General features: G+C 67.1%; 53 protein-coding genes (2 of these 53 running past the window's edge). 41 read left to right on the forward strand and 12 right to left on the reverse strand.

Features of this window, described 5'->3' with window-relative positions; all coding sequences use genetic code 11:
* Together greB and GGR89_RS07400 are read right to left on the reverse strand one after the other, a co-directional pair.
* On the reverse strand, window positions 1-477 hold the 5' portion of the coding sequence (greB, locus tag GGR89_RS07395) for a transcription elongation factor GreB (RefSeq protein WP_125974454.1). Its footprint begins 3 nt before the window's first position; the window shows 477 of its 480 coding nt (coding positions 1-477); it begins with the start codon at window positions 475-477; its stop codon lies beyond the left edge, outside the window.
* A gap of 15 nt (window positions 478-492) precedes the next feature.
* Window positions 493-2,484 (reverse strand): lytic transglycosylase domain-containing protein, encoded by a 1,992-nt coding sequence (locus GGR89_RS07400; RefSeq protein WP_125974452.1) that lies wholly within the window; start codon window positions 2,482-2,484, stop codon window positions 493-495.
* 71 nt (window positions 2,485-2,555) lie between these two features.
* On the opposite strand from GGR89_RS07400, the gene dapA reads away from it, so the two are divergent.
* The 6 genes from dapA (at window position 2,556) to GGR89_RS07430 (ending at window position 10,133) form a co-directional block, all read left to right on the forward strand.
* Window positions 2,556-3,437: a 4-hydroxy-tetrahydrodipicolinate synthase gene (gene dapA, locus GGR89_RS07405; protein WP_125974450.1), complete on the forward strand. Its 882-nt coding sequence runs from the start codon at window positions 2,556-2,558 to the stop codon at window positions 3,435-3,437.
* 67 nt (window positions 3,438-3,504) lie between these two features.
* Window positions 3,505-3,987: an SsrA-binding protein SmpB gene (gene smpB / locus GGR89_RS07410; RefSeq protein ID WP_010545579.1), complete on the forward strand. Its 483-nt coding sequence runs from the start codon at window positions 3,505-3,507 to the stop codon at window positions 3,985-3,987.
* Complete coding sequence (locus GGR89_RS07415; protein ID WP_342449835.1) at window positions 3,980-4,531, forward strand: DUF2062 domain-containing protein; 552 nt, start codon at window positions 3,980-3,982, stop codon at window positions 4,529-4,531. Before smpB ends, GGR89_RS07415 begins: the two co-directional genes overlap by 8 nt.
* Before the next feature lie 75 nt (window positions 4,532-4,606).
* A complete protein-coding gene (locus tag GGR89_RS07420; RefSeq protein ID WP_125974446.1) occupies window positions 4,607-7,000 on the forward strand; it encodes a hybrid sensor histidine kinase/response regulator in 2,394 nt (797 codons plus the stop codon).
* A 40-nt stretch (window positions 7,001-7,040) separates the two neighbouring features.
* The gene (locus GGR89_RS07425; RefSeq protein WP_125974444.1) at window positions 7,041-7,394 is read left to right on the forward strand and encodes a response regulator; all 354 of its coding nucleotides are present in this window, start codon (window positions 7,041-7,043) and stop codon (window positions 7,392-7,394) included.
* A 54-nt stretch (window positions 7,395-7,448) separates the two neighbouring features.
* Window positions 7,449-10,133: a valine--tRNA ligase gene (locus tag GGR89_RS07430; protein ID WP_125974442.1), complete on the forward strand. Its 2,685-nt coding sequence runs from the start codon at window positions 7,449-7,451 to the stop codon at window positions 10,131-10,133.
* Window positions 10,134-10,258: 125 nt separating this feature from the next.
* On the opposite strand, the gene GGR89_RS07435 is transcribed toward GGR89_RS07430, so the two are convergent.
* Window positions 10,259-11,143 (reverse strand): diacylglycerol/lipid kinase family protein, encoded by an 885-nt coding sequence (locus GGR89_RS07435; protein WP_125974440.1) that lies wholly within the window; start codon window positions 11,141-11,143, stop codon window positions 10,259-10,261.
* Between the two features lie 113 nt (window positions 11,144-11,256).
* Between GGR89_RS07435 and GGR89_RS07440 the strand changes: the two genes are divergently transcribed.
* A complete protein-coding gene (locus tag GGR89_RS07440) occupies window positions 11,257-12,630 on the forward strand; it encodes a cryptochrome/photolyase family protein (RefSeq protein ID WP_125974439.1) in 1,374 nt (457 codons plus the stop codon).
* A 6-nt stretch (window positions 12,631-12,636) separates the two neighbouring features.
* On the opposite strand, the gene GGR89_RS07445 is transcribed toward GGR89_RS07440, so the two are convergent.
* Entirely contained in the window at window positions 12,637-12,927 is a 291-nt protein-coding gene (locus GGR89_RS07445) for an I78 family peptidase inhibitor (RefSeq protein ID WP_125974437.1), read from the reverse strand.
* Window positions 12,924-14,099, reverse strand: coding sequence for a ribonuclease D (gene rnd / locus GGR89_RS07450; RefSeq protein ID WP_125974435.1), 1,176 nt, complete (start codon window positions 14,097-14,099; stop codon window positions 12,924-12,926). Before rnd ends, GGR89_RS07445 begins: the two co-directional genes overlap by 4 nt.
* A 147-nt stretch (window positions 14,100-14,246) precedes the next feature.
* On the opposite strand from rnd, the gene aspS reads away from it, so the two are divergent.
* The 3 genes from aspS to GGR89_RS07465 are packed head-to-tail and all read left to right on the forward strand — an operon-like array spanning window position 14,247 to window position 17,867.
* The gene (gene aspS, locus GGR89_RS07455) at window positions 14,247-16,049 is read left to right on the forward strand and encodes an aspartate--tRNA ligase (RefSeq protein WP_125974433.1); all 1,803 of its coding nucleotides are present in this window, start codon (window positions 14,247-14,249) and stop codon (window positions 16,047-16,049) included.
* A gap of 16 nt (window positions 16,050-16,065) precedes the next feature.
* On the forward strand, window positions 16,066-17,082 hold the full coding sequence (locus GGR89_RS07460) for a 2-hydroxyacid dehydrogenase (protein WP_125974431.1): 1,017 nt from the start codon (window positions 16,066-16,068) through the stop codon (window positions 17,080-17,082).
* Window positions 17,083-17,090: 8 nt separating this feature from the next.
* A complete protein-coding gene (locus tag GGR89_RS07465) occupies window positions 17,091-17,867 on the forward strand; it encodes a polyphosphate kinase 2 family protein (protein ID WP_125974429.1) in 777 nt (258 codons plus the stop codon).
* A 37-nt stretch (window positions 17,868-17,904) separates the two neighbouring features.
* On the opposite strand, the gene GGR89_RS07470 is transcribed toward GGR89_RS07465, so the two are convergent.
* Window positions 17,905-18,534 (reverse strand): carbonic anhydrase, encoded by a 630-nt coding sequence (locus tag GGR89_RS07470; RefSeq protein WP_125974427.1) that lies wholly within the window; start codon window positions 18,532-18,534, stop codon window positions 17,905-17,907.
* A gap of 130 nt (window positions 18,535-18,664) precedes the next feature.
* On the opposite strand from GGR89_RS07470, the gene lipA reads away from it, so the two are divergent.
* Both lipA and GGR89_RS07480 read left to right on the forward strand, forming a co-directional pair.
* Window positions 18,665-19,597 carry a lipoyl synthase gene (gene lipA, locus GGR89_RS07475; RefSeq protein ID WP_125974425.1) on the forward strand — a complete coding sequence of 311 codons (933 nt, stop codon included), beginning with the start codon at window positions 18,665-18,667 and terminating at the stop codon, window positions 19,595-19,597.
* Entirely contained in the window at window positions 19,597-20,094 is a 498-nt protein-coding gene (locus GGR89_RS07480) for a type II toxin-antitoxin system RatA family toxin (protein WP_121076933.1), read from the forward strand. The genes lipA and GGR89_RS07480 overlap by 1 nt, the downstream gene beginning before the upstream one ends.
* Here GGR89_RS07480 and GGR89_RS07485 read toward each other — a convergent pair.
* Both GGR89_RS07485 and GGR89_RS07490 read right to left on the reverse strand, forming a co-directional pair.
* Window positions 20,019-20,555 carry a CinA family protein gene (locus tag GGR89_RS07485; RefSeq protein WP_125974423.1) on the reverse strand — a complete coding sequence of 179 codons (537 nt, stop codon included), beginning with the start codon at window positions 20,553-20,555 and terminating at the stop codon, window positions 20,019-20,021. The genes GGR89_RS07480 and GGR89_RS07485 overlap by 76 nt on opposite strands.
* Before the next feature lie 39 nt (window positions 20,556-20,594).
* Window positions 20,595-21,752, reverse strand: a complete 1,158-nt coding sequence (locus GGR89_RS07490) for a bifunctional 2-C-methyl-D-erythritol 4-phosphate cytidylyltransferase/2-C-methyl-D-erythritol 2,4-cyclodiphosphate synthase (protein ID WP_125974421.1) — start codon at window positions 21,750-21,752, stop codon at window positions 20,595-20,597.
* 145 nt (window positions 21,753-21,897) lie between these two features.
* Here GGR89_RS07490 and dusB point away from each other — a divergent pair, with 145 nt between their 5' ends.
* The 7 genes from dusB to hflX all read left to right on the forward strand — a co-directional run bounded on the left by dusB (window position 21,898) and on the right by hflX (window position 31,071).
* Complete coding sequence (dusB, locus tag GGR89_RS07495) at window positions 21,898-22,896, forward strand: tRNA dihydrouridine synthase DusB (protein WP_125974419.1); 999 nt, start codon at window positions 21,898-21,900, stop codon at window positions 22,894-22,896.
* Entirely contained in the window at window positions 22,872-23,981 is a 1,110-nt protein-coding gene (locus GGR89_RS07500; protein WP_125974417.1) for a two-component system sensor histidine kinase NtrB, read from the forward strand. Before dusB ends, GGR89_RS07500 begins: the two co-directional genes overlap by 25 nt.
* Window positions 23,978-25,417 (forward strand): nitrogen regulation protein NR(I), encoded by a 1,440-nt coding sequence (ntrC, locus tag GGR89_RS07505; protein ID WP_125974415.1) that lies wholly within the window; start codon window positions 23,978-23,980, stop codon window positions 25,415-25,417. The genes GGR89_RS07500 and ntrC overlap by 4 nt, the downstream gene beginning before the upstream one ends.
* Window positions 25,418-25,511: 94 nt before the next feature.
* Window positions 25,512-27,779, forward strand: coding sequence for a sensor histidine kinase NtrY-like (locus GGR89_RS07510; protein ID WP_125974413.1), 2,268 nt, complete (start codon window positions 25,512-25,514; stop codon window positions 27,777-27,779).
* Window positions 27,776-29,155, forward strand: a complete 1,380-nt coding sequence (ntrX, locus tag GGR89_RS07515; RefSeq protein ID WP_125974411.1) for a nitrogen assimilation response regulator NtrX — start codon at window positions 27,776-27,778, stop codon at window positions 29,153-29,155. The genes GGR89_RS07510 and ntrX overlap by 4 nt, the downstream gene beginning before the upstream one ends.
* A 64-nt stretch (window positions 29,156-29,219) precedes the next feature.
* Window positions 29,220-29,771, forward strand: coding sequence for an RNA chaperone Hfq (gene hfq, locus GGR89_RS07520; RefSeq protein WP_277600097.1), 552 nt, complete (start codon window positions 29,220-29,222; stop codon window positions 29,769-29,771).
* 7 nt (window positions 29,772-29,778) lie between these two features.
* Window positions 29,779-31,071 (forward strand): GTPase HflX, encoded by a 1,293-nt coding sequence (hflX, locus tag GGR89_RS07525; RefSeq protein ID WP_125974409.1) that lies wholly within the window; start codon window positions 29,779-29,781, stop codon window positions 31,069-31,071.
* Window positions 31,072-31,242: 171 nt separating this feature from the next.
* On the opposite strand, the gene mazG is transcribed toward hflX, so the two are convergent.
* Both mazG and GGR89_RS07535 read right to left on the reverse strand, forming a co-directional pair.
* Window positions 31,243-31,995 carry a nucleoside triphosphate pyrophosphohydrolase gene (gene mazG, locus GGR89_RS07530; RefSeq protein ID WP_125974407.1) on the reverse strand — a complete coding sequence of 251 codons (753 nt, stop codon included), beginning with the start codon at window positions 31,993-31,995 and terminating at the stop codon, window positions 31,243-31,245.
* Window positions 31,996-32,072: 77 nt separating this feature from the next.
* Window positions 32,073-33,404 carry an MFS transporter gene (locus GGR89_RS07535; RefSeq protein ID WP_125974405.1) on the reverse strand — a complete coding sequence of 444 codons (1,332 nt, stop codon included), beginning with the start codon at window positions 33,402-33,404 and terminating at the stop codon, window positions 32,073-32,075.
* Between the two features lie 129 nt (window positions 33,405-33,533).
* Here GGR89_RS07535 and cyoA point away from each other — a divergent pair, with 129 nt between their 5' ends.
* From cyoA to GGR89_RS07570, 7 genes are read left to right on the forward strand one after another with little or no spacing between them, the layout of a single operon-like run.
* Window positions 33,534-34,667 carry a ubiquinol oxidase subunit II gene (gene cyoA, locus GGR89_RS07540; RefSeq protein WP_125974403.1) on the forward strand — a complete coding sequence of 378 codons (1,134 nt, stop codon included), beginning with the start codon at window positions 33,534-33,536 and terminating at the stop codon, window positions 34,665-34,667.
* An 8-nt stretch (window positions 34,668-34,675) separates the two neighbouring features.
* On the forward strand, window positions 34,676-36,676 hold the full coding sequence (cyoB, locus tag GGR89_RS07545; protein ID WP_125974401.1) for a cytochrome o ubiquinol oxidase subunit I: 2,001 nt from the start codon (window positions 34,676-34,678) through the stop codon (window positions 36,674-36,676).
* Between the two features lie 4 nt (window positions 36,677-36,680).
* Window positions 36,681-37,307: a cytochrome o ubiquinol oxidase subunit III gene (gene cyoC / locus GGR89_RS07550; protein ID WP_125974399.1), complete on the forward strand. Its 627-nt coding sequence runs from the start codon at window positions 36,681-36,683 to the stop codon at window positions 37,305-37,307.
* The gene (gene cyoD / locus GGR89_RS07555) at window positions 37,304-37,696 is read left to right on the forward strand and encodes a cytochrome o ubiquinol oxidase subunit IV (protein WP_125974397.1); all 393 of its coding nucleotides are present in this window, start codon (window positions 37,304-37,306) and stop codon (window positions 37,694-37,696) included. The genes cyoC and cyoD overlap by 4 nt, the downstream gene beginning before the upstream one ends.
* A gap of 23 nt (window positions 37,697-37,719) precedes the next feature.
* Window positions 37,720-38,385, forward strand: a complete 666-nt coding sequence (locus tag GGR89_RS07560; protein WP_125974395.1) for an SURF1 family protein — start codon at window positions 37,720-37,722, stop codon at window positions 38,383-38,385.
* Window positions 38,382-39,653, forward strand: coding sequence for an ATP-binding protein (locus GGR89_RS07565; RefSeq protein ID WP_125974393.1), 1,272 nt, complete (start codon window positions 38,382-38,384; stop codon window positions 39,651-39,653). The genes GGR89_RS07560 and GGR89_RS07565 overlap by 4 nt, the downstream gene beginning before the upstream one ends.
* Window positions 39,650-40,177, forward strand: coding sequence for a response regulator transcription factor (locus GGR89_RS07570; RefSeq protein ID WP_125974391.1), 528 nt, complete (start codon window positions 39,650-39,652; stop codon window positions 40,175-40,177). The genes GGR89_RS07565 and GGR89_RS07570 overlap by 4 nt, the downstream gene beginning before the upstream one ends.
* A gap of 9 nt (window positions 40,178-40,186) precedes the next feature.
* Here GGR89_RS07570 and GGR89_RS07575 read toward each other — a convergent pair whose 3' ends face one another.
* On the reverse strand, window positions 40,187-41,422 hold the full coding sequence (locus GGR89_RS07575; RefSeq protein WP_125974389.1) for a TetR/AcrR family transcriptional regulator: 1,236 nt from the start codon (window positions 41,420-41,422) through the stop codon (window positions 40,187-40,189).
* 139 nt (window positions 41,423-41,561) lie between these two features.
* On the opposite strand from GGR89_RS07575, the gene GGR89_RS07580 reads away from it, so the two are divergent.
* The 5 genes from GGR89_RS07580 to manD all read left to right on the forward strand — a co-directional run bounded on the left by GGR89_RS07580 (window position 41,562) and on the right by manD (window position 47,097).
* The gene (locus GGR89_RS07580; RefSeq protein ID WP_125974387.1) at window positions 41,562-42,845 is read left to right on the forward strand and encodes an acyl-CoA dehydrogenase family protein; all 1,284 of its coding nucleotides are present in this window, start codon (window positions 41,562-41,564) and stop codon (window positions 42,843-42,845) included.
* Window positions 42,846-42,854: 9 nt separating this feature from the next.
* Window positions 42,855-43,940 carry a Zn-dependent alcohol dehydrogenase gene (locus GGR89_RS07585; protein ID WP_125974385.1) on the forward strand — a complete coding sequence of 362 codons (1,086 nt, stop codon included), beginning with the start codon at window positions 42,855-42,857 and terminating at the stop codon, window positions 43,938-43,940.
* Window positions 43,937-44,953, forward strand: a complete 1,017-nt coding sequence (locus GGR89_RS07590; protein WP_125974383.1) for a phosphotransferase family protein — start codon at window positions 43,937-43,939, stop codon at window positions 44,951-44,953. The genes GGR89_RS07585 and GGR89_RS07590 overlap by 4 nt, the downstream gene beginning before the upstream one ends.
* Window positions 44,950-45,747: an SDR family NAD(P)-dependent oxidoreductase gene (locus GGR89_RS07595; RefSeq protein ID WP_125974381.1), complete on the forward strand. Its 798-nt coding sequence runs from the start codon at window positions 44,950-44,952 to the stop codon at window positions 45,745-45,747. Before GGR89_RS07590 ends, GGR89_RS07595 begins: the two co-directional genes overlap by 4 nt.
* A gap of 141 nt (window positions 45,748-45,888) precedes the next feature.
* The gene (gene manD / locus GGR89_RS07600; RefSeq protein WP_125974379.1) at window positions 45,889-47,097 is read left to right on the forward strand and encodes a D-mannonate dehydratase ManD; all 1,209 of its coding nucleotides are present in this window, start codon (window positions 45,889-45,891) and stop codon (window positions 47,095-47,097) included.
* A 100-nt stretch (window positions 47,098-47,197) separates the two neighbouring features.
* Here the strand turns inward: manD and GGR89_RS07605 are convergent, their stop codons facing one another.
* On the reverse strand, window positions 47,198-47,821 hold the full coding sequence (locus tag GGR89_RS07605) for a class I SAM-dependent methyltransferase (RefSeq protein WP_125974377.1): 624 nt from the start codon (window positions 47,819-47,821) through the stop codon (window positions 47,198-47,200).
* Window positions 47,822-48,027: 206 nt separating this feature from the next.
* Between GGR89_RS07605 and GGR89_RS07610 the strand changes: the two genes are divergently transcribed.
* The 10 genes from GGR89_RS07610 to GGR89_RS07655 form a co-directional block, all read left to right on the forward strand.
* Window positions 48,028-48,756, forward strand: coding sequence for a phosphatidylserine decarboxylase (locus tag GGR89_RS07610; RefSeq protein ID WP_125974375.1), 729 nt, complete (start codon window positions 48,028-48,030; stop codon window positions 48,754-48,756).
* Complete coding sequence (gene pssA / locus GGR89_RS07615; protein WP_125974373.1) at window positions 48,753-49,577, forward strand: CDP-diacylglycerol--serine O-phosphatidyltransferase; 825 nt, start codon at window positions 48,753-48,755, stop codon at window positions 49,575-49,577. The genes GGR89_RS07610 and pssA overlap by 4 nt, the downstream gene beginning before the upstream one ends.
* Window positions 49,578-50,012: 435 nt before the next feature.
* On the forward strand, window positions 50,013-50,768 hold the full coding sequence (rpsB, locus tag GGR89_RS07620) for a 30S ribosomal protein S2 (RefSeq protein WP_125974371.1): 756 nt from the start codon (window positions 50,013-50,015) through the stop codon (window positions 50,766-50,768).
* A gap of 82 nt (window positions 50,769-50,850) precedes the next feature.
* Complete coding sequence (gene tsf, locus GGR89_RS07625; RefSeq protein WP_125974369.1) at window positions 50,851-51,780, forward strand: translation elongation factor Ts; 930 nt, start codon at window positions 50,851-50,853, stop codon at window positions 51,778-51,780.
* A gap of 124 nt (window positions 51,781-51,904) precedes the next feature.
* Window positions 51,905-52,633, forward strand: coding sequence for a UMP kinase (gene pyrH, locus GGR89_RS07630; RefSeq protein ID WP_125974367.1), 729 nt, complete (start codon window positions 51,905-51,907; stop codon window positions 52,631-52,633).
* A 33-nt stretch (window positions 52,634-52,666) separates the two neighbouring features.
* Window positions 52,667-53,224: a ribosome recycling factor gene (gene frr / locus GGR89_RS07635; protein ID WP_125974365.1), complete on the forward strand. Its 558-nt coding sequence runs from the start codon at window positions 52,667-52,669 to the stop codon at window positions 53,222-53,224.
* A gap of 108 nt (window positions 53,225-53,332) precedes the next feature.
* Complete coding sequence (uppS, locus tag GGR89_RS07640; protein WP_241213473.1) at window positions 53,333-54,001, forward strand: polyprenyl diphosphate synthase; 669 nt, start codon at window positions 53,333-53,335, stop codon at window positions 53,999-54,001.
* The gene (locus GGR89_RS07645) at window positions 53,998-54,798 is read left to right on the forward strand and encodes a phosphatidate cytidylyltransferase (RefSeq protein WP_125974363.1); all 801 of its coding nucleotides are present in this window, start codon (window positions 53,998-54,000) and stop codon (window positions 54,796-54,798) included. Before uppS ends, GGR89_RS07645 begins: the two co-directional genes overlap by 4 nt.
* Window positions 54,795-55,952, forward strand: coding sequence for a 1-deoxy-D-xylulose-5-phosphate reductoisomerase (locus GGR89_RS07650; protein WP_167712853.1), 1,158 nt, complete (start codon window positions 54,795-54,797; stop codon window positions 55,950-55,952). Before GGR89_RS07645 ends, GGR89_RS07650 begins: the two co-directional genes overlap by 4 nt.
* On the forward strand, window positions 55,949-56,393 hold the start of the coding sequence (locus GGR89_RS07655) for a M50 family metallopeptidase (protein WP_125974359.1). The gene runs 689 nt beyond the window's last position; the window shows 445 of its 1,134 coding nt (coding positions 1-445); the start codon lies at window positions 55,949-55,951; its stop codon lies off the right edge, out of view. Before GGR89_RS07650 ends, GGR89_RS07655 begins: the two co-directional genes overlap by 4 nt.

A 56,393-nucleotide genomic window follows, 5' to 3' on the forward strand; every position in this document is an offset into this window, starting at 1 on the left:
GGGATAGGTGATTGCCATCACTTCATATTCGCGCTCGCCCGCGGGCAGGGTCACGCGGCGGAGGTCGCCGACCCGGGCACCGCGCAGCGCGCGGGCGAGCGGCGCGTTCCAGCCGACCAGTCCCTTGGCGGCATCGGCCTCGTCGTCGCCGACCAGGGTGAGCGTGCGGTGGTTGTCGTCCTCGTCGGCGATCGTCACGCAGGCGCCGAAGAACACCCCGCTGCGATCCTCCTGCCGGCTGGGATCGACCACTTTGGCCGCCTTCATCCGCCGGGCGAGGAAGCCCAGCCGCCGATCGATCTCGCGCAGGCGCTTGCGGCCATAGATGTAATCGCCGTTTTCGGAGCGATCGCCATTGCCCGCTGCCCAGGAAATCGTCTCGACCAGCTTGGGGCGCTCGGTCCCGAACAGCTGGTCGTACTCGGCCTTGAGCGCGCCATAGCCGGCGGGGGTGATATAGTTGGGGCGATCGTTCATGATCGGCCCACGCTATCAGCCCGGCCGGCTCTTGCCCAGATACCAGCTGAGGTTCGCCGTGCCCTTGCTGCGCGCATAGGAGGGGTTCATCAGGTCGTAGACCACGGCATTTTCCAGCACGCGCTGGACGTAATTCTTGGTCTCGAAGATCGGGATCTGCTCGATCCAGCGGATCACGTCGCCGCCGGGGAGGCGCGGGTCGCCATAGGCTCGCAGCCATTTGTTCACGTTGCCCGGACCCGCGTTATAGGCTGCCACGGCGAGCGGGTAGCAGCCACCATAATAGGTCAGCATCCGCTGGAAATAGCTCGAGCCGAGCTGGATGTTATAGTCGGTGTCGGCGTTGAGCGCGCTCGCGTCATAGCCCATGCCGAGCTTGCCCGCCGTCTCGCGCGCGGTGCCGGGCATCAGCTGCATCAGCCCGCGTGCGCCGGCGCGGCTGACCGCGTCGCGGTTGAACTGGCTTTCCTGGCGCGCGATGGCGTGGATGATCGTCCAGTAATCGCGCTGCCCCTCGGGCACCTTCACCGACGGATAGCCGGCGGCGCTATAGTCCGACAGGCCGTTCTGCAACGCGCTGCGGCCGACCATCACGCCCAGATCCGGGCGGCCCAGCGTGCGGCTGAGATCGGCGGCGAGGAGATGGTCGTCCTCGGTCGTCGCGTCCTCGGCGATCTTGCGGAGGAACAGGCTCTGGTCGCTGCGGTTGCCCATCTGGCCGAGCAGCTGCGCGGCGCGGACGAGTTCGCGGCGGTAGAAAGCCTCGCGCGCGCCCGGCGCCGGTGCCTTGCCGGTGAGGTCACGCGGCCCGCGCAAGGGCTGGCCGAGCCGCTCCACGGCGAGCTGACCGTAGAACAGGTCCGGGAAGCCGCTCGCACTTGCATAATAGGTGCGCGCGCTGGTCGCATTGCCGGCCGCTTCGGCGGCGCGCCCGGCCCAGTAGAGACCTTTGGACTGGGTGCCCGGCGTCTTCGACCCATGGCCGTAGCGGGCGAACATGCCCACGGCATCGTTCGGCCGCCCGAGATTGTAGAGGGCCACGGTGCCGGCGAGCCAGGTGAGGCTGGTATAATCGTCGCGCACGCCGAGCGAGAGATCGCTGACGTCGGTGCCCGAGGGAAAGGCGTCGTCCACCTGCGAGGCGATGCGATAGGCGAGGTCGTATTGCCCATCCGCCACCGCGCCGCGCGCCGCCGAGAGCAGCACCTCGTACCATTTCTCCGGGTCGCCGGGAAAACCCGCCATGCGCCGCGGCTGGGCGAGGTAGGAGCGCATCAGCTGGGTCTGGCCGGTCTGGCCCAGCCATCGGGCGCGATCGGCGATATAGCCATGGTCGGAACCGCCGCGCGCTTCCGCCAGGCTGGCCTTGGTCGCCGCGTCATAGGCATTGGTGCGATAGGCGATCCGCGCGTCGAACACCGGGCGCCGCTCGGGAGAGGTGAAGGGTAGCTGCCGCGTCGCGATGCTGGTTGCCCCCTGCCAGAGCAGCATGTCCTCGCGTGCGTCGTGATCGGCGGGGCGGAGCGCCGTGCCGAAGGACGCAAGCAGCTCGCTCTCGTCCGTGGTGCGCAGGATGCCCGCGCGCCAGGCGCGGCGTGCCTGGTCCTCCGCCTCGGCGCGGCGGCCGGTCGCGGCGAGCGCCTCGGCATAGCGCAGGCGTCCGGCGGGCGTGATCGGCGGGAAGCGGGTGAAGAATCGGACCACAAGGTCCGGCATGGTCGTGCCGCTGTCGAGGATCGTCTCGGCGGCCGCGCGCCTGCTCTTCTCGCCGGGCCAGCCGGGATGCGCGAGCAGGAAATTGGCATAGTCGGAAAAGGCGTAATTGTCCGACTGCTGCAGGCGCTTCCATTCGACCAGCGCCGTGCTGACCGGATCGAACTGGGCCTGGGCCTGCGGCACGAAGCCGCCCGCCAGGGCCGCCAGCATCGCAGGGTTCACCTGCGAGGAGGCCGCCAGTCCCGAAACACCGGCGAACAACAACGCGCCTTTGAGTACCGTACCGACCATCTGGACATGATAGGAGATCCGCCCGTATCTGCCACCCCGTTTCTACCGAAAAAAGAGGATGATTCCGCGCGATGTTTTCTGGATCGATCCCTGCGCTCGTGACGCCGTTCCATGACGGCGCGTTCGCGGAGGAGGATTTCCGCGCGCTCGTCGAATGGCAGATTGCCGAAGGCTCGTCGGCACTGGTGCCCTGCGGCACCACCGGCGAGGCCGCGACCATGCCCAAGGACGAGCATTTCCACATCGTGCGGGTCTGTGCCGATCAGGCGAAAGGCCGGGTGAAGATCCTTGCCGGCGCCGGCTCGAACGACACCAAGGTGGCGATCGACAACGTCCATGCCGCCAGGGATGCCGGCGCCGATGCCGCGCTGATGGTGCCGCCCTATTACAACCGCCCGAGCCAGGAAGGCATCTTCCGCCACTTCGCCGCGGTGGCCGAGGCGACCGACCTGCCGATCGTGCTGTACAACGTGCCCGGCCGGACGGTAACCGACATCCAGCCCGCCACCATGGCGCGGATCGTCCAGGCGTTTCCGGAGACGTTCGTCGGCGTGAAGGACGCGACCGGAAGCCTCAGTCGCGTGTCCGAGCAGCGCGCGGGCTGCGGCACCGGCTTCGTCCAGCTCTCGGGCAATGACGAGACGGCGCTGGCATTCAACGCGATGGGCGGCGTCGGCTGCGTGTCGGTGACGGCCAATGTCGCGCCCAAGCTCTGCGCCGAGTTCCAGGCCGCCTGGGCAACGGGCGACAACGCCAGGGCGCTGGCGCTCCACGACAAGCTCTATCCGCTCCACATCGCGATGTTCACCGATGCCTCGCCGGGGCCGGTCAAGTACGCGATGGGCCGGGTGCGCCCGGGCTTCCCCCAGGAACTCCGTCTGCCGATGACCGAAGCGGGCGAGGCGAGCCGCAAGGCGGTCGACGCCGCGCTCGAATTCGCCGGGCTGGTCTGAGCTTCGGACCGGAGCGCCAACAAACGTCTGGCGCTCCGGGCCGAGCATCCCTACATCCCGCGGTCTTATGGCCCGTCCGCGTCCCGCTACCTTCGACAAAGTGAAGACCGTCGCCGAGAACCGGCGCGCCCGCTTCGACTATTTCATCGAACAGACCTATGAAGCCGGCCTGGTGCTTACCGGGACCGAGGTGAAGTCGCTGCGCTTCGGCGAGGGCTCAATCGCCGAGGCCTATGCCGAGGTGAAGGACGAGGCGGTATGGCTGGTCAACGCCAACATCCCCGAGTTCAGCCACGGCAACCGCTTCAACCACGAGGCGAAGCGGCCGCGTAAATTGCTCCTTCACGAGCGCGAGATAAACAAGCTGCACGGCGCCGTCGCCCGTGAGGGCATGACGCTGGTCCCGCTGTCGGTCTATTTCAACGGCAAGGGGCGGGCGAAGGTCGAGCTGGCGCTGGCGAAGGGCAAGAAGACGCATGACAAGCGCGAGACCATCAAGGAACGCGACTGGAAGCGCGAGCAGTCGCGCATCCTCCGCGACCGTGGCTGACGTGGCGCGCTCCGGTCGCCTGCAGCGCCTGGCGGACAAGGCGATTCCGAGCCGGGAGTCGATCGAAACGCATCGCTGGCTGAAGCCGGTGGCCAGCCGCGTGATGCACTCGTCCCTGTGGCGTTTCACCCGTCGCTCGGTCCCGCGCGGGGTGGCGCTGGGCATGCTGACCGGCATTCTCGTGCCGATGGGGCAAATTCCGGCCTCTGCCTTTCTCGCGCTGCCGCTGCGCGCCAACATCCCGGCCGCTGCAGCGACGACCTTCTTCACCAATCCGCTGACCACGCCGCCCCTCTGGGTCGCCGCTTATTGGATCGGCAGCTGGATGCTCGGCCCCGGCGCTGCACGGCACGTGCTGGCGGGGGATGCGCCGGGCTGGCTGGACTGGCTGCTGCACCAGGCCGGGCCGGCGACGTTAACGGGGCTCGTCACGATCGCGGTGGCGCTATCCGTGCTCGGCTATTTCGGTAGCGGACTGTTGTGGCGCTGGTGGATCCTCCGCAAGCGGAAGCGCCGGCTGCACCTCCGTAGCCTGGGCGCCTGAGATCAGCGTATCGCCGCATCCGAACTGACGCGATCGGCGCTTGACGCTGGCGCCGGGACGGAACAACGGTGCATCATGGCCAGTCTGCCCGACGCCGAACTTCCCAAGCCGTCGCTGCTGCTGCCGATCGTGGCCGTGGTGGTGACCGGCGTCGCTGCGGCGGGTGTGATCCTTGCCGGCCTAAACGATCGTGCGATCGCGATGGGCTTTCTTGCCGCCGCGCTGCTGGCGGCCGGGGTGATGCTGGCGATGGGCCGACTGTTCCGCTCGCCGACCACCAGCATCGAACGCTATACCGACTGGGCGATCGCCCATGCGCTCGCCTCGGCCAGCGACGACGCGCTGGCGGTGACCGATCGCAGCGGCCGGATGGTCTGCGCCAATCCGCGCTACGAGGCGCTGTTCGGCGGCTGGCCGACTCCCCCCAATTTGCCGATCGGCGACGAGAGCGAGCGCGCGCTCGGCGCATGCGCCCGCGCCGCGTGGCGCGACGGCGAGAGCCGTTGCAGCGACATCCAGGTGTTCGGCGCGCAGGTGGCGGTGCGGGTCGTTCGCGTGGGCGACGAATCGCTGGTGTGGCGCTTCATCGGCATCCATGCCCTTGACCTGGCCGTGCAGGTGCAGGGCCTTCTTGCGGGGCCGACCGGCGATCGACTGGGCGGGGCAGGGGTGATGGTCGTGCTGGTCGCCCCGGATGGCCGTGTCCGCTCGGCCAACCGTGTGTTCCGCCACCGCGCGCTCGGCAGCGCCGATTCCCTTGCCGATGGCCGCGACTTTGCCGGTCTGCTGATCACGGACTCGATCGGTCAGGTGCGGTTCCAGCGCGAAGGCATGGAAGGCACGCCGCTCCGCGTGCTCCAGATCCCGTTCTTGGAAGGGGATGAGGCGCCGCTGCTGGTCGCGCTGCTCGACGAGGAGCCGACCGCGCTCGCGAGCCCCGCGCTCGCGGGCAGCGCTTCGGCGCACGTCCATTCGCTGATCTCGCTGTTACCCACCGGCCTCGCGCTGATCGACCGCGACGGTCGCTTCCTGACGATGAACGACGCGTTCGTCCGCACTGCGCGCGTGAATCCCGCAGCACCACCGCTCTATCCGGGCGACCTGGTGGTGCGCGAGGACAAGGCGACATTGGCCGACGCGGTCCGCCGCTTCGCCGGCGGCGCGCCCCAATCGCTCGAGATCACGGTCCGGCTGAAGGATGCCTCGGAAGAGCCGGTGGCGATCACCATCGCCGGCGCGCGCGGACTTGGCGATGCCGCGGTGCTGCTGAGCCTCAGGGACTCGGGCGAGGAGGGCAAGCTCAAGCGCCAGATCGCCCAGGCGACCAAGATGCAGGCGGTGGGCCAACTCGCCGGCGGCGTCGCGCACGATTTCAACAATATCCTCACCGCGATCATCGGCCATTGCGACCTGATGCTGATGCGCCATTCGCCCGGCGACAGCGATTATGACGACATCCAGCAGATCCGCGCCAACTCGAACCGCGCCGCGAGCCTGACCCGCCAGCTGCTCGCCTTCTCGCGCCAGCAGACGCTGCGTCCGCAGGTGCTGCAGCTGCCCGACATCATCTCCGAGGTCTCCAACCTGCTCAAGCGGCTGCTCGGCGAGACGGTGTCGCTCGACGTCAAGCATGGCCGCAACCTAGGGCCGGTCCGCGCTGATCCGGGGCAGCTCGAGCAGGTGGTGGTCAACCTCGCGGTCAACGCCCGCGATTCGATGCTCAGCAAGAACCCGAGCGGCGGCGGTTCGCTGACGATCGAGACGCTGGCGGTCTCCTCCGCCGACGTCCGGCGGATGGACGATGATGTCCTGCCGATCGGCGACTATACCGCGCTGCGCATCTCGGACACCGGCACCGGCATCCCGCCCGAGATCCTGCCCAAGATCTGGGAGCCCTTCTTCACCACCAAGGAAGTGGGCAAGGGCACCGGGCTGGGCCTGTCGACCGTCTACGGCATCATCAAGCAATCTGGCGGCTATATCTTCGCCGAGAACAATCCCGGCGGCGGCGCGGCGTTCACCATCTACCTGCCGGTCCATACCGCGCCCGAGGCAGCGGTGGCCAAGCTGCCGGTGGTCAAGGAAAAGCCCGCCGATCTCTGGGGCACCGGCACCATCCTGGTCGTCGAGGACGAGGACATGGTCCGCGCGATCGCCGAGCGCGCGCTGACCCGCCAGGGCTATTCGGTGGTTACCGCCGAAAATGGCGAGGTCGCGCTTGAAACGATCGAGACCATGGAGAAGCCGGACCTGCTGGTTTCCGACGTGGTGATGCCGGTGATGGACGGGCCGAGCATGGCGCGCAAGGTGCGCGAGCGCTGGCCCGATTTGCCGATCCTGTTCATGTCCGGCTATGCCGAGGAACAATTGCGCCGTTCGATCGATCTCGACAATGTCGCCTTTCTCCCGAAACCCTTTTCGGTGCAACAACTTGCAGAAGCGGTTCAGGAGATCTTAGTGGTCAAATAAGTGCTTGGCACGAAACAATTTTTCCTGCAAAGGGGGTAGCATGCAGGGTCCGCGTAACATTCTCATCGTCGAAGACGAGCCGTTGATCGCCATGATGCTCGAGGATTTCCTCGATGCGCTGGACCGCGTGCCGGCGGGTACCGCCGACAACGTCGCCGAGGCGCTCGACCGGATCGGGGCGGGCGGCATCGATGCGGCGATCCTCGACGTCAACCTGCGCGGGGGCGAGCAGAGCTGGCCGATCGCCGACAAGCTCGCTGAGCTCGGCATCCCCTTCGTGCTCGCGACCGGCGGCGCCGACGACAGCATCGCCCAATCGCACCGCGATCGGCCGGTGCTCTCCAAGCCGTTCACGCTGGACCGCGTCGACAAGGTGCTCAGCAACCTGAGCTGAGCCGACGCCCAAGGGTTGTGCGCAGGGCAGCGGCGACGCTAAAGCCCCTGCACCATGACCGAACTCCCCAAGACCTTCGACCCCGCCGACATCGAATCCCGCTGGTACGCCCATTGGGAAGACGAAGGCCTGTTCCGCCCCGAGCGCCCCGGCGCCGAGCCCTGGACGATCGTCAATCCGCCGCCCAACGTGACGGGCAGCCTGCACATCGGCCACGCGCTCGACAACACGCTGCAGGACATTCTCGTCCGCCACGCGCGGCTGAAGGGCAAGGACGCGCGCTGGGTCGTCGGCACCGACCATGCCGGCATCGCCACGCAGATGGTGGTCGAGCGCCAGCTCAACGCGGCGGGGCAAAAGCGCACCGACTTCACCCGCGAGGCGTTCGTCGACAAGGTGTGGGAGTGGAAGGCGGAGAGCGGCGGCCAGATCACCCGCCAGCTGCGCCGGCTCGGCTGCTCGATGGACTGGGCGAATGAGCGCTTCACCATGGACGAGGGCTTCTCCAAGGCCGTCCTCAAGGTGTTCGTCGAACTGCACCGCCAGGGCCTGCTCTATCGCGACAAGCGCCTGGTGAACTGGGATCCGGGCCTCGGCACCGCAATCTCGGACCTCGAGGTCGAGACCAAGGAAGTCCGCGGCAATTTCTGGCACCTGCGCTATCCGCTGGCGGACGGCTCGGGCTTCATCCAGGTCGCGACGACGCGGCCGGAGACCATGCTGGCCGATATGGCGGTGGCCGTGCATCCCGAGGACGCGCGCTACAAGGCGCTGATTGGCAAGCAGGTGAAGCTGCCGATCACCGGCCGCCTGATCCCGATCGTCGGCGACGAGCATGCCGATCCGGAACTCGGTTCGGGCGCGGTGAAGATCACGCCGGGCCATGATTTCAACGATTTCGAAGTGGGTGTTCGCGCTGGCATCAAGGCCGGCGAGATGCTCAACATGCTCGATGCCAAGGCTGCGATCTGCCAGACGCAGGACGGGCTCGTGCCGGCCGAGCTGATCGGGCTCGACCGCTTCGAGGCCCGCAAGGCGATCGTCCAGCGGCTGAGGGACGAGGGCTTCCTCGTGCCCTTTGTCGACAAGGAAGGCGCCGAGCACGACGCCGAACCGCGCACGATCCAGACGCCCTATGGCGACCGTTCGGGCCAGGTGATCGAGCCGTGGTTGACCGACCAATGGTATGTCGACGCCGCGACGCTCGCCAAGCCGGCGATCGAGGCGGTCCGCTCGGGCGCGACGAAGATCGTGCCGAAGAGCTGGGAAAAGACCTATTTCAACTGGATGGAGAACATCCAGCCCTGGTGCGTAAGCCGCCAGCTCTGGTGGGGGCATCGCATCCCGGCCTGGTTCGATGCCGACGGCCAGGCCTATGTCGCCGAGACCGAGGAAGAGGCGCAGGCGCAGGCCGGCGAGGGCGTTGCGCTTACTCGTGATCCCGATGTGCTCGACACCTGGTTTTCCTCGGCGCTGTGGCCGTTCGCGACGCTCGGCTGGCCCGAGAATAGCGATCCGACGCTCGGCGGGCGCTACTCGAACGACGTGCTGATCTCCGGCTTCGACATCCTGTTCTTCTGGGATGCGCGGATGATGATGCAGGGCTTGCACTTCATGAAAGAGGTGCCCTTCAAGACCCTGTATCTGCACGGTCTTGTCCGCGCGGCGGACGGCCAGAAGATGTCCAAGTCCAAGGGCAACACGGTCGATCCGCTGGGTATGATCGACAAGTACGGCGCTGACGCGCTGCGCTTCTTCATGGCGGCGATGGAAAGCCAGGGCCGCGACATCAAGATGGATGAGAAGCGGCTCGAGGGCTATCGCAACTTCGCGACCAAGCTGTGGAACGCCGCGCGCTTCTGCCAGGCGAACGGCATTGCGGCGAGCAAGCATCTCGAGGCGCCGACGGCGGAGCTGGCGGTAAACCGCTGGATCATCGCGGAAACCATTGCGACGGTGCAGGCGCTGGATCTGGCGCTGGCCGATCTGCGCTTCGACGAGGCGGCGAACAGCATCTACCAGTTCGTCTGGAGCCGCTTCTGCGACTGGTATCTCGAGCTGATCAAGCCATTGCTGCAGGGTGAGGGCGTTGCCGCCGCCGATGCGGAGGAAACCCGTGCGGTCGCCGGCTGGGCGCTCGACCAGATCCTCGTCATGCTCCACCCTTTCATGCCCTTCATCACCGAAGAGCTGTGGTCGAAGATGGGGCCGCGCGAGCATGACCTGATCGTGGCGAAGTGGCCGATGGCGGATGCACGGGCGCTCGATCCGTCGGCGGCGCAGGAGATCGACTGGCTGATCCGGCTGGTGAGCGAGATCCGCGCGGCGCGGACCGAGCTCAACGTGCCGCCGGGGGCGCGGCTGGCGCTGCACGTTCGCGATGCGTCGGCGGAGACGGTCGCGCGTCTGGCGCGGCAGGAAGCGGCCCTGGCGCGGCTTGGTCGCGTGGACCAGGCGCAGGGCGATGCGCCGGCCGGCGGTGCGCTGCAGCTCGTCGTGGACGAAGCGACGTTCGTGATGCCGCTGGGCGATGTGGTCGATCTGGAGGCCGAGCGTGCCCGCCTCGCCAAGGCGATCGCGGCGGCCGAAAAGGAGCGCGATGGGCTCGCCGGGCGTCTCGGCAATCCGAGCTTCGTCGAGCGGGCCAAACCCGAGGCGGTCGAGAAGGCGCGGGCGGATCATGCCGAGAAGGCGGCCGAGGCCGAGCGGCTTTCGGCGGCGCTGGCGCGGCTGGGGTAAGTTCGAACCCGACTCACCCTCACCCTCACCCTTCCGCCGCTTCGCGGCGCCCTCCCTCTCCCGCCTGCGGGAGGGGGAGGGGACCATCGCACTAGCGATGGGGAGGTGAGGGTGACTTTACCAAGCTACTCCGTCTCGCGCGGCACCATCACGTCGATCACCGCAGCCGCCACCTTCGCCGTCACCGGCGTGTTGGCCAGCACCTCGCCGTCGATCGAGATCGGCAGCGACGGTTCGGTCGCCACCCGCAGCGACTTGCCCCGAAACGTCACCGTATCCTCCCTGCGTGCCTCTAGCCGCAGCACGGAGGCCGCCCAGTTGCGGACCAGCCGCGACTTGGTCGGGCCCTTCACCACCTGGACGACGATCTCGCCCGAGGCGACGCTGGCCTCGTCGACCAGCTCGGTGCCGCCATGGAACGGGCCGTTGGAGATCCGCACCTCCACCGCAAGCACGCGCTGAGCGTTCGCACCCTCGCCGACGATCACGGTGAACGGCTTGAACTTGACGAACTGCAGCACGGCCCAGCTGAGATAGCCCATCCGCCCGAACCAGCGCTTGGCATTGTGCGGCACGGTCTGGGCGATCTGCGGCGACAGGCCGATCGCGGCGGTGCTGGCGTAGTAATCGTCGTCGATCATGCCCAGGTCTATGCGCTTGGGCGTACCCTGCAGGATCGCGTCGATCGCCCCGTCGACGTCCAGCGGGATACCGAGCGAGCGCGCGAAGCTGTTGGCAGTGCCGAGCGGCAGCACGCCCAGTGTCACGCCCTTGCCGACCAGCGTGTCGACCAGCCCGCTGATCGTGCCGTCGCCGCCGCCGAGGATTACCAGCTCGGGCTTTTTCGCCAGCATTTCGTCCAGCACCGCCTCCAGCCGATCGGGATCGTCAACGGCGTGCGCATCGACGGGCATGTCCTGCTCGCCGAAGCGGGCGCAGGCGCGGTCGAACCAGTCCTGGCCGTGGCGGGACTTGGTGTTGACGACCATCGCCGCCGATGTGAATGCCATGGGGATCCCTCGATTGATGACGGCAGCGTAACGCCTGCCGTCGCCGATCGGGTCCATGCCCCCTGATCCAGCGGACAGGTGGCCCTGGTTCGCACTTGCGCGTTTGTACGCCTATGACCGCACCCGTCCTGCTCTGGTTCCGCCGCGACCTCCGCCTTGCCGATCACCCCGCGCTCGTCGCCGCTGTGGAGGCGGGGGCGGTAATCCCGGTCTATGTGCTCGACGACGAGACGGCGAAGCACCGTGCGATGGGCGGCGCCTCGCGCTGGTGGCTGCACCACAGCCTGATGGCGCTCGACGCGGCGCTGCGCGAGAAGGGCTCTCGGCTGATCCTCCGCCGGGGAAAGAGCGACGCGGAATTGGCGCGTCTCGCCGAGGAGACCGGGGCGACGACCGTGCACGGCATCCGCCATTACGAGCCTTGGTGGCGCAATGCCGAGCGGTCGGTGGCGCAGCGGCTGACGCTCTGCTGCCACGACGGCAATTACCTGCTGCCGCCCGGCGCGGTGACGACGGGGGCGGGCCAGCCCTACAAGATCTTCACGCCTTTCTGGCGAGCGCTGCGCGAGCGCCTGCCCCCGGCGCCGCCGCTGCGGGTGCCGCAGAAGATCGGCGCACCGTCCAAATGGCCGAAGAGCGACACGCTGGAAGAGTGGGACCTGCTACCGACCAAGCCCGACTGGGCCGGCGGCTTCCGCGAGGAATGGACCCCCGGCGAGGCCGGCGCGCACCAGCGGCTCCGGCGCTTCCAGGACCATGCCGCCCGCTATGACGACACCCGCAACCTGCCCTCGATCGAAGGCAGCTCGCGCCTCTCGCCGCACCTCCATTTCGGCGAGGTCTCTCCCGCGCAGGTGTGGCATGCTGTCGAGGATGCGGGCGGGCAGGTGGAGGAATATCTGCGCGAGTTGGGCTGGCGTGACTTCACCCAGAACCTGATCTGCCAGTTTCCCGATTATGCCGCCAAGAACGGCCGTCCCGCCTTCGACAAGATGGAATGGCGGAGCGGCAGGGATGCCAAGGCCGATCTCCGCGCCTGGCAGCTCGGGGAAACCGGCTACCCGATCGTCGACGCGGGCATGCGCCAGCTATGGGCGACCGGCTGGATGCACAACCGCGTGCGGATGATCGCCGCCAGCTTCCTGATCAAGCACCTGCTGATCGACTGGCGGGAGGGCGAGCGCTGGTTCTGGGACACGCTGGTCGACGCGGACTACGGAAACAACTCTGTCAACTGGCAGTGGGTCTCGGGCTCGGGCGTCGACTCGAGCCAGTGGAGCCGGGTAATGGCGCCGCTCACCCAGTCCGAGAAGTTCGATGCGGCGGGCTATATCCGGCAATGGGTGCCCGAACTCGCCAAGCTGTCCGACGCCGTGATCCACGATCCCGAGGCGGCAGGGTGCCGCCCCGCCGCCTATCCGCCCAAACGCATCGACCACCGCGAGGCGCGGGAGCGCGCGCTTGCGGCGGGTCGGGCGGTCCGCTGAGTGGCTTCAGCCGCAGCGGGCGTCGGTGATCGTGCCGGCGGCGTCGACGTGCAGGTTCAGTCGGTCGACGCGGAAGTCCATCGTCACCGCCGAGCCCGGCGCGATCCAGCGCACGCGCTTGGCGCCCGAGCGGGCAAGCGCGTCGGCCTCGATCGCGGGCGAGCGCTGCTTGCCCTTGAGGTCCTGCACCCGGTTGGCGTCGCATTCAACCATCGGCGGCAGTGGTTCGGCTTTCTTCTGAGGTGCGCAGGCGGCAGCGGTGGCCGCCAGCGCGAGCAGGGTCAGGGCGCGGATCATGCCGGATCCTCGGTGCGGCTCATCTTGAGCTTGCCGTTGCGCACCGCGAAGCCGAGCTGGCCTTCGACCAGCGCCAGCGCGTCACGGCCGAACTGCTCGTAGCGCCAGCCTTCCAGGATCGGCAGGTCCTTGCGGACCCCAGCGGCGAGCGCCTCCAGATCCTCCGAACGGGCGAGCAGCCGCGGGGCGACGTTGACTTCCTTGGCGCGGATCTTGAGCAGCAGCTTCAGCAGATCGGCAACCAGCGCACCGTCCTTGCCGAGCGACGGCTTGCGCTCCTCGCGGCCGGGCATCTCGTCGGCCGGCAGCGGCTTCGACTCGGCGATTGCCGCCATCATCCGCCCGCCGATATCGTTGCCTGCCCAGGCGGCGGAAAGACCGCGCACCTTGGCGAGATCGCTCTGCTTGCGCGGCGGATTGGCGGCGAGGTCGGCCAGCGTCTCGTCCTTGACGATGCGGCCGCGCGGCAGATCCTTGCCCTGCGCTTCCAGCTCGCGCCAGCGGGCAAGTGCCTTGAGGCGGCCGAGCACCTCGGGCTTGCGGCTGTTGATGCGGACGCGCTGCCAAACCTGGTCGGGATCGTTGCGATAGTTCTCGGGATCGGAGATTCGCTCCATCTCCTGGTCGAGCCATACGCCGCGGCCGGACTTGCGTAGCTTTTCCAGCATCTTGGGGAAGATCTTGGAAAGGTGGGTCACGTCGGCGATGGCATAGTCGATCTGGCGCTTGTCGAGCGGGCGGCGCGCCCAGTCGGTGAAGCGGGCGCCCTTGTCGACGACGACACCGAGATAGGTGTCGACGAGGTTCGAATAGCCGATCTGCTCGCCCTGGCCGAGCGCCATCGCGGCGACCTGGGTGTCGAACATCGGGTGCGGGGTCTTGCCGGTCAGGTTGTAGACGATCTCGATATCCTGCCCGCCGGCGTGGAAGACCTTGAGCACGTCCTCATTCTCGACGAGCAGGTCGAGCAGGGGCCCCATGTCGAGGTCCGGGGCCATCGGATCGATCGCCGCGGCCTCCTTATCGTTCGCGACCTGGATCAGGCAGAGCTCGGGCCAGTAGCTGTTTTCCCGCATGAACTCGGTATCGACCGTGATGAAGTCGGACTTCGCGAGGCGCTTGCAGAGATCGGCGAGGGTGACGCTGTCTTCGATCAGACCATGAATGTGCATCGCATGCCCATATACCGGTCTTCGGGTTGACAAAAGTGGGGTGTGACCGGAATGCGCGCGGTCATAGTGTTTCAATATCGTCGCGCCGGCCCATTCCGGCACCGCGCCACCGGGCGGGGATGACGACAAGGTGAGAAGAACCGCAACATGCACGCCTATCGCACCCATACCTGCGCCCAGCTCCGCTCCGCGGACGTCGGGCAAACCGTCCGCCTGTCGGGCTGGGTGCACCGCAAGCGCGACCATGGCGACCTGGTGTTCGTCGACCTGCGCGACCATTACGGCATTACCCAGATCGTCACCGACGCGAGCGGCCCGGCCTTCGATGCGATCGAGTCGCTGCGCTCCGAATCGGTGATCACCGTCACGGGCACGGTGGTTGCGCGCGATGCCAGCGTGGTGAACCCGAACCTGCCGACCGGCGAGATCGAGGTCCGCGCGGCGGAGGTGACCGTCCAGTCCGCCGCCGCCGACCTGCCGATGCCGGTGTTCGGCGAGCAGGAATATCCCGAAGAGATCCGCCTGCGGAACCGCTATCTCGATCTGCGCCGCGAGAAGGTCCACAAGAACATCCTGCTGCGCTCGAACGTGATCGCGTCGCTGCGCAGGCGGATGATCGACCAGGGCTTCACCGAGTTCCAGACGCCGATCCTCACCGCGTCGAGCCCCGAGGGCGCACGCGACTATCTCGTCCCCAGCCGCGTCCACCCGGGCAAGTTCTACGCGCTGCCGCAGGCGCCGCAGATGTTCAAGCAGCTGCTGATGGTCGCCGGCTTCGACCGCTATTTCCAGATCGCACCCTGCTTCCGCGACGAGGACGCCCGCGCCGACCGCAGCCCGGGTGAATTCTACCAGCTCGACTTCGAGATGAGCTTCGTGACGCAGGACGACGTGTTCGCCGCGATCGAGCCGGTGCTGCACGGCGTGTTCGAGGAGTTCGCAGACTGGGAGGGTATGGGCCGCAGCGTGAGCGCGCTGCCGTTCAAGCGCATCCCGTACCGCGAATCGATGCTCAAATACGGCAACGACAAGCCGGACCTGCGCAACCCGCTGGTGATCACCGACGTATCGGACTTCTTCAAGGGCTCGGGCTTCGGCCGCTTCGCCTCGATCGTCGAGGGCGGCGACGTGGTCCGCGCGATCCCGGCGCCGGGCACCCACGAGAAAAGCCGCAAGTTCTTCGACGACATGAACAGCTGGGCGCAGAGCGAAGGCTTCCCCGGCCTCGGCTATGCGACGCAGAAGGACGGCGTGTTCGGCGGCCCGATCGCCAACAACCATGGCCAGGATGGCATGAAGGCGATTGCCGAAGCGATGGGCCTCGGCCCGAACGACGGCATCTTCTTCGCCGCCGGCAAGGAAGCCCAGGCCGCCAAGCTCGCCGGCCTGGCGCGCACCCGCGCTGCCGAGCAGCTCGAGCTGATCGACAAGAAGCGCTTCGAGTTCTGCTGGATCGTCGACTTCCCGATGTTCGAATATGACGAGGACGCGAAGAAGGTCGATTTCAGCCACAACCCCTTCTCGATGCCGCAGGGCGAGCTGGAGGCGCTGGAGACCAAGGATCCGCTCGACATTCTCGCCTATCAGTACGACATCGTCTGCAACGGCATTGAGCTGTCCTCGGGCGCGATCCGGAACCACAAGCCGGAGATCATGTACAAGGCGTTCGAGATCGCCGGTTATACCCAGCAGGATGTCGACACCAACTTCTCTGGCATGATCAACGCGTTCAAGTTCGGCGCGCCGCCGCACGGCGGTTCGGCCCCGGGTGTCGACCGCATCGTGATGCTGCTCGCCGACGAGCCGAACATCCGCGAGGTGATCGCCTTCCCGATGACGCAGAAGGCCGAGGACCTGATGATGCACGCGCCCTCGGCGGTGAGCGACAAGCAGCTCAAGGAACTGCACATCCGCCTGGCACCGGGCGTCGACGGCCCCAAGGCCGGCTGAGCGGAAGGGGGCGGTCATGCGCGTCGCGGTGTTCAACACCAAGGCCTATGACCGCCGCTTCCTTTCCGAGGCGAACGCGCGCTTCGGCCACGACCTCACCTTTCTCGAACCCCGTCTGGACGTGCTGACCGCGCCGCTGGCGGCAGGGCACGAAGCGGTGTGCGTGTTCGTCAACGACGGCGTCGACGGGACGGTGCTGGAAGCGCTGGCGAAGGTCGGCGTCCGGCTGGTGGCGCTGCGCTGTGCCGGCTTCAACAATGTCGATCTCGCCGCGGCCGAGCGGCTGGGCATCGCCGTGGTGCGGGTGCCGGCCTATTCGCCGCATGCGGTGGCGGAGTTCACCGTCGGGCTGCTGCTGGCAGTCGACCGCCAGATCCCGCGCGCCTGGGCCCGGGTGCGGGAGAACAACTTTGCGCTCGACGGGCTGATCGGCCGCAACCTGCACGGCCGCACGGTCGGCGTGGTCGGCACCGGAAAGATCGGCGCGCTGGTCGCCCGGGTGCTCCGGGCCGGCTTCGGCTGCACCGTACTGGCCAGCGACCTTCATGCCGATCCCGAGCTGGAGGCGATCGGCGTCCGCTATGTGCCGCGCGATGAGCTGTTGCGTACCGCCGAGATCGTGACGCTGCATTGCCCGCTCACGCCCGAGACGCATCGGCTGATCGACGCCAAGGTGATTGCCGAAGCGCGCGACGGGCTGGTGATCGTCAACACCAGCCGCGGCGCGCTGATCGACACGGCGGCGCTGATCGATGGGCTCAAGGCACGGAAGGTGCGCGCCGTTGCTCTCGACGTGTACGAGCAGGAGGCCGACCTGTTCTTCGAGGATCTCTCCAACGAGATCATTGCCGACGACCAGTTCCAGCGGCTCCTTACCTTTCCCAACGTCCTCGTCACCGGCCACCAGGCCTTCCTCACCGAGGAGGCGTTGTCCGCGATCGCCGAGACGACGCTGGCGAGCATCGCCGATTTTGAGGCCGGGCGGCCGCTTGCCAACCGCGTCGATGCAGCCTTGATCGCGCCTGCTCGTTAGGGGCTCCCATGACCATCGATCTTTCCGACTACGAGACCGGCGAACCCTTCGACGGTGACTACGAAGCCGAGCTCGCCAAGCTCCAGAAGCGTCTGAGCCATATCCAGACGGCGCACATCATCCACAAGCGTCGCGCGATCATCGCGCTGGAGGGCTGGGACGCGGCGGGGAAGGGCGGGGTGATCAAGCGCCTCACCGCGGAATGGGACCCGCGCTATTACGAAGTCTGGCCGATCTCGGCACCGACCCAGGAAGAGCTCGCCCATCATTTCCTCTGGCGCTTCTGGCAGCGGCTGCCGGCGCAGCACAATATCGCGGTGTTCGATCGCACTTGGTATGGCCGCGTGCTGGTCGAGCGCGTCGAGGGCTATGCCAGCGAGACCGACTGGCGGCGCGGCTATGCCGAGATCAACGATTTCGAGGCGCAGCAGGTCAACAACGGCGCGACGCTGATCAAGATCTTCCTGCACGTGACGCAGAAGACCCAGGACAAGCGCCTGCGCGACCGGCTGACCCATCCGTGGAAGCGGTGGAAGACCGGCATGGACGACTTCCGCAACCGCGCGCGCCGGGCAGACTATCTCGATGCGATGCACGCGATGTTCCACGAGACCGACACCCCGCACGCGCGCTGGACGGTGATCGACGGCAACAACAAGAAGGCCGCGCGGATCGCAGCGCTGACCGCGATTGCCGATCAGCTGGAGAAGCACGTGCCGATGGTGCCGCCCGAGCTTGATCCGGCGGTGGTGAAGGTCGCTACAGAGGCGCTGGGGAAGTTCTGAGTTCGCGATCCTCCCCGTGCCGGGGAGGATCTTCAGGTTACGCCGCCGCGAAGGTGCCTTCGTCGTCCATCACATGCAGCATCCCATCCGCAATGGCGAAATAGGCACCGTGGATGGTCAGCTTGCCCGCCGCTTCGCGCTCGGTGACGAACGGGAAACTGCGCAGGTTGCGTAACGAGACGCGCACCGTCTCGTGCTCCATCGCGCGCACCGCTTCCGGCCCCTCGCCATGTTCGGCGCGAACCTTCTCCCGCGCCTCGTCCAGCATATCGACCCAATGCGCGATGAACCCGCCCTCACCATGCTCCGCATCGGCGAAGCGCTGGGTCAGTGCCGCATGCGCGCCGCCACAGGCGCCATGGCCCATCACCACGATCTCTTCCACCTTCAGCTGCGTCACCGCGAACTCCAGCGCCGCGGACACGCCGTGGCGACCGCCATCGGTCTCATAGGGCGGGACCAGGTTCGCCACGTTGCGCACGACGAAGATTTCGCCCGGCAAGGTGTCGAAGATCTGCGCCGGATCGACTCGACTGTCCGAGCAGGCGATCACCATCACCTTGGGGCTCTGCCCCTCGGACAGTTGGGCCCAACGGGCGCGCTGCTGGCTCCAGCCTCCGGTGCGGAAGCGGTGATAGCCACCGATCAGTTCCCTGAATCCTGCCATATGCTCTGTTTACCTTTCCCGATGCTGCTTGTCGATGTCGACAACGCGCCCGCGCCGCTTGCGCTCCGTGCAACGCCATGCGCAATTTCCGGGACTGGCGAAACGCGTCCGGGCGCTCTATCTGCCCCCCATGAACGAGCAGACTCCGCTGCCGCGCCCCGAGCGCGTCCGCAAGCCCGACTGGATCCGCGTCAAGGCCCCGACCTCGGAAGGGTTCGCCAAGACCCGCGCCCTGATGCGCGCCAAGAGCCTCAACACGGTTTGCGAGGAAGCCGCCTGTCCGAACATCGGCGAGTGCTGGACCAAGAAGCACGCGACGGTGATGATCCTAGGCGACGTCTGCACGCGCGCCTGCCGCTTCTGCAACGTCAAGACGGGCATGCCGCGCAAAGTCGATCCGCTCGAGCCGCAGCACGTTGCCGAGGCGGCGTTGCAGATGGGCCTGGAGCATATCGTCATCACCTCGGTGGACCGCGACGACCTGCCCGACGGCGGCGCCAGCCAGTTCGTCAAGGTGATCGAGGCGATCCGCAAGGCGAGCCCGACCACCACGATCGAAATCCTCACGCCCGATTTCCGCAACAAGCACGAGGCTGCCGTCGAGGCGATCGTCGCCGCGCGGCCGGACGTGTACAACCACAATCTGGAAACCGTCCCCAGGCTCTATCCGATGATCCGTCCGGGCGCGCGCTATTATGCCTCGCTGCGGCTGCTGGAGACGGTGAAGCGGCTCGATCCGTCGATCTTCACCAAGTCGGGCATCATTCTCGGCCTGGGCGAGCAGCGCCTGGAGGTCCACCAGGTGATGGACGACATGCGTTCGGCCGACATCGATTTCCTGACGATGGGCCAGTATCTCCAGCCGACGCCGAAGCACGCCAAGGTCGAGGAGTTCGTGACCCCGCAGAACTTCCAGGCCTATGGCGCGATCGCGCGGGCGAAGGGCTTCCTGCAGGTCGCATCGAGCCCGCTCACGCGCTCCAGCTATCACGCCGGCGAAGATTTCGCCGAGATGCGCGCGGCCCGCGAGGCCAAGCTGGCAAAGGCGAGCGCCAAGGCCTGATGCCCAAGCACAGCGAAACCCGGCATCTCCCCTATACGCCGGAACAGATGTTCGATCTGGTCGCCGATGTCGCGCGCTACCCCGAGTTCCTGCCCTGGGTGAGCGCGATGCGCGTCCGCTCGTCGAGCGACACCCAGGTCGTCGCGGACATGATCGTCGGCTTCAAGGGGCTGCGCGAGACCTTCACGTCGCGCGTCACCAAGGCGCGGCCGGAGACCGTCCATGTCGAATATGTCGACGGGCCGCTCAAGCACCTGTCCAACGACTGGAAGTTCCGGCCGGACGGGCAGGGCGGCTGCTATGTCGATTTCTGCGTCGACTTCGCGTTCAAGAACCGGGTGTTCGAGATGCTGGCAGGCCAGGTGTTCGACCGCGCGCTCCGCAAGATGATCGGTGCGTTCGAGGAGCGCGCGGCGAAGCTTTACGCCGCTTCGGGCTCCTCGACCGGTACCTCGGGCGACGGCATCAACAGGTCGAGCGCGCACAACGCCGCCTGAAGGCGGATGCCGCCGCGGCCGTCATTCTCGAAATGGCGCGCGTCGGCGACGACGTGCTTGGGATCGGCGCCGCGGATCGCCTGGGCGAAGACGACGGTGCCGACCGGCTTGTTCTCGGTCGCCCCGCCCGGACCCGCGATGCCGGTGATCGCCACCGCGACATCGGCCTTGGTGCGCTCCAGCACGCCCTGCGCCATGCTCCAGGCAACCGCGATCGAGACGGCGCCGAAGGTCTCGAGCACGTCGAGGCTCACCTTCAGCACGTCCATCTTGGCGTCGTTGGAATAGGTGACGAAGCCGGCGTCGAAGACGTCGGACGAACCCGGCAATTCGGTCAGCGCGGCGGAGACCAGGCCGCCGGTGCAGCTCTCGGCGACGGCGACGCGGCGGCCGGCGGCGCGGTTCGCGTCGATGACCTTGCGCGCGGCTTCTACGAGCTCGGTGGGAAGAATCGTGTCCATAACGGCGCCCCCTTGCCATTGGATGAAGGGTGTTACGAGTCAGTTCCTTGCAGGTACCCGTACGGTTGCGACAGCCTGCGCCGCCATGCCCTCGCCGCGGCCGGTGAAGCCCAGGCGTTCGGTGGTGGTGGCCTTGACGCTCACCTGTCCCGGATCGAGACCGAGGATCGCCGCGATCGAGGCGCGGATCGCCTCGCGGTGCGGGCCGATCTTGGGCGCCTCGCAGATCAGGGTCACGTCGATGAAATCGAGGATACCGCCTTCTGCTGCGACCAGCGAGGCGGCATGTTCGAGGAAGCGGGCGGAGGCCGCCCCCCGCCATTGCGGGTCGCTGGGCGGGAAATGCATGCCGATGTCGCCCGCGCCGATCGTGCCGAGCAGTGCATCGGTGATCGCGTGGAGCGCGACATCGGCGTCGCTATGGCCCCACAGGCCCTTGCTGTGCGGAATGCGCACGCCGCCGAGCCACAGTGCCTCGCCCTCGGCGAAGCGGTGCACGTCGTATCCGGTGGCGGTGCGGACGCGCATCGCGGCGGCCAGCCGCGTCTCGGCGGCGGCGAAATCGGCGGGGTGGGTGATCTTTTCGAGCATCTGGTCTCCGGGGACGAGGGCGACCTGGCCGCCGAACGCGCGCAGCATCTGGGCGTCGTCGGTCGCCTCCTGCTCGGCGGGCCAGCGGCGGTGCGCATCGAGAATGGCGTCGAAGGAAAAGGCCTGCGGGGTCTGGACACGGTATAGATCGTCGCGCGGGACGGTGTCGCCGATCCGCGCGCCTTCGCCGCGTACCAGCGTGTCGGCGACGGGGAGGGCGGGAATTGCGCCGCCCTCGGCGTCCAGGCTGGTGAGCAGGTCGTCGATCACCCGTGCCGGCAGGAAGGGCCGGGCGGCATCGTGGATCAGGACATGGGTGAAGCCACCGGCGAGCAGCGCCTCCAGCCCGTTCCGCACCGACTCGCGCCGGGTGGCGCCGCCCGTGACGAAGGGCGTGGTGCCCAGTGCGGCTTCGAGCAACGCCTCCTGGCCCTCGCCGATCACGGTCAGTACCGCGCCGATCTTGGGATGGCTGCTCAGCGCGTGATGGGCATAGGCGAGCAGCGGCTTGCCGCCGAGCAGGGCATATTGCTTGGGCACGCTGCCCCCGGCGCGGGTGCCGCTGCCGGCGGCGACGAGGATGGCGGCGGTCCTGAACGCGGTCATGGCGGAGCGCCTAGCGAAGTTTGCGGGGCAGCGGTAGGGCCGCCGAGGGCCAGGCAATGCTATGTCACGGCCGCATGGATTTCCGCGACCTTGCCCTTCGCGCTCGGGATCGCTACATCACCTGCCTGATTTTCAGGCAGAATTGATGCGCGAACTCGCCCCCATCCAGATCGGCCCCGTGACGGTCGAAGCCCCGGTGCTGCTCGCGCCGATGACCGGCGTTACCGACCTGCCGTTCCGGCGCGCGGTGCGGCGCTTCGGCTCGGGCCTCAATGTCACCGAGATGATCGCCAGCGCCGCCGCGATCCGCGAGACGCGCCAATCGGTGCAGAAGGCGGCCTGGGACCCGATCGAGGAGCCCGTCTCGATGCAGCTGGTCGGCTGCACGCCGCACGAGATGGCCGAAGCGGCCAAGCTCAACGAGGATCGCGGCGCCTCGATCATCGACATCAACATGGGCTGCCCGGTCCGCAAGGTGACCAATGGCGATGCCGGCTCGGCGCTGATGCGGGATCTCGACCATGCCGGCGCGATCATCCGCGCCTGTGTCGATGCGGTGAAGGCGCCGGTGACGGTCAAGATGCGGATGGGTTGGGATCTCGACAGCCTAAACGCACCCGACCTGGCCAGGATCGCGCAGGATCTCGGCGCCAAGCTGGTGACGGTCCATGGCCGCACCCGCAACCAGATGTATCGCGGCTCGGCCGACTGGCGCTTCGTGCGCCGGGTGAAGGACGCGGTCTCGATCCCGGTGATCGTCAACGGCGACATCTGCTCCGTGGCCGATGCGCGCGAGGCGCTGGCCCAGTCGGGTGCGGACGGCGTGATGATCGGCCGCGGCGCCTATGGCAAGCCGTGGATCCTCCGCCAGGTAATGGACGCGCTGACCGGCAAGGGGGACAAGCCCGAACCGTCGATCGAAGAACAATATCGCGTGATCACCGAGCATTATGTCGAGACCCTCGGGCATTACGGCAACGAGGTCGGCGTCAACATGATGCGCAAGCATCTCGGCTGGTACACCAAGGGGCTGCACGGCTCGGCCGAGTTCCGCAACAAGGTGAACCAGGTCGTCGATCCGGTGAAGGTGCTCGACATGCTGGCGGAGTTCTACGAGCCGTGGCTTTCCCGCGCGGCGGCCTGAAGCGGTTCCGCCCGCAAACCGTCGAAGGACCAAGTTTCGCCGAACTATTCGGCGCGCTGCCGGTAGCAGTGCTCGTGCTCGATCCCGACGGGCGCATCGCCCATGCCAATCCGGCGTGCGAGGTACTGCTCAACCATAGCGAGACCAGCATGGTCGGCCAGCCCTATGACGCGGTGCTGCTGCCGCCCGAGGACTATGCCGATCGCCGCGACGGGCGCGGCTTCGCGGCGTTCGATGCCGAGATCGAGGCGGTGCGCGGTTCGCGGCTGCGGGTCGACTTCCTCGAAAGCCAGGTGCCGGACCATCCCGGCTGGCGGATCGTGACGCTTCACCATGCCCCCCAGGCGCGCAAGATGAACCACGGCCTCGACCGCACCGCCGGCGCCCGCGCGGCGACCGGTGCGGCGGCGATGCTTGGACACGAGATCAAGAACCCGCTTTCCGGCATCCGCGGCGCGGCCCAGCTGCTCCAGAGCGGCGGCGATCCCGAGACGAATGGCGAGCTCACCCGGCTGATCACCACCGAGGTCGATCGCATCGCCGCGCTGATCGACCGGATGCAGGATTTCACCGACACCCGTCCGCTCGATCTCGCGCCCACCAACATTTATCCGCTGCTCGACCATGGCCGCCGCGTCGCGCTGGCGGGCTTCGCGCGCGGGATCGTGATCGAGGAATGGTTCGACCCCTCGCTGCCGCCGGTGCTGGTCGATCGCGACGCGTTCCTCCAGGTGCTGATCAACCTGCTCAAGAACGCAGCCGAGGCACTCAAGGGCCTCGCCCAGCCGCGCATCATCCTGTCGACCGCCTTCCGCCACGGCATGTCGGTCAATGCCGGTCCCGGCCAGCCGCGCCGGCCGCTTCCGATCGAGATCTGCGTGATGGATAACGGCCCCGGCGCCCCCGCCGATATCGCCGAGCATTTGTTCGAGCCGTTCGTCTCGGGCAAGCCGGAGGGCAAGGGGCTGGGGCTGCCGCTCGTCGAGAAACTGGTGCGGGACATGGGCGGGATCGTCCAATATGCCCGCGAACGCGAACCGGAGGTTACGGTGTTCCGCATCCTGTTGCCGCGAGCCTCGGCATGACGCCCGGCTCGGTTCTGGTCGTCGATGACGACGCCGCGATCCGCACCGTGGTCGCCGCCGCGCTCAAGCGCGAGGGGCACCGCGTCGCCACCGCCGCCAGTGTCGCGGAACTCCGGCGGGCGCTCACCACCGGCGTGCCCGATGTGCTGGTTACCGACGTGGTGCTGCCCGACGGCAACGGGCTCGACGTCGTCTCCGGCCTGATGGCGGAACACCCGGCGCTGCCGGTGATCGTCTTCTCGGCGCAGAACACGCTGGCGACGGCCGTGCGCGCCACGGAAGTCGGCGCCTTCGACTATCTGCCCAAGCCGTTCGACCTCGATGCGCTGACCCATGCGGTGCAGAGCGCGATGGCGCGCGGCCGCCGCCGCCCCGCCGACCAGCCCGATGCCGAACAGGGTGGGGGACCCTCGCTGATCGGCCGCTCGCCGGCGATGCAGGAGGTGTATCGGGTGATCGCCCGCGTCGTCTCCAACGACCTCACGGTGCTGATCAGCGGCGAGTCGGGGACCGGCAAGGAGCTCGTCGCCAAGGCGATCCACGACCTCGGCCCCCGCCGCCGTGCGCCCTTCGTCGCGCTCAACATGGCGGCGATCCCGCGCGAGCTGATCGAGGCTGAGCTGTTCGGCCATGAACGCGGCGCCTTCACCGGCGCGCAGGCACGCGTCGCCGGCAAGTTCGAGCAGGCGGCCGGCGGCACGTTGTTCCTCGACGAGATCGGCGACATGCCGATGGATGCGCAGACGCGGCTGCTGCGGGTACTCCAGTCGGGCGAGTTCACCACCGTCGGCGGCGCCCGGACGATCCGCGCCGATGTCCGCATCGTCGCCGCGACCAACAAGGATCTCGCCCAGCTGGTCCAGGTCGGCCAATTCCGCGAGGACCTGTTCTACCGGCTCAATGTCGTGCCGATCAGCCTGCCGGCCTTGCGCGAGCGCCGCCAGGACATCCCGCTGCTCGCCCGCCATTTCCTTGACCGCGCCGCCGAGGACGGGTTGCCGCGCAAGCAGCTCGACAAGGACGCGGTGGCGCTGCTCGAGACGCTCGACTGGCCGGGCAATGTTCGCGAGCTGGAAAACCTGATGCGTCGCATCGCTGCACTCTCGCGTGACGAATGGATCGATGCCGCCGCGCTCCGCCGTGCGCTGGGCGATGGCGGCGGCGTGCTGCCGATCGCGCGTGATGCGGGCATCGAGGCGGCGATCCGGGCCCGGCTGGAGCGGATCGCGCTGGAGGAGCCGCGCTCGCTCGATGATGGCACGCTCTACGACCGCATCATCAGCGAAGTAGAGCGCCCGCTGATCGAGATGATGCTCGCGCGCCACCAGCAGAACCAGCTGCGCGCCGCGCGGGCGCTCGGCATCAATCGCAACACACTGCGCAAGCGTCTGGATACGCTGGGGATTGCGACGCGCGGAGACGACCCGACAAGCTGAAGACACGCAATCTGCGGCGGACCGATGCCTATGGGTGACAAATCCGCAATATTATGTGTTCTTTTGGCCACAATCCCCGTGTACACAGGGGGCAATGGTCGCCGTAGCTCCAACGAGTCTCGATAGCCCTGAAGATTGGTCGCGCCCCGGACGGGCGTTTCGGCTGGTCGAAATGCTGGTGGTCGCGCTGGCCGTGGCTACCCCGGTGATCACCTACTGGTTCGTTCGCCAGCACTCCAACCAGCAGCTGTTCAGCCCAGGCGTCGCGGCTGCGCTGCTGCTCGTCAATCTCCTCCCCTATGTGGCGCTGATCGTGCTGATCGGGCGGCGGATCGCGCTCAAGCGCACTTCTCGGTCGGCGTTGGCGGGGGGCGGGCGGCTGCACGTGCGGCTGGTCGCGGTATTCTCACTGATGGCCAGCGTGCCGATCGTGCTGGCGGTGATCGCCGCCTCGATCATGTTCCAGTCGGGTATCCAGCTCTGGGGATCTGAGCGCGCGCGCGCGGCCCTTACCTCCACCCAGGCGCTCGCCAACGAGGGCAAGTCGCTGGTGATCCAGCGTTGGAAGAGCGAGGCGCGGCAGATGGTGAGCGACATGCTCGAAACCGCGCCCAAGGTGCCCGAGCGCTCCGCCGTGTTCGAGGACTGGTTCCTACGCCAGACCTATTTCCGCCAGTTCTTCCAGTCGGTGCTGTTCCGCGTGATCGACGGCAAGCGGGTCGAGGCGCTCTATGCCTATGAGGCGCCCTCCGCGCCGACCTTCACCCGCCGCGTCTCGGGCAAGGTGCTCAAGGTGCTGCGGGACGAGGACAGCTATATCAACTACGACTCCGAGGTCGTGTGGGTGGTGACGCCGGTCGACCGCTCGGCGAACCTGTTTCTCTATGTCGCCACCCCGAACAATGTCGACTTTCTCAACCGCCAGAACCTCGCGTCGGATCGTATCGGGCACGAATATACCGCGCTGATCGCCCGCTCGCGTTCACTCCAGCTCCAGTTCAACGCGGTGTTGTTCGGCGTCGCGCTGCTGATCGTCGGCATCGCCACCTGGATCGCGCTGGCGGTGGCGGACCGGCTGGTTCGCCCGGTCGACCAGCTCGTCCAGGCGGCAGGGCAGGTGGCGGATGGCGACCTCAGCGCGCGGGTGCCCACGCCGGAGCGGATCGACGAGATCGCCACGCTCGGCATCGCCTTCAACAGCATGACCGAGCGGCTGCAGGACCAGACCAACGCGCTGGTCACCGCCAATGCCCAGCTCGACAGCCGCCGTGCGCTGATCGAGGCGGTGATGTCGGGCGTGTCGGCGGGGGTGATCGCGATCGGTGGCGACCACCGCGTGCGGCTGATCAACGCCTCGGCGATTGCGCTGCTACGCCATGCCGCCGAGCAACCGGTCGGCCAGCCGCTGGAGGCGCTCGCCCCCGAGCTCGAGACGATGCTGGCCAGCGGCGAGCGCGAGGGGATCGTGCAGATCGCCAGCGGCGGCGAGGCGCGGACGCTGGCGGTGAAGGTCACCACCGACGAGGGCGGCCAGGTGCTGACCTTCGACGACATCACCCAGCAACTCAACGACCAGCGCCGCGCCGCCTGGGCCGACGTCGCCCGCCGCATCGCGCACGAGATCAAGAACCCGCTCACCCCGATCCAGCTCGCCGCCGAACGGCTCCAGCGTCGCTATGGCAAGCAGGTCGACCAGAGCGACGGCGTGTTCGCGCGGCTGACCGAGACGATCGTCCGCCAGGTCGGCGACCTGCGGCGGATGGTCGACGAGTTCTCGTCCTTCGCGCGGATGCCCAAGCCGATGTTCCGGCGCGAGTCGCTGCTCGACATCGCCCGCCAGGCGATGTTCCTGCACGAGGTCGCGCACCCGGCGCTGCGCTTCACCCTCGACGCCCCCGATCCGGCGCCCACGCTGGTGTGCGACCGCCGCCAGATCGGCCAGGCGCTGACCAATGTCGTCAAGAACGCCGTGGAAGCGATCGAGGCGCGCAACGAGGCGGCCGGGGAGGGGGCGGATCTGCCGCAGGGCGAGGTGCATCTCACCATCCAGCCCGAGGCCGACGACAAGCTGGTCCTCACCCTCGCCGACAACGGCGTCGGCCTGCCGGTCGAGCGCGACCGGATCGTCGAACCCTATATGACGACGCGCAGCCGGGGCACCGGCCTGGGCCTCGCCATCGTCAAGAAGATCGTCGAAGAACATTGCGGCACGATCGGCTTTGCCGACCGCCCCGGCGGCGGCACCTGCGTGACGCTGTGCTTCGATACCGCGATGCTTGCCAGCGTCGCACTCACGGAGACGCCGGACAACGCGAAAGACGCGCGCCCGGCCATGCTCACCCGGATCGGAAGCAGAACATGAGCCTGGACATTCTCGTCGTGGACGACGAGCGCGACATCCGCGAACTGGTAGCCGGCGTGCTGGAGGACGAGGGGTACGCCACCCGCAACGCTGCCGACAGCGATTCGGCGCTCGAGGCGATCGCCGAGCGCCGGCCAAGCCTGGTGTTGCTCGATGTGTGGCTGCAGGGCTCGCGGCTCGATGGACTGGAACTACTCGACGAGATCAAGCGGCGCGATCCCTCGATCCCGGTGCTGGTGATCTCGGGCCATGGCAATCTCGATACTGCGGTGGCGGCGATCCGCCGCGGGGCCTCCGACTTCATCGAGAAGCCGTTCGAGGCCGAGCGGCTGCTGCTGATGGTTGCCCGCGCGACCGAGACCGAGCGACTCCGCCGCGAAGTCGCGTCGCTGCGGGCGGTGACAGGGCGGGGGACCGACCTGCAGGGCACGTCGACCGCTATCAATACGGTGCGCGCCACCCTCAAGCGCGTCGCCTCGACCGGCAGCCGCGTGCTCATCACCGGCGGCGCGGGCGTGGGCAAGGAAGTCGCGGCAAGGCTGCTCCATGGCTGGAGCCAGCGCGCCGACGCCCCCTTCGTGGTCGTCAGCGCCGCGCGAATGACCCCCGAGCGCGTCGACGAGGAGCTGTTCGGCGTCGAGGAGAGTGGCGACCTCGTGCGGCCCGGCCTGCTCGAACAGGCGCATGGCGGTACGCTGTTCCTCGACGAGATCGCCGACATGCCGGTTGCGACCCAGGCGCGGATCCTGCGCGTGCTGACGGACCAGAGCTTCAGCCGTGTCGGCGGCACCCGTGTGGTGAAGGTGGACGTGCGCGTGGTCTCCGCCACCGCGCGCGACCTGATGGCGGAGATCGCCGCGGGGCGTTTCCGCGAAGACCTCTATTACCGGCTCAACGTGGTGCCGGTGCCGATCCCTGCGCTGACCGATCGCCGCGAGGACATCCCCGCACTGGTCGAGCATTATGTCGCCCATTATGCCTCCGAGCGCCGCGTGCCGACTCCGGAGATCGCGGCCGATGCGATGGTCGCGCTGCAGAGCTATGACTGGCCGGGCAATGTCCGCCAGCTGCGTAACGTCGTCGAGCGCACCGTGATCCTCGCTCCGGGCGACCGGATCGGGCGGATCGACGTCGACCTGCTGCCCCCCGAGGTGCTGGGCCGCCAGAACGACGGCGGCAGCGGCATGGCCTCCAACGCAATCATGGGTGCCCCGCTCAAGGAAGCGCGCGAGAGCTTCGAGCGCGAATATCTGCGCGTCCAGATCCGCCGCTTCTCGGGCAACATTTCCCGCACGGCGAGCTTCATCGGGATGGAGCGCTCGGCCCTGCACCGCAAGCTCAAGCTGCTCGGCATCACCGACGCGCGGGAGGATTGAGCCGCTATGGACGGAAGCGTGCGAAGCCCCTAGATTGGATCCCGGCGCCGGGGTGGCGCCGACCCTGACGCCGGGAACGGCGCACCGCGGGACAAATCCCGCCAAGAATAAATGGAGCCACCATATGGCAGAGAAGCAGACTTCGCTTCAGGACCTGTTCCTCAACTCACTGCGCCGGTCGAAGACGCCGGTGACGATGTTCCTCGTCAAGGGCGTCAAGCTCCAGGGGATCGTTACCTGGTTCGATAATTTTTCGGTGCTGCTCCGCCGCGACGGCCAGTCGCAGCTGATCTACAAGCATGCCATTTCCACCATCATGCCCTCGGGCCCGATGGACCTTGCCGCGCTGCTCACGGCGGCGGGCGAGTATCAGCACAAGAACCCGGTGCTGCAGGAAATCTTCCTGAATGCGGTTCGCAAGCAGCAGGAAAACGTCACCATGTTCCTGGTGAACGGGGTGATGCTGCAAGGGCAGATCGCCGCGTTCGACCTGTTCTGCATGCTGCTCCAGCGTGAGGGCATGGCCCAGCTGGTCTACAAGCATGCGGTTTCCACCGTGCAGCCCGCGCACCCGCTGAACCTCGCCGAGGAAACCAACGGCGGCGACGAGGATTGATCCTCGCATGAGCACTGGTTTCGAGCGCGACCCCGACGAATTCGCGCGGGGCGCACGCGCGCTCGTCGTCTATCCGGACATGGGCGGCAGCTCGCGCGACGCCGAGGCGCGGCTGGAGGAAACGGCCGGCCTCGCCGCGGCGATCGGCGTCGACGTGGTCGAACGGGTCGCCGTTCGGCTGCGCCAGCCCAAGCCGGGCACGCTGATCGGATCGGGCCAGGTGGATACGCTGGCCGAGGCGGTCCGCAACGGCGAACTCCAGCTCGCGGTGTTCGACGCGGCGCTGACGCCGGTGCAGCAGCGCAACCTCGAGACCGCGCTCGGCTGCAAGGTGATCGACCGCACCGGGCTGATCCTCGAAATCTTCGGCGAGCGCGCGCGTACCGCCGAAGGGCGATTGCAGGTCGAACTCGCCCATCTCGACTATCAGGCGGGTCGGCTGGTGCGCAGCTGGACCCACCTCGAGCGCCAGCGCGGCGGCTTCGGCTTCCTCGGCGGCCCAGGCGAGACCCAGATCGAGGCCGACCGCCGCTTGATCCGCGACCGCATGGCGCGGCTGCGGCGCGAGCTCGACCAGGTCAGCCGCACCCGCACGCTCCACCGCGACCGGCGCCAGCGCGCGCCCTGGCCGGTGGTGGCGCTGGTCGGCTATACCAATGCCGGCAAGTCGACGCTGTTCAACCGGCTGACCGGTGCCGGGGTGATGGCGGAGAATTTGCTGTTCGCCACGCTCGATCCAACGCTGCGCCAGATCGCGCTGCCGGGGATCGACAAGGCGATCCTGTCGGACACGGTGGGGTTCGTCTCGGAGCTGCCGACGCAGCTGGTCGCCGCGTTCAAGGCGACGCTGGAAGAGGTGGTCTCGGCCGACCTGCTGATCCATGTCCGCGACATCGCGCATCCCGACACCGAGGCGCAGCGCGCCGATGTGGAGAAGGTGCTCCAGGAAATCGGCGTGTCCGAGCAGACGCCGCGCTTCGAGGCGTGGAACAAGCTCGACCTGCTCGACGATGAGCAGCGTGAGGAAGCCTTGGCGATGGCGGCGCGTCGGACCGATGAGGTGCGGGTGATATCGGCACTGACCGGCGAGGGCGTCGATGCGCTGGTCGACGCGGTCGCCGGGCGGCTGACCGAGGGGCATCGCCGCTACACGCTGCGGCTGGATCCGGCCGATGGCGCGGCCGCCGCGTGGCTGCACCAGCATGGCGATGTGATCGAGCAGCATATCGAGGACGAGCAGGCGGTGTACGAAGTCCGCATGGCGCCGCGCGATTACGAGCGGTTCGTCACGCGGGGGTAGGGTCGGAACCCCCTCGTCCTGCCTTGAGGCGGCCCTCGGTCCGTCATTCCGGCGAAAGCCGGAATCCATCGGCGCTACGTTGCGGCTATTGCCGAAAGCGAGAGGCGAATGGATCCCGGCTTTCGCCGGGATGACAACTAAGAGGTTGGAGTGGCCGGGAGGGCTGCCCCATCACCCCCGCTTCACCTCTTGCCACAGCGCTTCCTTGCCCTCCAGGTCGAGCCCCAGGAACGCCTCGCCGGCGCGCTCTTCCATCGCCTTGAAGCGCCGCTCGAACTTGCCGTTCGCCGCGCGCAGCGCCGCCTCGGGCTCCACGCCAAGCTTGCGGGCAAAGTTCACCACCGCGAACAGCAGGTCGCCCACCTCCTCGGCGCGGTGCGCGTCGTCGGTGGCCGTCTCGACCTCCTCCAGTTCCTCCAGGATCTTCGCCTGCGCGCCACTGGCGTCCGGCCAGTCGAACCCGGTGCGCGCCGCCCGCTTCTGAAGCTTCTCCGCGCGAAGCAGCGCGGGCAGGCCGATCGCCACGCCGTCGAGCGCGCTCGATGCCCCCTTGGCGCCGCGCTCCTCGGCCTTGATGACTTCCCAAAGATGGTGCCCGCCCTCGGCCACGTCGCCGAAGATGTGCGGGTGGCGACGCTCCATCTTGTCGCTGATCGAGGTAACCACGTCCGCGAGCGCGAACTGCCCGGCTTCCTCGGCGATGCGGCTGTGGAACACCACCTGGAGCAGCAGGTCGCCCAGTTCGTCCTTCAGCTCGACGATGTCGCCGCGCTCGATCGCATCGGCCACCTCATAGGCCTCCTCGATCGTATAGGGGGCGATCGTCTCGAAGGTCTGCGCCACGTCCCATTCGCAGCCGCGTTCGGGATCGCGCAGGCGCTCCATGATGGCGACCAAGCGATCAATGCCGGTGGGGGACGTCATGCAAAATGCCTCCTGAACGCGGGTGCGGTCAGGAGGCCTTTGGAGGTCGCGCACGGCTTAGGCAAGCCGCGCGAGCGTCAGTCGAGGCGGCGCCCCAACTCCTTGTTGAAGTAGAGCGCGATCAGCGTGCCGGCAGCGCCCGAGAGCAGGTACAGGCCCGAGGCGATCACCCCCCAGTTGGCGGCCAGCAGCAGCGCGGCGAGCGGCGCGAAGCCGGCGCCGAACAGCCAAGCAAGGTCCGAGGTCAGCGCCGCGCCGGTATAGCGCGCCCGCTTCGGGAAGTTGCTGGCGACCGCGCCCGAGGACTGGCCGAACGCTAGGCCGAGCAGGATGAAACCGAGCACCATGAACACCGTCTCGCCGGTGTTGCCACGTTCGAGCAGCTGCGGCGCGAAGCCCGAATAGGCGGCGATCGCGGCCGCGGTATAGCCGAGCAGCGAGCGGCGACCGATCCGGTCGGCTAGGATGCCCGAGATCACGATGGCGACGAGGCCGCAGGCAGCCGCACCAACCTCGATCAGGAGGAAGCGAGTGAGGTCCTCATTGGTGTAGAGCGCGATCCACGACAGCGGGAACACGGTGACCATGTGGAACAGCGCGAAGCTGGCCAGCGGTGCGAAGGCACCGATGATGATGTTGCGCCACTGCGCCTTGATCGTCGCGGTGACGCGCGAGGGGGTGAGTTCGCGGCTCTCGAACAGCTTCACATATTCCGGTGCCACGACCATGCGCAGGCGGGCGAACAGCGCGACCACGTTGAGCGCGAAGGCGACGAAGAACGGGTAGCGCCAGCCCCAGCTCATGAAGTCCGCCGAGTCGAGGGCGCTGACGAAATAGGCGAACAGCCCGCTCGCCACCATCAGCCCGAGCGGGGCGCCGAGCTGCGGCACCATCGCGTACCAGCCACGACGCGAAGGCGGGGCATTCAGCGCCAGCAGCGAGGCTAGGCCGTCCCAGGCGCCGCCCAGCGCCAGACCCTGCAGCACGCGGAGCGTCGCCAGCAAGATCGCCGACCAGATGCCGACCTGCGCATAGCCGGGCAGGAATGCCATGGTCACCGTTGCGGTACCGAGCAGGAACAGCGCCAGCGTGAGCTTCGCGCCGCGTCCATGACGGCGGTCAATGCGCATGAAGATCTGCGTGCCGATAGGACGGGCGATGAAAGCAAGCGGGAAGAGGGCGAACGACCAGAGCGTGCCGGTCACGCGATCCATGTAGGGAAACACCAGCGCCGGGAAGACCAGCACCGAAGCGATCGCATAGACGAAGAAGTCGAAGAACTCGGATGTTCGTCCGATGATCACGCCGATGGCGATATCGCCGGGGCGGAGGTGATCGTCACCGTGCGAGGTGTTGATCAGGCGGGCGTCATGTTCGATCTGCGTCGAACCAAGCTGAGCATTGGCCATGGGGATATGTCTACCGCAAAGCTTTGGGGAAAGCACCTAGGGAAACTCTCGGGTTGCAGCCATGGGACAAATTGTCCTATTTCGCACCCGCACAACCCCTCCTAACTCGCGGCCGCTATGTTTCGATCCATGACCCCGTTTCGTCGTGCCCTCAGGCCGACGGCCCTGATCGCTACCCTCGCTGCCCCGCTGATCCTCGGCGGGTGCGACCTTGTCGTGATGAATCCGTCCGGCGATGTTGCACGGCAGCAGGCCGACCTGATCCTCTGGTCGGTATTTTTGATGCTGCTCATCATCGTGCCGGTGATGATCCTGACGGTGGTTTTCGCGATCAAGTATCGCGCGAGCAACACCGAGTCGGAATATGCTCCGGACTGGGATCACTCGACCCGGATCGAGTTGGTGATCTGGTCGGCCCCGCTGCTGATCATCATCGCGCTCGGCGCGCTGACCTGGCTCACGACGCACCAGTTGGACCCGTACCGGCCGCTGGACCGCATCGCGCCGGGCAAGCCGATCCCGGCCGGCCAGGAGCCGCTCGAGATCCAGGTCGTCTCGCTCGACTGGAAGTGGCTGTTCATCTATCCCGAGCAGGGCGTCGCCACGGTCAACGAGCTGGTGCTGCCGGCCGATCGCCAGGTGCGTTTCCGCCTGACCTCGTCGAGCGTGATGAACACCTTCTACGTGCCGGCGCTGGCGGGCATGATCTACACGATGCCGGGGATGGAAACGAAGCTCCACGCGGTGATGAACCGCGTCGGCACCTTCGAGGGCGTGAGCGCCAACTATAGCGGCGCTGGCTTCTCCGATATGCGCTTCCCGACCCTGTCGGTCGACGCCGCCGGCTTCGACCAGTGGGTGGCCAAGACCAAGGCCGCCGGCGGCGCGCTCGACGCGACCCAGTATCTCACGCTCGAAAAGCCGAGCGAGAAGGTGCCGGCGATGCACTTCGGCACGGTTCAGGCCGGCCTGTTCGACCGCATCGTCCAGATGTGCGTGAAGCCCGGCACCGCCTGCGGCCACGGCATGATGCACCATGGTGCGGGTGCCCAGGAAGTCGCCCCTGCGGTAAACAACCGTCCAGGCGAAGGCGCCGATGGCGCGCTGATGAAGTCGCCGGATGAAATGAAGACCAGTCCGCACCTGACCCATCCGCACGGCGCTCCCGCCGGCCATAGCGAACCCGGCGCGGATTCGAACCGTAACATGACCCGCATGGACGCGCCGGCCTATCCCGGTCGCGCGGCGGCGGGCGAGGCTTGAGCACTCCCATGTCTGACACCTTGATCAAGATGATCTTCGGTCGGCTCTCCATCGAGAGCCTGCCGATCCACGAGCCGATCGTCGTGGCGACCTTCGCGGGCGTCGCGCTCGGCGGTGTCGCGCTTCTGAGCGCGCTCACCTATTTCCGCCTGTGGGGCTATCTCTGGAAGGAGTGGTTCACCACCGTCGATCACAAGCGCATCGGCATCATGTACATGGTGCTGGGTCTGGTGATGCTGCTCCGCGGCTTCGCCGACGCGATCATGATGCGCCTCCAGCAGTCGATGGCGTTCGGCGCCAACGAAGGCTATCTCAACGCGCACCACTACGACCAGATCTTCACCGCACACGGCGTGATCATGATCTTCTTCGTGGCGATGCCGTTCGTCACCGGCCTGATGAACTTCGTGGTGCCGCTGCAGATCGGTGCCCGCGACGTCAGCTTCCCCTTCCTGAACAATTTCAGCTTCTGGATGACGGCGGCGGGTGCGGCGCTGGTGATGGCCAGCCTGTTCATCGGCGAGTTCGCGCGGACCGGCTGGCTGGCGATGGCGCCGCTGTCGGGCCTCGACTATTCGCCGGACGTCGGCGTCGACTATTATATCTGGGCCTTGCAGATCGCGGGCGTGGGTACCTTGCTGTCGGGCGTCAACCTGGTCGCCACCATCGTCAAGATGCGCGCGCCGGGCATGGGCCTGATGAAGATGCCGATCTTTACCTGGACCGCGCTTGCCACCAACATCCTGATCGTCGCCGCTTTCCCGGTGCTGACCGCGGTGCTGGCGATGCTCAGCCTCGATCGCTATGTCGGCACGCACTTCTTCACGAACACCGCCGGCGGCAACCCGATGATGTACGTGAACATGATCTGGATCTGGGGTCACCCTGAGGTCTACATCCTGATCCTGCCGGCGTTCGGCATCTTTTCCGAAGTCACCTCGACCTTTTCGGGCAAGCGCCTGTTCGGCTATACCTCGATGGTCTACGCGGTGCTGGTCATCACCATCCTGTCGTACCTCGTCTGGCTCCATCACTTCTTCACGATGGGCTCGGGCGCGAGCGTGAACAGCTTCTTCGGCATCACCACGATGATCATCTCGATCCCGACGGGTGCCAAGATCTTCAACTGGCTGTTCACCATGTACAAGGGCCGCATCCGCTTCGAACTGCCGATGATGTGGACCATCGCGTTCATGCTGACCTTCGTGATCGGCGGCATGACGGGCGTGATGCTCGCGGTGCCCCCGGCGGACTTCGTGCTGCACAACTCGCTGTTCCTGGTCGCGCACTTCCACAACGTGATCATCGGCGGCGTGCTGTTCGGCCTGTTCGCCGGCATCAACTACTGGTGGCCCAAGGCCTTCGGCTTCAAGCTCGACAAGAAGTGGGGCCTGGTCTCCTTCTGGTGCTGGGTGGTCGGCTTCTGGGTGGCGTTCACGCCGCTCTACGTCCTCGGCCTCATGGGCGTGACCCGTCGTCTGCGCCACTTCGAGGATCCGAGCCTGCAGATCTGGTTCGTGATCGCCGCCATCGGCGCCGCGATCATCGCGGTCGGCATCGCCGCGTTCCTCCTCCAGATCTTCGTCAGTATCCGCAACCGCGAGGCGCTGCGCGACGACAGCGGCGATCCGTGGAACGCGCGCACGCTGGAATGGGCGACCTCGTCGCCGCCTCCGGCCTACAACTTCGCGTTCTCGCCGGTCATCCACGACCTGGATGCCTGGTACGACATGAAGGCGCGCGGCGCGAAGCGTCCGCTCACCGGCTACCTGCCGATCCACATGCCGAAGAACACCGGCGCCGGCGTCATCCTGGCGGGCTTCTCGCTGGTCGTCGGCTTCGCGATGATCTGGTACATCTGGTGGCTCGCGGCCGCGGCGTTCCTGGGCCTGCTGGTCACGGCGATCGCCCATACCTTCAACTATGATCGCGACTTCTACATCTCTGCGGAAGAAGTGACCGAAACCGAGAATGCGCGCACCGCGGTGCTCGCGCGCCATGGAGCCTGACGCGATGAGCGCCACGACCGTACCGACGGGCGATATCCCCGTCTTCTACCAGCTCGAGGAGGAGCATCACGAACCCGGCGGCAGCACGCTGCTCGGCTTCTGGATGTACCTGATGAGCGACTGCCTCATCTTCGCGATGCTCTTCGCGGCCTGGGGCGTCTATGGTACCAGTTATGCGGGAGGTCCCACCTCCCGCGAGCTGTTCGAGCTGCCGCTGGTGGCGGTGAACACGGCGATGCTGCTGTTCTCGTCGATCACCTATGGCTTCGCGATGATCGCCATGCAGGAACAGCGCAAGGGCGCCGTCCAGGCCTGGCTGCTGCTGACCGCGCTGTTCGGCGCCGCCTTCCTCGGCATCGAGCTCTACGAATTCTCGAACCTGATCCATGAAGGTGCGGGTCCGTGGCGCTCAGCGTTCCTGTCCTCGTTCTTCACCCTAGTGGGCACCCACGGCCTGCACGTCACCTTCGGCCTGATCTGGCTGTTCACGCTGATGGTGCAGATCGGCCGCAAGGGCCTGATCCCGGCCAATGTCCGTCGCCTGCAGTGCCTGTCGCTGTTCTGGCACTTCCTGGACGTGATCTGGATCGGCGTGTTCACCTTCGTCTATCTGTTTGGAGCCATGCGATGAGCGCGCACCCCCACAGCCACGCCGGCCAGGACCATGGTCATGGCCACGATCATGGCCATGATGCGCCGCACTCCACCCGCGGCGGCTACATCACCGGCTTCCTGCTGTCGGTCGTCCTCACCGCGATCCCGTTCGGAATCGTGATGGGCGGCTGGATCGCCGACACCCGCGTGGCGGTGGCGATCTGCGCGGCCCTGGCGATGGTGCAGATCGTCGTCCACATGATCTACTTCCTCCACATGAACAGCAAGTCGGAGCAGGGCTGGACCCTGATGGCGCTGGTGTTCACGATCATCATCATCGTCATCGCGCTCGCGGGCTCGCTGTGGGTGATGTACAACATGAACCTCAACATGATGCCCGGGATGGCTTCCGGCGCCGGCATGTGAGCCGGCCGGCTTCCCGCAACGGGATGGCGATCGCGCTGCTGCCGCTGATCGCCATCCTCCTCGGCCTTGGCATCTGGCAGGTCGAGCGGCGCGCCTGGAAGCTGGCATTGATCGACCGGGTAGAGCGGGGACTGGCCACGGCGCCGGTGCCCGCCCCCGGGCCCGCCGAATGGGCGGGCATCGATAGCGAAGCGAGCTATCGCCGCGTACGGATCACCGGCACCTATCTTCCCTGCCGCACCAAGCTGGCCCAGGCTGTCACCGAACTCGGGCCTGGCAAATGGGTGATGACTCCGCTGGTCACAGCGCGCGGCTTCACCGTCTTCGTCAATCGCGGCTTTCTGCCCGAAGGCCAGACGCTGCCCGACTGCATCACGACGAGCGTGAAGCCGGTCAGCATCTCCGGGCTTCTCCGCTTGAGCGAGCCCAAGGGCGGTTTCCTCCGTTCCAACGATCCCGCCGCCAATCGCTGGTATTCGCGCGATGTGGCTGCGATGGGGCAGGGGCTGGCGCAGCTCGCGCCCTATTTCATCGATGCCGATCGCAGCGGCGACGGCTGGCCGCGCGGCGGGATGACCGTCGTCCGCTTCAGCAACAACCATCTCGTCTATGCGCTGACCTGGTTCGGCCTGGCGCTGCTGACCGCCTGGTTTGCCTGGCGGGCGTGGCGCGGGCGCGGAGCCGCATGACCACGGCGACGCCGGAGGACGCCGCCCGCCGCAACCTGCTGCTGCTGGTCCAGCTGCGCTGGCTGGCGGTGCTGGGGCAGCTGACCACGATCCTCGGCGTCCATCTCGTCTTCAATGTCCGGCTGCCGCTGGTGCCGATGCTCATTACGGTGGGCGTGCTGGTCTCGCTCAACCTGGCGATGTACCCGGCACGCGCACTGCGCCCCGCAACCAATGCGCAGGTGATGGCCGGGCTGCTGGTCGACGTGAGCTGCCTCACCATGCTGCTCTACCTGAGCGGCGGCGCGACCAACCCCTTCGTCTCGCTCTACCTGCTGCAGGTGGTGCTCGGCGCGGTGCTGCTGGAGACCGCTTCCAGCTGGGCGCTGGTCTTCCTCACCAGCGCGGCCTTCGCGTTCCTGGCGGTCGTGCACCGCCCACTCCCTTTGCCGCCGATGCTTTCCACGTCGCTGTCGGGCGCGTTCCTGTTCGCCTTGTGGTTCAACTACACGCTCACCGCGACGCTGATCGTCCAGTTCGTCACCCGCATCGCCCGTAACCTGCGCGATCGCGATGCGCGCCTCGCCGAATTGCGCCAGCGCGCCGCCGAGGAGGAGCATATCGTCCGCATGGGGCTGCTCGCCAGCGGCGCCGCGCACGAGCTGGGCACGCCGCTCGCGTCGATCTCGGTGGCGCTGGGCGATTGGCGCGCGGACCGGAAGATCGCCAAGGACCCGCAGCTCAGCGCCGAAGTGGCGGACATGCAGGCCGAGGTGGCGCGCTGCAAGGCGATCGTCGCCGGCATCCTCTTCGCCGCGGGCGAGATCAGCGGCGAGGCACCCGAGCGCACCACGCTGCGCCGCTTCGTCACGGGGCTGGTGGAAGCCTGGCCGCGCAACGACAATGTGATCCTCGACTATCGCCTGGGCAGCGACCTGCCGATCGTCGCCGATCGCGCGCTCGGCCAGTCGATCGTCAATCTCCTCGACAATGCGGTCGAAGCGGGGGCGACTCGCATCCGGTTGTCGGTCGGCCAGGACGAGGATGTGCTGGTCCTGTCCGTCCGCGATGACGGCCGCGGTTTCCCCGAAGAGATCCTGCCGCGCATCGGCGATCCCTATAACAGCAGCAAGGGCCGGCAGGGCGCGGGTCTGGGGCTGTTCCTGACCCACAATGTGCTGCGAACGCTCGGCGGAACGCTGACTGCGCGCAATCGCGAGCCCGGCGGGGCCGAGGTGCTGCTCCGGGTGCCCCAGGCGGCGCTCGCACTTGAGGATGAAGCCGAATGACCGCGCACAAATTGTTGATCGTAGAGGATGATGCGGTGTTCGCGCGGACGCTGGGGCGCTCGTTCGAACGGCGCGGCTACACGGTCGAGCTGCGCAACGGGCCTGAGGATCTGGAGCCGCTCGCACGGGCGTTCGCGCCCGATCGCGCCGTCGTCGACCTGCGGCTCGGCGGCAGGTCGGGGCTGGTCTGCGTCAAGCAGCTGCACGAGATCGATCCCACGATGCGGATTGTCGTCCTCACCGGCTTTGCCAGCATCAGCACCGCGGTCGAGGCAGTGAAGCTCGGCGCCACCAACTATCTGATGAAGCCGGCCAATACCGACGATATCGAGGCGGCGTTCGACCGCGTCGACGGCGATGTCGATGCCGAGCTCAAGGCGCGGCCGACCTCGATCAAGACGCTCGAATGGGAGCACATCCACCAGACGCTGGCGGATACCAACTACAATCTCTCCGAAGCGGCGCGGCGGCTGGGGCTCCACCGCCGGACGCTGGCCCGAAAGCTGGACAAGAAGCACCTCTGACGGGCGTCGTCAGCTCTCCAGCACCCGATCGTCGAACAGGCCATAGGCGAGGGTGGAGGCATAGAAGGCCACCGCCCGCTCGCGCGGCATCGTGCCGGCCCATTTGCGCATGTCGAACGCGGCATTCTGCAGCGCCATCAGCGCCTGGCTGGCGACCAGCGGGTCGATCGGGCGGATCGTGCCCTCGGCGATGCCGTCGGACAGCATGCCCGCGAAGCGCCGCGCGATGCGGTTCGACCGATCGAGCATCGTGTTGCGGACATGCGGCGGCAGGCCGGACAGCGCGGTGGTGCGCAAGAGGGGGCCGCGCTCGGAAAACTGATAGTCGAGCAGCGTCGCCAGCGTGCTCTCGATCCGCTGCCACTGGTTGCCGGCATGGCCCTCGGCCAGCCTTTGCGCATCGGCGAGGATGTCGAAGCTGCGCTTGTAGCAGGCAATCACCAGATCGTCCTTGGCGTCGAGATGGTGGTAGAAGCTGCCCTTGGTGACGTTGAGCTCGGAGGCGATGCGCTGCACCGAGGCGCCGCGATAGCCGAGCTCGTTGATCAGCCTGGTAGCCGCCAGCAGGAATGCCTCGCGGCCGGGCTCCGGCTCGTCATGGACCAGCTCGAACAGCTCGGGTGACCAGCGCTGCCCCGGCGCGGCCATGCCGTGGCGGAACACGTCCATCAGCCGCGCCTCGACCCGCGGATATTCGTCGATCTCGTAGCGCGTGATCCAGGCGTTCAGCCAGAAACTGTTCTCGAGCAGCACATGCGCGCGGGCGCCGCGCAGGTCGGTCTCGGCGCGGCTGCCGTCGCTGCCCCACAGGCTGCGGGTCTTGCGGAAGACGTTCCGCCAGCCCGCCATCAGCTTGCCCTTGAGCGGCTCCTCCATCGCGCGAAGGTCCGACAGCATCGCCACGGCCTGTTCCTCGCCCCGCCCGATCCGTGCCAGCCGCTCCATGTTGATGGCGAGGAACCGCGCAACGCGCGCCTCGGGCGTGGGCTCCGCCAGCGCCTCATCGAGGATGTCGTGCAGCCAGGCGAGTGTCTGCTCGAACGCGGCGGCGGCGAGGTCTTCCTTGCGCTTGAAATAATAGGTGACCGAGGTGGTGTTGAGCCCCACGCGCCGCGCGACGTCGGCGAAAGTCATGCCCTTCGCGCTCTGCTCGTTGATCGCGGCGGCGGCGGCGGCCAGGATGGCGTCGCGCTTGGCCTGGAACCGCTTGGTGTTGGTGGTCTCGGTCTTGGGCGGCGATTGCATCCCCCCAGCTTAGCCGTTTCCGTGGCGCGCCCAAATGGTTTTTTGATCTCGGTATGCGGTAATTTGATCGGGCGGTGCCCTTTACCGAATATCGGGTACGGGCTAGGCTGCCGCCAAAGATTGACAGGAGAGCGATGCCATGGACTTCACGCTGAACGCGCGCGAAACCCATTTCCGCGATCGGGTGAAGGCCTTCATGGACGCCGAGATCCGCCCGCGCGAGGCCGAGTATCGCGCCGCCGCTGCGGCGGGCGAGCGCTGGTCGGTCAATCCCGTGCTGGAGGACGTCAAGGCGCGCGCCAAGGCGGCGGGGCTGTGGAATTTCTTCATGCCGCCCCAGTCCGGCCGCCCCCATGTCGATGACAGCTTCGTCTTCGAGGGCGAGCAGCTCACCAATCTGGAATATGCGCTGTGCGCCGAGGAGATGGGTCGGGTTGGCTGGGCATCCGAGGTGTTCAACTGCTCCGCGCCCGATACCGGCAACATGGAAGTGCTCCACCGCTACGGCACGCGCGCGCAGAAGGATGCGTGGCTGGCGCCGCTGATGCGCGGCGAGATCCGCTCGGCCTTCCTGATGACCGAGCCCGCGGTCGCCTCGTCCGACGCCACCAATATCGAGACGCGGATCGAGCGCGACGGCGATCACTATGTGATCAACGGTCGGAAATGGTGGTCCTCGGGCGCGGGCGATCCGCGCTGCAAGATCGCCATCCTGATGGGCAAGACCGATTTCGGCGCCGCCAAGCACGCCCAGCAGAGCATGATCCTGGTGCCGCTCGACACGCCGGGCGTGACCATCGAGCGGATGCTCTCGGTGTTCGGGTACGACCACGCGCCGCATGGCCATGCCGAGATCGTGCTGCGCGACGTGCGCGTGCCGGCGGAGAATCTGCTGCTCGGCGAAGGCCGCGGCTTCGAGATTGCGCAAGGCCGGCTCGGACCCGGGCGCATCCACCATTGCATGCGGACCATCGGGGTTGCGGAAGAGGCGATCGGGGCGATGGCGAAGCGCCTCGTCAGCCGCGTTGCCTTCGGCAAGCGCATCGCGGACCATTCAATCTGGGAGCAGCGCATCGCCCGCGCGCGGATCGATATCGAGATGACGCGGCTGCTGTGCCTCAAGGCGGCGGACATGATGGACAAGGCCGGCAACAAGGCCGCGCAGCTCGAGATCGCGATGATCAAGGTGCAGGCGCCCGCCATGGCGCTGCAGATCCTCGACGACGCGATCCAGGCGCATGGCGGGGCAGGGGTGAGCGACGATTTCGACCTCGCGCACAATTGGGGCAGCGTCCGGACGCTGCGGCTGGCGGACGGCCCGGACGAGGTCCATGCCCGCGCGATCGCCCGCGCCGAGTTCGGCAAATATGCCGCGTTCGAGGCGGACCGCGCCTCTTCCGGCGATCTTGGCGTGAGCCGGTAGGAGGGCGGCATGAAGGCAGCCGTCCTGCTCGAGGCCAAGACCCCGCTCGCGATCGAGGAGGTCCAGGTTTCCAAGCCTGGCCCCCGCGAAGTGCTGATCCGCACCGCCGCGGTAGGGGTGTGCCGATCCGACCTGCACTTCGTCGACGGCGCCTTCCCGCACCCGGTGCCGACGGTGCCGGGGCACGAGGCGGCAGGCGTGGTCGAGGCGGTCGGCTCGGATGTCGCGCATCTGCGTCCGGGCGATCACGTCATCACCTTCCTCACCGCCTTTTGCGGCTCGTGTGAGTATTGCGTGACCGGTCGGCCTTCGCTCTGTGTCGATCCGTCGACACGGCGGCCTGCCGATGCCGAGCCGCGGCTGAAGCTCGCCGATGGCAGGCCGCTCGCGCCGTTCCTCAACCTCTCCGCCTTCGCCGAGATGATGCTGGTGCACGAAAATGCCTGCGTCGCGATTGCCAAGGACATGCCGCTGGATCGCGCCGCGCTGCTCGGCTGCGCGGTGATCACCGGCGCGGGCTCCATCTTCAACGACAGCCGGTTGCGCCCCGGCGAGAGTGTCGCGGTGATCGGCGCGGGCGGGATCGGGCTCGCTGCGATCAACGCCGCCAAGATCGCCGGCGCCGGCCAGATCCTCGCGCTCGATCCGGTGGCCGAGAAGCGCGCGCTGGCCGAGAAGATGGGGGCGACCCATATGCTCGATCCCACGAACGAGGGTGTCGCCAAGCAAGTGCTCGCGCTGACCGGCGGCGGGGTCCACTATGCGATCGAGGGCGTCGGAAGGCCGGCAACGGCGGAGCTTGCCTGGCAGATCCTGCGGCGTGGCGGCACGGCGACAATCCTTGGGATGATCGCACCGGGCCAGAGCGTCAGCCTGCCGGGCCATACCTTCCTCACCGGCAAGAAGATCCAGGGCTCGCTGCTTGGCAGCACGCGCTTCCCGATCGACATGCCGCGGCTGGTGCAACTCTATCTGGACGGCAAGCTCGACCTCGACACGATGGTCGCGGAGCGCATTGGCCTGTCCCAGGTCAACGATGCGCTGGAGAAATTGCGGCAAGGCACGAGCGTTCGCTCGGTGATTACCTTCGCATGAGCGACCTCGACGAAACCCGCCTCGCCGCCTGGGCCTCGGCGCAGGTGCCCGGCTTCACCGGTCCGGTTACCGTCACCAAGTTCCCAGGAGGGCAGAGTAACCCGACCTATCGCGTTGAAAGTACGAGCGGTGCCTATGTCCTCCGTCGCAAACCGTTTGGAACGATCCTGCCCTCCGCCCACGCGGTCGAGCGCGAATATCGGCTGATCGCCGCGCTGCATCCCGCCGGCTTCCCCGTCGCGCGGCCCTATGCCCTGTGCGAGGACCGGCAGGTGATCGGCGCGCCTTTCTACCTGATGGAGATGGTCGAGGGGCGAACCTTCTGGGACGGGTCGTTGCCGGAGATGGCGCCGGCGGCGCGCACCGCGATCTACGAGGCGATCGTCGACACGCTGGCGGCGCTGCATCGGATCGACCCGGAGACGGTCGGCCTAGGCGACTATGGCAGGCCGGGCAATTATTTCGCCCGCCAGGTCGAACGGTGGACCCGCCAGTATCGCGCCAGCCAGACCGACGATCTGCCCGAGGTGGAATCGCTGATCGACTTCCTGCCGCGGACGGTGCCGCCGCAGACCCAGACCAGCATCGTCCATGGCGATTATCGCATCGACAACATGATCTTCGCCGCCGACCGGCCGCAGGTGCTGGCGGTGCTCGACTGGGAGTTGTCGACGCTCGGCGATCCGCTCGCCGATTTCTCCTATTTCCTGATGAACTGGGTGACCGAGCCGGAGGGCCGATCGGGCGTGAAGGGGCTGGCGGGGCCGGAGACGGGCATCCCGACGATCGAGGCAATGGTCGCGCGCTACTGCGCCGCGACCGGGCGCGACGGCGTGCCCGATCTCGACTGGTACTTCGCCTACAACCTGTTCCGCCTGACCGGCATCGTCCAGGGGATCAAGAAGAGGATGCTCGACGGCAATGCCTCGAGCACGCAGGCGGCCAACACGGTCGAGCGACTACCGGGGCTGGCGTCGGCGGCGTGGCATTTCGCGCAAAGGGCAGGGGAATGAGCGGCGGGTTCGATTTCACCGGCAAGGTCGCGGTGGTGACGGGTGCCGCCTCCGGCATCGGGCGAGCAACGGTTCGTGCCTTCGCGGCGCGCGGCGCGAAAGTGGTTGCGGCCGATCGCGACGCTGGCGTTCACGAGACGATTGCCGGGCTGGATGAGGCACTGGCGGTCGAGATCGATGCAGCCGATGAGAGCGACGTGCGGCGCCTTATTAAGAATACATGCGAACAATTCGGCGGAATCGACATCTTCTACGCCAATGCCGGCATCTCCGGTGGCACCGCAGGGATTTTCGACGCTGACGTAGCACTTTGGACGGAAGTGCTGCGCGTCAATCTCATCGGCCCCGCCCTCGCCATCAAGCACGTCGCGCCGCGGATCGTCGAGCGCGGCGGCGGGGCGATTCTGTGTACGGCAAGCGTCGCGGGGCTTCGTTCGGGAGCAGGCGGCACGCCCTATTCGGCGTCCAAGGCGGGGGTGATCAACCTGGTGCAGAGCGCCGCACAGCAACTCGCCACCTCGGGCGTGCGGGTCAACGCGATCTGCCCCGGGCTGATCGAGACCGGCATGACCCAGCGCGCGTTCGATTATGCGCGCGAGCAGGGCAAGGAAGAGAAGCTGGGCCAGCTCAATCCATTGCGACGCGCGGGGCGGCCCGAGGAAATCGCGCAGGTGGCGCTGTTCCTCGCGTCCGACGCGGCGAGCTATGTCAACGGGCAGGCGATTGCGGTCGATGGCGGGCTTAGCAGCAGCCATCCGGTCACGCGCCAGGTGTACGGCAAGCCGGCATTCTGAGCGGCGATATAGCCCTTCGCCGTTGAGGAAAATTTCAGCCTGTCGCCCCTACGGTATGCCCCGGAGGTCTGGCCAATCCCTTGACATGGGCGCGCGGATTGGTCAGGCCAGCGGCAACAAACAGCCTATAGAGGTAGCTCGATGAAGATCGTCTCGGCCAAGGTTATCGTAACTTGCCCCGGCCGCAATTTCGTGACGCTGAAGATCCACACCGATCAGGGCGTCTACGGCATCGGCGACGGCACCCTCAACGGCCGCGAACTGGCGGTGGTCTCGTATCTCGAGGACCACGTCATCCCCTGCCTGATCGGCATGGACCCGCGCCGGATTGAGGATATCTGGCAGTATCTCTATCGTGGTGCCTATTGGCGCCGCGGCCCGGTGACGATGCGCGCGATCGCCGCGGTCGACATGGCGCTGTGGGACATCAAGGGCAAAATGGCCGGCATGCCGGTCTACCAGCTGCTCGGCGGCCGCAGCCGCGACGGCGTGATGGTCTATGGCCATGCCAATGGCGCCGATATCGATCAGACCGTCGATGCGGTCGGCAAATATATCGATCTCGGCTACAAGGCGATCCGCGCGCAGACCGGCGTGCCGGGCATCAAGGATGCCTACGGCGTCGGCCGCGGCACCATGTATTACGAGCCCGCCGATGCGGCTTTGCCCTCGGTCACCGGTTGGGACACGCGCAAGGCGCTCAACTATGTGCCCAAGCTGTTCGAGAAGCTGCGCGCGACCTATGGCTTCGACCATCACCTGCTGCATGACGGCCACCATCGCTACACGCCGCAGGAAGCCGCCAACCTCGGCAAGATGCTCGAGCCCTACCAGCTGTTCTGGCTGGAGGACGTGACGCCGGCCGAGAACCAGGAAGCGTTCAAGCTGATCCGCCAGCACACCGTCACGCCGCTGGCGGTGGGCGAGATCTTCAACACGATCTGGGACGCCAAGGACCTGATCCAGAACCAGCTGATCGACTATCTGCGCGCGACCGTGGTCGGCGCCGGCGGCCTGACGCATCTGCGTCGCCTGGCGGATCTCGCCAGCCTCTATCAGATCCGCACCGGCTGCCATGGCGCGACCGACCTGTCGCCGGTGACGATGGGCTGCGCGCTCCATTTCGACACCTGGGTCCCGAATTTCGGCATCCAGGAATATATGCGCCACTCCGAAGAGACCGATGCGGTGTTCCCGCACGATTATCACTTCGACAAGGGCTATCTGTTCTGCGGCGAGGCGCCGGGCCACGGCGTCGACATCGACGAGGAACTGGCGGCGAAATATCCGTACAAGCCGGCCTATCTGCCGGTCGCCCGCCTCGAAGACGGGACGATGTGGAACTGGTAAGCCGAGCCGGGGCGGCGCTGTCGTCGCCCCGCTGCCTCGACCAAGAAAAAGGCGACTATGGAACCCCATGGCCGCCTTTTTTCATATCCTGTGGGAGGGTTCAGTCCTTCCAGGCCCACCAGAGCTGGGCGGGCGGGATGTTCCACCATTCCATCTCGTGCTCGATATGGTCCCAGTGCGGGGTCAGGAAGTTCCGGACATTGGGATTGTACTGATAGACGAGGAACGCGCCGCCCGGCCGGAGGATGTCGCGCGTCGCCTTGGCGATCGCGTCGCCGACGCCGTCCGGCAGAGTCGAGAAGGGCAGGCCCGAGGCGATGTAATCCGCCTGCTCGAAGCCGTTGTCGCGCACGATCTTCTGCACTTCGGCCGCCGAGCCGAGCACCGCGACGAAGCGCGGATCGTCGATCGACTGGCGCAGATAGCGGATGAAATCGGGGTTGGTATCGATCACGATCAGCTTACCATCGGGGCCTAGCCGATCGAGGATCGGGCGGCTGAAGGTGCCGACGCCCGGTCCATATTCGACGAACAACCTGGTGTTCGCCCAGTCGACCTTGCTCAGCATGCGGCGAATCAGCCGCCCCGAGGACTGGGCGACCGCGCCGACCATCACCGGGCGCTTGAGGAACTGCTGCAGGAAGAACATCGTCGGCGAGGGCACACCGGCCGGACGGGTGCGACGGGCACTCCGGCGTTTCGCGGTGGCGGTCGAAGGGGGCATGGGCTTCCTTACGAAAATATGACGCTTCGGGACTTCGGTTGCGCAAATTCCGGCGGATATGCAAGCGACCGTCGTCGAAAAGCATCCCGATCCTGGCCACGGCAACAACGCCGGAGAGCCGCTTTGTTGCCCGGATTTTCTCTGCGCAGGGGGCTGCATGCAGGAGTGTCTAGGAAATCGGCTGCCGCGCGGGTACACCTGCGGCCATGACATCGCTCGACAAGCCTCCGGTCGGTACCTCGACGGTGAAGTGGCGTTTTCCCGATATCCACCCCGAAGGCCGCAAATATGTGCTGATCGTCGCCGCGGTCGCGCTGCTGAGCCTGTGGGTGTGGGACGTCCTCACCTGGCCGCTGCTGTTCCTCACGCTCGGCATCGCCGCTTTTTTCCGCGATCCCGTCCGGGTGACCCCGGTGGAGGAGGGGGTGCTCGTCGCTCCCGCCGACGGGCTCGTCACGATGATTCAGCGCATGCCCTTGCCCCCCGAACTTGCCGGCCCGCACGCACTCGGCAGCGCGCCGATGGTGCGCGTGTCGATCTTCATGAGCGTGTTCGACGTGCATGTGAACCGCACGCCCATCACCGGAACGATCCGGCACGTCATCTACATCTCGGGCAAGTTCATGAATGCGGATCTCGACAAGGCCAGCGACGAGAATGAGCGCCAGCACATGGTGGTCGAGGATCGCGACGGGTTGCGCATCGGCTTTACCCAGATCGCCGGGTTCGTCGCGCGGCGCATCGTTGCCTTCGTCAAGCCGGGCGACATGGTCGTCGCCGGCCAGCGCATCGGCCTGATCCGCTTCGGCAGCCGGGTCGATATCTTCCTGCCCGAGGACTATGGCGCGCAGGTCGTCCTTGGCCAGCGTACCATCGCCGGCGAGACGATCATCGCTCGCCGCGGCATCCAGAATCTTGCCGGGGTAGCACAATGAGTGATCGTCGCCCGCGCATCGGGCGCGGGTTGGGCCGCAGGCCGGCGCTGCCGCGCGGCATCCCGCTGCGCGCGGTGCTGCCGAACGCGGTAACCGCACTGGCGCTCTGCTCCGGCCTCACCGGCATTCGTTTCGCCATCCTCGGCAACTGGGAAGCCGCGGTGCTGATGGTGCTCGCCGCCGCGGTGCTCGACGGCATCGACGGGCGTATCGCCAGGCTGGTGCGCGCCGAGAGCCGCTTCGGCGCCGAACTCGACAGCCTGTCCGACGCGATCTCGTTCGGCGTCGCGCCAGCGCTGATCCTGTATCTCTGGTCGCTCCAGGCGCTGGGGCGCTTCGGCTGGCTCGTCGCGCTGCTCCACGCGCTGTTCTGCGCGCTGCGGCTCGCCCGCTTCAACGCCCAGATCGATCTCGCCGAGCAGCCGCACAAGTCGGCGGGTTTCCTCACCGGCGTTCCTGCACCGGCCGGCGCGGCGCTGGCGCTTACCCCGGTATATCTCTGGCTGTGGACCGGTGAAGCGGTCACACGCCAGCCGATCATCATCGCCGTGTGGACGGTGCTGATCGCGATCCTGATGGTCTCCAGCGTCGCGACCTTCGGCCCGAAAATCCGGCTGCGCCAGAATGTCCGATTCGAGGCAATCGCGGCACTGGTCGCGCTCGCCGCGGCGTTGGTCTCAGCGCCCTGGACGACACTGGCGATCGTGGCGATCGCCTATCTCGCCAGCATCCCGTTCAGCATCCGGTCCTACCGCCGGATCAGGCGGCTGCGCGCTGCGGGTGGAGACGCGGCATCCGCGCCGGGACCGATCGTACCCTGACGCGCGACAGGCGCGGCGAGGGAGCGGGAAGAGCGACCGGCCGCGCCATGCCGAACAATTCGGCGAAGCGATGCAGTTGCGGATGAATGCTTGCGTAGAGCGTCCAGACGGCGGCCGTGAACGCCGACCCGAACAGAAAAAAGACAGCGAATCCAGTCATTACCCGGCTCCCGATCTTCAACGCCGATCCCAGCGGAACCCAAGAACCTCGAACCACCGAGACTCCCGCCTGTTCCATCAATCGCGTTCTGATCGCTGTATGTTCCATTCTTGTTCCAACGTCAAGCGATGTTCCGATAATGTTCCAGCTTGTGTCCGCCCGCGCAATCGACTAAGCGGCCCGCCTCAACCCCGCATGGGAAGCATCATAACCCGGTGTTCGGAGCAATTCCGAATTCCCGCTTCCCAGAGGACCAACCGGAAGGAGTTATCCCTATGGCGGCACCCGTCGTCACCATGCAGCAGCTGCTCGAATCGGGCGCGCACTTCGGTCACCAGACCCATCGCTGGAACCCGAAGATGAAGCCCTACATCTTCGGTGAGCGCAACGGCGTTCACATTATCGACCTGTCGCAGACCGTTCCGCTGTTCGCCCGCGCGCTCGAGTTCGTCAGCTCGACCGTCGCTGCCGGCGGCAAGGTGCTGTTCGTCGGCACCAAGCGCCAGGCGCAGGAGCCGATCGCCGACGCCGCGCGTCGTGCGGGCCAGCACTTCGTCAACCACCGCTGGCTGGGCGGCATGCTCACCAACTGGAAGACCATCAGCAACTCGATCAAGCGCCTCAAGACGCTCGAAGAGCAGCTGTCGGGCGACACGCACGGCCTCACCAAGAAGGAAGTGCTGCAGCTCACCCGTGAGCGCGACAAGCTCGAGCTCTCGCTCGGCGGCATCCGCGACATGGGCGGCATTCCCGACATCATGTTCGTGATCGACGCGAACAAGGAAGAGCTGGCGATCAAGGAAGCCAACACGCTCGGCATCCCCGTCGTCGCGGTCCTCGACTCGAACGTTTCGCCGGACGGCATCGCGTTCCCGGTCCCGGGCAACGACGACGCCAGCCGCGCCATCCGCCTCTACTGCGAAGCGATCGCCATCGCCGCGACCCGTGGCGGCCGCGAGGCGCTGATGCAGCAGGGCTATGACTTCGGTGCCGCCGAGCAGCCGCCGGTCGAGGAAGCCGTCGAAGGCTGATCGCCCGCGTCATCGAACCGTAATCGGGGCGGGGCAGGGCGCACGCACTGCTCCGCCCGACTTTTAACTGAGGAATAGAGACATGGCCGAGATCACTGCAGCCGCCGTCAAGGAACTCCGCGAGAAGAGCGGCGCCGGCATGATGGATTGCAAGAAGGCGCTCTCCGAGACCAACGGTGACATGGAAGCCGCGGCCGACTGGCTGCGTGCCAAGGGCCTCGCCGCTGCCGCCAAGAAGTCGAGCCGCACCGCGGCCGAGGGTCTGGTCGGCCTGGCGGTTGCCGGCACCAAGGGCGTCGCCGTCGAGGTCAACTCGCAGACCGACTTCGTCGCCAAGAACGAGATCTTCCAGAACTTCGTCCGCGAGACCACCGCGCTGGCGCTGGAAGCCGGTGACGATATCGCCGCGATCAAGGGCGCGAAGATGGAGTCGGGCCAGACCGTCGACGAGACGCTGACCGCCAACATCGCCACGATCGGCGAGAACCAGGTGCTGCGTCGCGCCAAGAAGGTCGAAGTCGCCAAGGGCGCGGTGATCCCGTACGTCCACAATGCGGCGGCCCCGGGCCTCGGCAAGATCGGCGTGCTCGTCGCGCTCGAATCGGAAGCCGGTGTCGACGTGCTCGAGCCGCTCGGCAAGCAGCTGGCGATGCACATCGCCGCCGCCTTCCCGCTGGCGCTAGACGAGAGCGGCCTGGACCAGGACGTGCTCGCCCGCGAGCGCGCGATCGCGGCCGAAAAGGCCTCCGAGAGCGGCAAGCCGGCCGAGATCATCGAGAAGATGGTGGATGGCGCGGTGAAGAAGTTCGCCAAGGAAAACGCCCTGCTGAGCCAGCTGTTCGTGATGGACGGCAAGACCCCGGTGTCGGACGTCATCGCCAAGGCGGCGAAGGATTCGGGCGCGGCGATCGTGCTGAAGGACTATGTCCGCTTCCAGCTCGGCGAAGGCATCGAGAAGGAAGAGAGCGACTTCGCTGCCGAAGTGGCGGCGACCGCCGGTCTCACCAAGTAATCAGGCGCGTCGGGGCAAGGTCGTTTCGACGGCTTTTCCCCGGCATCGACGCTTGTTCGCGCGGCGCGGCTCCTCTAGGGTCCGCGCCGCTTCGCTGTCCGCTTCTCAAGATCTCAGGAAAACCATGACCGCACCGACCGTCCGCCGCATCCTTCTCAAGCTGTCGGGGGAGGTCCTGATGGGCCAGGGTCAGTTCGGCATCGATCCCGAGACCTGCGAGCGCGTCGCGCTCGAGGTGAAGGAGGCCAAGGAAAGCGGCCTCGAAATCTGCATGACCGTGGGCGGCGGCAACATCTTCCGCGGCATTGCCGGTGCAGCGCAAGGCTTCGACCGCGCCAGCGCCGATTATATGGGCATGCTCGCCACCGTGATGAACGCGCTCGCCATGCAGAACGCGCTCGAGAAGGTGGGCGTCGAGACCCGCGTCCAGTCCGCCATCCCGATGGCCAGCGTGTGCGAGCCCTATATCCGCCGCCGCGCCGAGCGCCACATGGAGAAGGGCCGCGTCGTACTGTTCGCCGCGGGCACCGGCCTGCCGTTCTTCACCACCGACACCACCGCCGCGCTGCGCGCCGCCGAGATGAAGTGCGACGCGCTGTTCAAGGGCACCTCGGTCGACGGCGTGTACGACGCCGATCCCAAGAAGGTGCCGACCGCGAAGCGCTACGAGACGCTGAGCTACGACCGCGTCCTCGCCGACAATCTGAAGGTGATGGACGCCTCGGCCGTCGCGCTGTGCCGCGACAACCATATCCCGATCGTGGTGTTCAACATCCGCGGCGAGGGGAATCTCGCCTCGGTGCTCCGGGGCGAGGGGACTTCCACCATCGTCCAGGACGCGGACGCCGCGTAACCCACTGTACCCAAGCTTCAAGGAACGCCGAAAATGGCCGCATATGACAAGGCAGATCTCGAGCGCCGCATGGCCGGCGCCGTGGAATCGCTCAAGCACGATCTGACCGGTCTCCGCACCGGCCGCGCCTCGACCACGCTGCTCGATCCGGTGACCGTCGAGGTCTATGGCTCGCACATGCCGATCACCCAGGTGGCGACCGTCTCGGCGCCCGAGCCGCGCCTGCTTTCGGTGCAGGTGTGGGACAAGTCGAACGTCGGCCCCGTCGACAAGGCGATCCGCTCGGCCGGGCTCGGCCTCAACCCCATCGTCGACGGCCAGACGCTGCGCCTGCCGATTCCCGACCTGACCGAGGAGCGCCGCAAGGAGCTCGCCAAGCTCGCCAACCAATATGCCGAAAAGGCCCGTATCGCCGCGCGCAACGTGCGTCGCGACGGCATGGACAGCCTGAAGACCGACGAGAAGAAGGGCGTGTTTGGCGAGGACGAGCGCAAGCGCCACGAGACCGAGGTCCAGAAGATCACCGACGCGACGATCGCCGAGATCGACGCGGCGGCGGCTGCCAAGGAAAAGGAAATCCTGGGCAAGTGATCCGCGCCGGGCATTCTGGTGCGGCCGAAAGGGCAGGGCGCGGTGGCCGTTAAGCTGGCCTCCGCTTCGGGCGGCGAAGCTCCGCCGCCCCGCCATGTCGCGATCATCATGGACGGCAACGGGCGCTGGGCGAAGAAGCGCCTGCTGCCCCGCGTCGCCGGCCATCGCCAGGGCGTGGAGGCGGTGCGCCGCGTCGCGCGCGCGGCGCGGTCGTTCGGCATCGAGGTGCTGACGCTCTACGCTTTCTCCTCCGAGAACTGGCGGCGCCCGGAAGAGGAAGTCGGCGCGTTGATGGGGCTGCTGCGGCAGTTCCTCGAGCGCGAGCTCGACCAGATCGTCGCCGACGGCGTCAAGCTGCGGGTGATCGGCGGCTGGCGTGAGCTCTCGCCCGATCTGGTGACGATGATCGAGGCGGCGATCGCGCGGACCGCGGTCAACACCGGGCCAACGCTGGTGCTGGCGCTCAACTATGGCGCGCAGGCCGAACTGCTCGCGGCTGCCCGGCGTCTCGCCGAGCAGGCGCGCGACGGTACGCTGGATCCCGCCGCGATCGACGAGGCGCGGTTCGAAAGCGAGCTGGAGACGGCGGGCCTGCCGCCGCTCGACCTGATGATCCGCACCTCGGGCGAGCAGCGGCTTTCCAATTTCCTGCTGTGGCAGGCGGCCTATGCCGAGCTGCTGTTCGTCGACACGCTGTGGCCCGATTTCGACGAGCGCGCGCTGGCCGACGCACTGGCTCAGTTCGGGCGGCGCCAGCGGCGCTTCGGGGGCCTGTGAGCAAGAATTCCGATCTTCCGAAACGTGCCGTCGTCGGGCTCGCGCTGGTCGGGCTCGCGCTCGCCGCGCTATGGGCGGGCGGCTGGGGCTTTTGGCTGGTCGTCACGGTGATGGCCGTGCTGATGATCGGCGAATGGGCGCTGCTGGCGCAGGACGAGCGCCAGCGCCGGCTCGCCCAATATGTGATGATGGTGCCGCTGGCGATCCTGAGCCCGGCAGCCGCCGGCCCGGGGTTTCTGGCGCTGGGGCTGGTGTTCGGCGCGTTCTTCTTCGTCGCGATCGTGACGCGGAACGCCAAGCTGGCGGCGGGGCAGGTCTATGTCGGGCTGCCGGTGCTCGCGCTGCTGCTGCTCCGCGACCATCCGCAGGGCTTTGCCGCGACGCTGTGGACGATGGCGATCGTCTGGGTGTGCGACAGCGGCGCCTATTTTGCCGGTCGCGCGATCGGTGGGCCCAAGCTCGCGCCCTCGATCAGCCCGAACAAGACCTGGGCGGGGCTGATCGGCGGGTTGGTTGCCGCGATCCTGTTCTCCGCCGGCTATGTCGCGCTGGCGCCGGGGAGCGCGATCGGCTGGTGGCTGGTCGCGGTGTCGCCGCTGGTAGCCTTCGCCTCGCAGATCGGCGACCTGTACGAGAGCCATCTCAAGCGGGTCGCGGGCGTGAAGGATTCGAGCAACCTGCTGCCCGGCCATGGCGGCATTCTCGACCGGCTCGACGGCCTTGTCTTCGCAGCCCCGGTTGCAGCTTTGTTTTTTGCGATCCATCATCAGGTGGTCGTGGGAGGATACTGGTGGTGAAGCGCGTCACGGTGTTGGGGGCGACCGGCTCGGTCGGCACCTCGACGCTGGATCTGATCGAACGAAATCCGCACGCCTTCGAAGTCGTGGCGCTGACCGCAAATTGCGATGTCGAGAAGCTGGCTGCCGCGGCGATCCGCACGCGCGCGCGCTGCGCCGTGGTCGCCGACGAGAAATGCCTGCCGGCGCTACAGGAGCGGCTGGCCGGCAGCGGTGTCGAGGCGATGGGCGGGGCGCATTCGGTGTGCGACGTGGCGCGGATGGGTGCTGACTGGACGATGGCTGCGATCGTCGGCAGCGCAGGGCTCAAGCCGGTGATGGCCGCGCTGGAGGCCGGTGGCACCGTCGCGCTCGCGAACAAGGAGTCGCTCGTCTCGGCGGGTGAGGTGATGATGGCGGCGGCCCGCGCGCATGGCGCGACGCTGCTGCCGGTCGATTCGGAGCACAATGCGGTGTTCCAGTGCCTCGATCGCACCGCGCCCAGGGGCGTCCGCCGGATCATCCTTACCGCCAGCGGTGGTCCGTTCCGCGCGACGCCGAAGGAAGCGATGCGCGACATCACCCCCGCACAGGCGGTGGCGCATCCCAACTGGTCGATGGGCGCCAAGATCTCGGTCGACTCCGCGACGATGATGAACAAGGGGCTCGAACTGATCGAAGCCTTCCACCTGTTCCCGGTCGCCGCCGAGCAACTGGCCGTGCTGGTCCATCGCCAATCCGTCGTCCATTCGATGGTGGAATATGTCGACGGATCGGTGCTGGCCCAGCTCGGCACGCCCGACATGCGCACGCCGATCGCCTATGCGCTGGCTTGGCCCGAGCGGATGGAGACGCTGTGCCCGCCGCTCGACCTTGCCACGGTGGGCAAGCTCGAGTTCGAAAATCCCGATCTCGATCGCTTCCCGGCGCTCGCGCTGGCGATGGAGGCATTGAAGGCGGGCGGGGCGCGTCCGGCCATTCTCAATGCCGCCAACGAAGTCGCCGTCGCGGCCTTTCTCGCCGGGCGGATCGGATTTCTTGAAATTGCCGCAATCTCTGCCGATACGCTGTCTCGCTATGACCCGGCCGCGCCGGAAACGCTCGATGCCGTGCTGGCGATCGACGCGGAGGCGCGGCTTTACGCGGCTGAGCGAGTGAAGGACTGCGTCGCTTGATCCAATCCCCCGGCATCCTGCTCACCATTCTGGCGTTCGCGCTGGTGATCGGGCCGCTCGTGTTCCTGCACGAGCTGGGACATTATCTGGCGGGCCGCCTCTTCGGGGTGAAGGCCGAGGAATTCTCGATCGGCTTCGGCCGCGAGATCGCCGGCATCACCGATCGCCGCGGCACGCGCTGGAAGTTCAGCCTGTTGCCGCTGGGCGGCTATGTCCGCTTCGCCGGCGACATGAACCCGGCGAGCCAGCCTTCGCCCGAATGGCTGCAGCTGCCGGCGAGCGAGCGCGCCAAGACCTTCCAGGCCAAGCCGCTGTGGCAGCGCGCGATCATCGTCGCCGCCGGCCCGATCATGAACTTCCTGGTGGCGATCGTCATCCTCTCGGCCTTCGCCTTCATGTTCGGCGAGAACCGCACGCCGTCGGTGATCGGCACGGTGATCG

It is taken from the genome of Sphingomonas trueperi, assembly GCF_011927635.1.
GTDB lineage: Bacteria > Pseudomonadota > Alphaproteobacteria > Sphingomonadales > Sphingomonadaceae > Sphingomonas > Sphingomonas trueperi.

Coding starts and splice junctions, on each gene's coding strand:
- GGR89_RS07400 (WP_125974452.1), bottom strand. CDS start 2,484: ATGGTCGGTACGGTACTCAAAGGCGCGTTGTTGTTCGCCGGTGTTTCG.
- dapA (WP_125974450.1), top strand. CDS start 2,556: ATGTTTTCTGGATCGATCCCTGCGCTCGTGACGCCGTTCCATGACGGC.
- smpB (WP_010545579.1), top strand. CDS start 3,505: ATGGCCCGTCCGCGTCCCGCTACCTTCGACAAAGTGAAGACCGTCGCC.
- GGR89_RS07420 (WP_125974446.1), top strand. CDS start 4,607: ATGGCCAGTCTGCCCGACGCCGAACTTCCCAAGCCGTCGCTGCTGCTG.
- GGR89_RS07425 (WP_125974444.1), top strand. CDS start 7,041: ATGCAGGGTCCGCGTAACATTCTCATCGTCGAAGACGAGCCGTTGATC.
- GGR89_RS07430 (WP_125974442.1), top strand. CDS start 7,449: ATGACCGAACTCCCCAAGACCTTCGACCCCGCCGACATCGAATCCCGC.
- GGR89_RS07435 (WP_125974440.1), bottom strand. CDS start 11,143: ATGGCATTCACATCGGCGGCGATGGTCGTCAACACCAAGTCCCGCCAC.
- GGR89_RS07440 (WP_125974439.1), top strand. CDS start 11,257: ATGACCGCACCCGTCCTGCTCTGGTTCCGCCGCGACCTCCGCCTTGCC.
- GGR89_RS07445 (WP_125974437.1), bottom strand. CDS start 12,927: ATGATCCGCGCCCTGACCCTGCTCGCGCTGGCGGCCACCGCTGCCGCC.
- rnd (WP_125974435.1), bottom strand. CDS start 14,099: ATGCACATTCATGGTCTGATCGAAGACAGCGTCACCCTCGCCGATCTC.
- aspS (WP_125974433.1), top strand. CDS start 14,247: ATGCACGCCTATCGCACCCATACCTGCGCCCAGCTCCGCTCCGCGGAC.
- GGR89_RS07460 (WP_125974431.1), top strand. CDS start 16,066: ATGCGCGTCGCGGTGTTCAACACCAAGGCCTATGACCGCCGCTTCCTT.
- GGR89_RS07465 (WP_125974429.1), top strand. CDS start 17,091: ATGACCATCGATCTTTCCGACTACGAGACCGGCGAACCCTTCGACGGT.
- GGR89_RS07470 (WP_125974427.1), bottom strand. CDS start 18,534: ATGGCAGGATTCAGGGAACTGATCGGTGGCTATCACCGCTTCCGCACC.
- lipA (WP_125974425.1), top strand. CDS start 18,665: ATGAACGAGCAGACTCCGCTGCCGCGCCCCGAGCGCGTCCGCAAGCCC.
- GGR89_RS07480 (WP_121076933.1), top strand. CDS start 19,597: ATGCCCAAGCACAGCGAAACCCGGCATCTCCCCTATACGCCGGAACAG.
- GGR89_RS07485 (WP_125974423.1), bottom strand. CDS start 20,555: ATGGACACGATTCTTCCCACCGAGCTCGTAGAAGCCGCGCGCAAGGTC.
- GGR89_RS07490 (WP_125974421.1), bottom strand. CDS start 21,752: ATGACCGCGTTCAGGACCGCCGCCATCCTCGTCGCCGCCGGCAGCGGC.
- dusB (WP_125974419.1), top strand. CDS start 21,898: ATGCGCGAACTCGCCCCCATCCAGATCGGCCCCGTGACGGTCGAAGCC.
- ntrC (WP_125974415.1), top strand. CDS start 23,978: ATGACGCCCGGCTCGGTTCTGGTCGTCGATGACGACGCCGCGATCCGC.
- GGR89_RS07510 (WP_125974413.1), top strand. CDS start 25,512: ATGGTCGCCGTAGCTCCAACGAGTCTCGATAGCCCTGAAGATTGGTCG.
- ntrX (WP_125974411.1), top strand. CDS start 27,776: ATGAGCCTGGACATTCTCGTCGTGGACGACGAGCGCGACATCCGCGAA.
- hflX (WP_125974409.1), top strand. CDS start 29,779: ATGAGCACTGGTTTCGAGCGCGACCCCGACGAATTCGCGCGGGGCGCA.
- mazG (WP_125974407.1), bottom strand. CDS start 31,995: ATGACGTCCCCCACCGGCATTGATCGCTTGGTCGCCATCATGGAGCGC.
- GGR89_RS07535 (WP_125974405.1), bottom strand. CDS start 33,404: ATGGCCAATGCTCAGCTTGGTTCGACGCAGATCGAACATGACGCCCGC.
- cyoA (WP_125974403.1), top strand. CDS start 33,534: ATGACCCCGTTTCGTCGTGCCCTCAGGCCGACGGCCCTGATCGCTACC.
- cyoB (WP_125974401.1), top strand. CDS start 34,676: ATGTCTGACACCTTGATCAAGATGATCTTCGGTCGGCTCTCCATCGAG.
- cyoC (WP_125974399.1), top strand. CDS start 36,681: ATGAGCGCCACGACCGTACCGACGGGCGATATCCCCGTCTTCTACCAG.
- cyoD (WP_125974397.1), top strand. CDS start 37,304: ATGAGCGCGCACCCCCACAGCCACGCCGGCCAGGACCATGGTCATGGC.
- GGR89_RS07560 (WP_125974395.1), top strand. CDS start 37,720: ATGGCGATCGCGCTGCTGCCGCTGATCGCCATCCTCCTCGGCCTTGGC.
- GGR89_RS07565 (WP_125974393.1), top strand. CDS start 38,382: ATGACCACGGCGACGCCGGAGGACGCCGCCCGCCGCAACCTGCTGCTG.
- GGR89_RS07570 (WP_125974391.1), top strand. CDS start 39,650: ATGACCGCGCACAAATTGTTGATCGTAGAGGATGATGCGGTGTTCGCG.
- GGR89_RS07575 (WP_125974389.1), bottom strand. CDS start 41,422: ATGCAATCGCCGCCCAAGACCGAGACCACCAACACCAAGCGGTTCCAG.
- GGR89_RS07580 (WP_125974387.1), top strand. CDS start 41,562: ATGGACTTCACGCTGAACGCGCGCGAAACCCATTTCCGCGATCGGGTG.
- GGR89_RS07585 (WP_125974385.1), top strand. CDS start 42,855: ATGAAGGCAGCCGTCCTGCTCGAGGCCAAGACCCCGCTCGCGATCGAG.
- GGR89_RS07590 (WP_125974383.1), top strand. CDS start 43,937: ATGAGCGACCTCGACGAAACCCGCCTCGCCGCCTGGGCCTCGGCGCAG.
- GGR89_RS07595 (WP_125974381.1), top strand. CDS start 44,950: ATGAGCGGCGGGTTCGATTTCACCGGCAAGGTCGCGGTGGTGACGGGT.
- manD (WP_125974379.1), top strand. CDS start 45,889: ATGAAGATCGTCTCGGCCAAGGTTATCGTAACTTGCCCCGGCCGCAAT.
- GGR89_RS07605 (WP_125974377.1), bottom strand. CDS start 47,821: ATGCCCCCTTCGACCGCCACCGCGAAACGCCGGAGTGCCCGTCGCACC.
- GGR89_RS07610 (WP_125974375.1), top strand. CDS start 48,028: ATGACATCGCTCGACAAGCCTCCGGTCGGTACCTCGACGGTGAAGTGG.
- pssA (WP_125974373.1), top strand. CDS start 48,753: ATGAGTGATCGTCGCCCGCGCATCGGGCGCGGGTTGGGCCGCAGGCCG.
- rpsB (WP_125974371.1), top strand. CDS start 50,013: ATGGCGGCACCCGTCGTCACCATGCAGCAGCTGCTCGAATCGGGCGCG.
- tsf (WP_125974369.1), top strand. CDS start 50,851: ATGGCCGAGATCACTGCAGCCGCCGTCAAGGAACTCCGCGAGAAGAGC.
- pyrH (WP_125974367.1), top strand. CDS start 51,905: ATGACCGCACCGACCGTCCGCCGCATCCTTCTCAAGCTGTCGGGGGAG.
- frr (WP_125974365.1), top strand. CDS start 52,667: ATGGCCGCATATGACAAGGCAGATCTCGAGCGCCGCATGGCCGGCGCC.
- uppS (WP_241213473.1), top strand. CDS start 53,333: ATGGACGGCAACGGGCGCTGGGCGAAGAAGCGCCTGCTGCCCCGCGTC.